Origin of the sequence: Brachybacterium ginsengisoli (genome assembly GCF_002407065.1) — a bacterium.
GTDB lineage: Bacteria > Actinomycetota > Actinomycetes > Actinomycetales > Dermabacteraceae > Brachybacterium > Brachybacterium ginsengisoli.
On sequence record NZ_CP023564.1, the window covers coordinates 2108758 to 2165599 of the forward strand.

Sequence of the window (56842 nt, forward strand, 5' to 3'; positions counted from 1 at the left end):
GGTCGGCCATCGGGCGCCCAGCTGCGAGAGCGGTGCGCTGGTGACCGGCGCGCCGTCGGTCCCGTCCTCGGCCGGGATCGTCCGCTCGGGGGCGGTCATCCCGAGCGCTGCGGCGACCCGTGCGCACAGCTCCCCGTCGATGTTCGCCAGCGACTGCAGCTGTCGTTCGCGGATCGTCGCCTCGTAGCACTTCGCGAGCTCGAAGGAGTAGGCGTCGACGATGTGATCCCGCTCGACCGGGGTCATGCTGCGCCAGAAGAGTCGGGCCTGGCTGAAGTGGTCCTCGAACGTCGCCGAGAGGGCGCGCTCCTTCACGCTCTCCGGCACGACCACCGGGAGGTCCTCGAGGGCCCCGTCCATCTCGCCCGCCAGGAACGGGCACCCGCCGTCCAGCGAGTTCGGCTGATAGGGCGCGACACCGGAGTGGTCGCCCTGCTGCCCGTAGCCGTCGCGCAGCATGTCGTTGATCGGAGCATGGGCGCGGTTGATCGGCAGCTGGGCGAAGTTCGGCCCGCCCAGCCGGGTCAGCTGGGTGTCGACGTAGGAGAACAGCCGCACCTGCAGCAGCGGGTCGTCGGTGACGTCGATGCCCGGCACCAGATGGCCGGGGTTGAAGGCGACCTGCTCCGTCTCGGCGAAGTAGTTGCGGGGATTGCGGTCCAGGGTGAGCCGCCCGACAGGCTGGACCGGCGCGAGCTCCTCGGGGACGAACTTCGTGGGATCCAGGAGATCGATGCCCTCGAAGCTCTGCTCCGCGTTGTCGGGGAACACCTGGATGCCGAGCTCCCAGCTCGGATAGGCACCGGACTCGATCGCATCGGCGAGGTCGCGACGATGGAAGTCCGGGTCCGCGCCGCCGAGGAGCTGCGCTTCCTCCCAGGTCAGGGAGTGCACACCGAGCGCCGGCTTCCAGTGGAGCTTCGCCAGCGATGTCTCGCCGTCGCTGTTCGAGAGCCGGAAGGTGTGGACGCCGAAGCCCTCCATCATCCGGAACGAGCGCGGGATGCCGCGGTCTCCCATGAACCACAGCGTGTGATGCTGCGCCTCGGTATGGAGCGAGACGAAATCCCAGAACGTGTCGTGGGCGCTCTGCGCCTGCGGGATCTCCCGGTCCGGATGCGGCTTCGCCGCGTGCACCACATCGGGGAACTTCATGCCGTCCTGGATGAAGAACACCGGGATGTTGTTGCCGACGAGATCGAAGGTGCCCTCCTCGGTGTAGAACTTCGTCGCGAAGCCGCGGGTGTCGCGCGCGGTGTCCATGGAGCCGCGGGAGCCGACGACGGTCGAGAACCGCGTGAACACCTCGGTGCGCACGCCCTTCGCGAGGAAGCCCGCCCGGCAGACGGGCTCCGCGGTCCCATAGCCCTCGAACACCCCGTGCGCCGCCGCCCCGCGGGCGTGGACCACTCGCTCCGGGATCCGCTCATGGTCGAAATGGGTGATCTTCTCCCGCAGATGATGGTCCTGCAGCAGCACGGGGCCGCGCCTGCCGGCCTTGAGCGAATGGTCGGTGTCCCGCAGCCGTGCGCCCTGAGAGGTGGTCAGGAACTCCCCCTGCTGCGCAGTGGTGGACGGCTCCCGACCGGGCTCGGCGCCCGTGGGGGTGCGGGGCTGTGCACCCTGCTGGTCCGACTTCGGGGGGAGCGGGCCGGTGGGCTCCGTCGGCTCCTGGAGCGAGGGGGGCCGACTGCTCGGGCGGCCGGGTGCGGGATCTGAAGCGTTCTCGGTGGATGCCACGGTGCGTGTCCTCCTCAGGGTCGGACCTGCCTCTGGTGATGCCCGACACCGTACGTTTCATGCCGTCCCCGGGGAAGCCGTCCCCCCTCCGACCACCGACGGAGGTCGCGGACCGACCGGTCCGCCGGGCGGACGGGGGCCGTGACGAGCCGGTCGTGCGCGCCGGAGACGCTCGCAGGGCCCGGCGGTCAGGACGAGCCGGACGGGCGCTTCACCTCGACCACCGCGTCACGCACTCCTGGACATGGGCCAGCTCGGCCTGCCGATCGGCGACGAGGAGGTCGAACACGGCGCGACGGTGGTCCCACCGCTCGTCGGCGACGGCATCGGTGACGACCGTGGCTCTGATGTTGTGCGCATAGGCGTCCCGCGCGGTCTGGGTGATGCAGGCATGCGCGGAGACTCCGGCGATCATCACCCGGGAGACGCCGAGGGTGTGCAGCCGCATCAGGAGATCCGTCCCGAGCCAGGCGCTGTCACGCGTCTTCTCGATCCGGGTCATCCCGGACGTGTCCAGCTCGGAGAGCGTCTGCGTGCCCGGATCGCCGTGGAACAGGTATCCCTGGTCGTCGTCGAGCATGTTCAGGGTCCACGTCGAACGATCCCGGCTGTGCTCCGTGCTGATCAGGAAGATCGGCACGCCGGCGCATCGTGCCGCCTCCGCCAGGACGGAGACGGCGCTCACGAGCTCGCCGCGGACGTCCCTCAGCCCCGGGGCGTCCAGGAACGCCTCCTGCAGGTCGACGAGGAGAAGTGCATCATCGGGAACCCCGGTCATGCTCAGAAGCCTCTCATGGGCGGACGGTCCCCGGGCAGCGGCGGCACCGGCTCCTCCGTCTCCGTCACGGGAGCAGGACCCGCAGCGCCCTCATGGTGCCGTCCCGGGCTCACTGCTCTCCTCGTACCTCGTGCGCCTGCTTGTCACGCCTCCATCCCCGCCACACAGGATGCCGCAGGCGGCCGTCCTCGGTGCGCTCGCTGTACCGGACCTCCCCGACGAGGTCCGCACGCACCCACTCCGCATCGCGGCGATCCGCAGCGGGCACGTCGTCCGCCGGTGGCGTCCTGCGGGCACGGGAGGCGAGCGTGCTCGTGATCTGCTCGAGATCCCGGTCGCTGAATCCCGTCCCGACACGACCGACGTAGCGCAGGACACCCTCCCCGTCGGGGATCGCCAGCAGCAGGGACCCGATGCTCCCGGAGCGACCGCCCTTCCCGTGTCGCCAGCCGATGACCACGACCTCCTGGTGGCGGGCGTTCTTGATCTTGATCCAGGTGCGACTGCGCCTGCCGGGCTGGTAGACACCCGTCTCGGTCTTCGCCATGACGCCTTCGAGCTGGAGCTCCTTCGAGAGCTCGATGGCGTGGTCGACGTCGCCGTGGTCCGCCTGCGGCACGTGGATGTGCTCGGTCGACCGCACCGTGTCGAACAGCGCGGATCGGCGCTCGCGGTACGGGGTGCGAAGCAGCGGAACGCCTCCGCGCCGGAGCAGGTCGAAGATCATCACATGCGCCTCGACCTCCTTCCTGGCCCGTTCCACATCGCGGTCTCGCGTGAGACCGAGTCGTCGCTGCAGTCGGGAGAAGGAGGGGCGGTCGCGGGCGTCGAGTGCGACGATCTCACCGTCGAGGACGGTCTCCCCCGCAGCGAGGGCCGCGGGATCGAGCGCCTCCAACAGCTCGGCGAGCTCGGGGAAGGTGGAGGTGAGGTCCTTTCCACCGCGGCTGGTCAGGCGGACTGCCTCCGCCGTGACCGTGGCGACGACACGCACCCCGTCCCACTTCATCTCGAAGGCCCAGTCGTCCTGGTCACGGATGTCGTCCCGGCTCCCGAGAGTGGCGAGCATCGGCGAGATCGGATCGCTCATGGCGGCCGGCTCGGGCCGGGCCCCCGAGGACGACGCCGAGGTGGGGGAAGACGCCGAAGGAGCGCGCTCTTCCCGAGGCCTCCCCCGCCCCTCGCACGACGCCGGCTCCTCCCCCGTCGGCGGCTGGTCCTTCGTGAGGTGCAGCAGCCAGCTGGCATCGGCCCTCCCCGACGTGGGATCACCGTTCCCGCCCATGCCGCCGGTGTGGACGAAGGCGAAACGGCGTGGCGCGCCGCCGAGGCCACCGTCCGGGCGACCGTGGCAGACGACGACGATCTCCTCTCCATCGCGCCACGTCTCGACCTCCAGGGACCCGGTGTCCCAGAGGGTGACGTCGCCGGCGCCGTACTCGCCCTTCGGGATCGTGCCCTCGAAGGTCCCGTACTCGAGCGGGTGGTCCTCGGTCTGCACCGCAAGGCGGTTCACGTCGACGTCGACCGGGGGGCCCTTGGGCACAGCCCAGGAGACCAGCACCCCGTCGTGCTCGAGACGGAAGTCCCAGTGCAGTCGGGACGCGTGGTGCTCCTGGATCACGAACATCGGGTCCTCCGGCTCGCGAGGGTCACGTGCCCCCTCCGGATCCGGCCGTCCCTCCGGGACGGGCTCGGGTGTCCTCGACGCCTCCCGCCTGGAGCGGTAGACCTCCAGGCGGTCCCTCGACCGCCCGCCCGACGAGGCGCCGCCCTCCGTCCCGCCCTTCCCGGCGCTCGAGCCCAGCGCCGCGATCGGGTCCATGCCGTCCTCGACCCGACGCAGGACGTCGCCGAGCTCGAGCTGATCGAGCTCGGGGTCCTCGATCTCCTCCCACGTGCGGGGCGCCGCCACCGATGGGCGCAGCCGTCCTCTCAGCGAGTAGGGGCACACCGTGGTCTTGTGCCCGTTGTTCTGCGACCAGTCCACGAGCACCCTGCCCGACCGCAATGACTTCTTCATGTCGCTGACCACGAGATCAGGATGATCCTCCTCCAACGCCCTCGCCAGTTCGTGGGCGACCTGGGTGATCTGCTGAGCGGTGGCGGCGCCGTCCAGCGGCGCGTAGAGGTGGATGCCCTTGGAGCCGGAGGTGACCGGGAAGGACTCCATCGCCATGTCCTCCAGGATCTCGCGGCACCACAGGGCGACGCGGGCGCAGTCCGTGAGGTCGGCTCCCGGCCCAGGGTCGAGGTCCAGCACGAGGCGGTCGGGGTTCGACGCCGTCAGATCCTCGTCGAATCGCCACTGGGGCGTGTGGATCTCGAGCGCCGCCAGCTGCGCGAGCCACACCAGCACGGCGGTCTCGTCGACCAGCGGATAGGTGGAGACGCCGTCGCTGTGCTCGAGGTCCGCACGCGGCACCCACGACGGGGCGCGATCCTCGAGATCCTTGCGAAAGAAGACCGTGCCGGGCCGATCGGCGGTCCCCACCCCGTCGACCCACCGCTTGCGGGTCGCCGGGCGCCGCCTCGCCTGCGGGATCATCACCGCGGCGATGCGTCGGTAGTAGTCCAGCACCTCTCCCTTGGTGGTCCCCGTGGAGGAGAAGAAGACCTTCTCGAGGTTCGACACCTTCAGCGTGCGGTCCTCGATCCTGACGCTCTGCTCATCGGTGGCCATACGCCCACTGTGCCCTGCTCCACGCGTGCCGTCACTCCCCGACCCCGGAGTATCGACCGATCGTTCTGGCCTGTCGTCGGAGCGCATGGTGTCATGGGGCATGCGCGCTATATGGAGCGGTGAGATCACGTTCGGGCTCGTCAACGTCCCGGTGAAGCTGTACGGTGCGACCCGCTCGCACGACCTCTCCTTCCACCAGGTCCATGACGAGGACCACGGGCGCATCCGGTACCAGCGCACCTGCGAGGTCTGCGGCCGCGAGATCGATTACGAGCACATCGACAAGGCCTACGACGACGGCGACAAGACCGTGGTGCTCACCGACGAGGAGCTCGACGAGCTCCCTGCGGAGGACAACGACGAGATCGACGTGGTGCAGTTCGTCCCGGACGAACAGGTCGATCCGATCCTGCTCGGGACCTCCTACTTCCTCGAGCCGGTGGGCCGTTCCTCGAAGGCGTACGTGCTCCTGCGCCGCACTCTCGAGGACACGGAGCGCACCGCCGTCGTCACCTTCACGCTGCGCACGAAGACCCGTCTCGGGGTGCTCCGGGTGCACGAGGACCTCCTCGCCCTGCAGACCCTGCGCTGGCCCTCTGACCTCAAGGAGGTGGACTTCGGCCCGAAGTCCACCAGGGTCTCCGCGAAGGAGAGATCGATGTCCGCCGCACTGGTCGACCAGTTCAGCGGCGACTTCGATCCCGAGCAGTTCACGGACGAGTACCAGGCACAGCTGCGCCAGCTCGTGGAGGCCAAGCTCGAGGAGGGAGATGCGGTCGACACCGACGCGACCTTCGGCCGGGACGGCTCGACGGAGGACGAGGGGGACGGGAAGGTGATCAGCCTGATGGATGCGCTGGAGCGCAGCGTGCAGAAGCGGCGCGACGCGGCGTCGTCGTCCGGAGGCCGGAACGGGCCGACGGCCTCGAGCACCACAGGCAGGGCGACCGCGACGAAGACGACGAAGAAATCCAAGACGGCGAAGAACTCGAAGAAGTCGAAGACCACGAAGAGCTCGAAGACGTCAGCCGCCGAGGAGAAGAAGTCGGCGGCCGGTGACAAGAAGGGGTCGGCGAGGACGAAGAAGGCGTCGGCCAAGGGGAAGACGTCGTCCTCCCGCCCCTCGAGCTCGTCCCGCACCTCGAAGAAGTCCGCGTAGGCGATCGGGAGACCGAACGGTCCGGGGCCTCGACAGTCCGGGATCCGGCTCGCACGCTGGACTCACCCGCGAGGCGTCGCGGGGACCCCAGCGAAAGAGGTGGATGCCATGCCCGACGCGTGGAGCGACAAGCGCGAACGCCAGTACGAGCACGTCAAGGAGAGCCTGACGGACCAGGGACGCTCCTCCGACGAGGCCGAGGAGATCGCAGCCCGGACCGTCAACAAGACCCGAGCCCAGGAGGGTGAGTCCGAGGAGGCCAGCCGGACGTCCACCGAGGACATGTCCCCGGCGGAACGCGGAGGACAGAGATCCCACTCAGGGCCGCAGGGGCGCACGAAGGACCAGCTCTACGAGGACGCCAAGCGCCAGAACATCGAAGGCCGTTCCTCGATGGACAAGGACGAGCTCCGGGACGCGGTCGAGGACCGCTGAGCCCTGCCGGAGCCACGAGCCGCCCTCACGGCCGTGTCCAGGGTCTCCGGCGCCCCGCGGGAGACGACAGCGGCGCCCGTCGACCTCTCGGTCGGCGGGCGCCGCTGTCGTGCGGGCCTCCTGGATCGGGGTGCCGATCCGGGAGACGCCGACCTCAGCTGCCGGAGCCGGAGGCGATGTTGTCGGCCTCGATGCGGGCCGACTCGGTGCCGTCGAGGTCGCCGATGCGGTGCACGCGCAGCGTGTTGGTCGAGCCGTGGACGCCGGGAGGGGAACCGGCCGCGACGATGACCAGATCGTTCTTCTGCAGGCCCTTCTGCTCGCGGAGCAGATCGTCGACCTTGCCGACCATCGCGTCGGTATCGCTCTGCATCGGCACCAGGTGCGCCTCGATGCCCCAGGTCAGGGACAGCTGGCGGGCGATCTCGGGGTACGGGGTCAGCGCCAGCAGGGGGATGCTGGGGCGCAGGCGGGACAGGCGGCGCGCGGTGTCGCCGGACTCGGTGAAGGTCACCAGGTACTGGGCGGAGAGCTGGTCGCCGATCTCGGCGGCCGCACGGGTGATCGCGCCGCCGCGGGTGTGCGGGATGGTGCCCAGCGGGAGGATGCGGTCCGCACCGTTCTCCTCCGTGTTGGTGATGATCCGCGCCATGGTGCGCACGGCCTCGAAGGGGTACTTGCCCACGCTGGTCTCGCCGGAGAGCATGACCGCGTCGGCGCCGTCGAGGATCGCGTTGGCGCAGTCGGACGCCTCCGCACGGGTGGGACGGGGGCTCTCGATCATCGACTCGAGCACCTGGGTCGCCACGATCACGGGCTTCGCGTTGCGACGGGCCAGCTCGATGGCGCGCTTCTGCACCAGCGGGACCTGCTCCAGCGGCAGCTCGACGCCGAGGTCGCCACGGGCGACCATGATGCCGTCGAAGGCGCCGACGATCGAGCGCAGGGCGCGGACGGCCTGCGGCTTCTCAATCTTGGCGATCACCGGGACGCGACGGTCCTCCTCCTGCATGATCCGCAGGACGTCGTCCATGTCATGCGCATCGCGCACGAAGGACAGCGCCACGAGGTCCGCGCCGAGGCCGAGGCCGAAGCGGAGATCCGCCACGTCCTTCTCGCTCATCGCGGGCACGGAGACGGCCACGCCGGGCAGGTTGATGCCCTTGTTGTTCGAGACCGGTCCGGGGACCTCGACGACGGTGACGACGTCGGTCTCGGTGACCTCGGTGACGCGCACGGAGACCTTGCCGTCGTCGATGAGGAGCACGTCGCCGGGGCGGCAGTCGCCGGGCAGGCCCTTGAACGTGGTGGAGACGCGCTCGCGGGTGCCCTCGATGTCATCCGTCGTGATGGTGAGGGTCTCGCCGACCTCGAGCTTGTGCGGTCCGTCGGAGAACTTGCCCAGACGGATCTTGGGGCCCTGGAGGTCGACCAGGATGGCGACGTTCCTGCCGAGGTCCTCGGCGGCACGGCGGATGTTCGCGTACACCTGCGCGTGATCGTCGTGCGTGCCGTGGCTGAAGTTCATCCGGGCGACGTTCATCCCGGCCTCGATCAGAGTGCGGATCTGCTCGTAGGTCCCTGTTGCGGGACCGAGCGTGCAGACGATCTTCGCTTTGCGCATGTCAACCCATCTGTAGTTCGTGTGAGGGCCGCGTTCCCTCCCGGGACAGCGCGCGAGCGCCGCAGGAGGCCCGCGGCATCGCGTGTTCTGTGCCCCAGTCTTTCACATTGTGACGGGCTTCTCGCCGGGGTCCACGGGTCGAGGCAGCGAGGTGCTCCCCATCAGGTGCTCGTCGACCGCCGCGGCGCACGAGCGTCCCTCGGCGATGGCCCACACGATCAGGCTCTGGCCTCGGGCGCAGTCGCCGGCGGTGAACACGCCCGGGACGTTCGTGGTCCAGTTCGCGTCGTGCACGATGTTGCCGCGTGAGGTCATCTCCACTCCGAGGGAGTCGAGCAGGCCCTCACTGCGCGCCGCGGTGAAGCCCATGGCGATGAGCACCAGCGTGGCGGGCAGCACCGTCTCGGTGCCCGGGGTGGGCACACGGGCGCCGTCCACGTACTGGGTGCGGGCGACCCGCAGTCCGGTGACCGCGCCCGACTCGTCGACCTCGAAGCCGGTGGTCGAGGCGAGGTACGAGCGGTCGCCGCCCTCCTCATGGGCGGTGGAGACCTCGAACAGCACCGGATGCACCGGCCACGGCTGGCTCTCGTCGCGCTCGGAGGGCGGCTGGGTGCCGATCGCGAGAGTGGTCACCGAACGGGCGCCCTGGCGCAGCGCGGTGCCGAGGCAGTCGGCGCCGGTGTCGCCGCCGCCGATGATCACCACGTCCTTGCCCTCGGCGGAGATCGGGTCCTCGATCCAGTCGCCCTCCACGAGACGGTTCGCCTGGGTGAGGTAGTCCATGGCCGGGTGGACGCCGGTCGCCTCGCGGCCCGGCACGGTCAGCTCGCGGGGCACGCTCGCGCCGGTGGCGAGGACGACGGCGTCGAAGCGGGCGCGCAGCTCCTCCACGCCCAGGGCCCCCTCCCCCGTCCCGCCGACATCGATGCCGGTGCGGAAGCGGGTGCCCTCCTCGCGCATCTGCTGCAGGCGGCGCTCCACGTGGCGCTTCTCCAGCTTGAACTCGGGGATGCCGTAGCGCAGCAGGCCGCCGAGGCGGTCGTCGCGCTCCAGGACCACGACGGAGTGCCCGGCACGGGTGAGCTGCTGCGCGGTCGCGAGACCTGCAGGGCCCGAGCCCACGACGGCGACGGAGCGGCCGGTCTGGCGGGTGGGGACGACGGGGCGCACCCAGTCCTCGTCGAAGGCGCGGTCGATGATCGAGACCTCGACGTTCTTGATCGTCACCGGCGGCTGGTTGATGCCCAGCACGCAGCTCGACTCGCAGGGTGCCGGGCAGGCACGACCCGTGAACTCCGGGAAGTTGTTCGTGGCGTGGAGGCGCTCGCTCGCCTCCTGCCAGTCGTCGCGGTAGACCAGGTCGTTCCACTCCGGGATCAGGTTGCCCAGCGGGCAGCCCTGATGGCAGAAGGGGATGCCGCAGTTCATGCAGCGTCCCGCCTGCCGCGAGACGACGTTCAGGGTGCCCTTCTCCCGGGCCTCGTACACCTCGCGCCAGTCCATCAGGCGCAGCGGCACCGGCCGACGGGCGGGCAGCTCGCGATCTCGCTCGCGCAGGAATCCTCGCGGATCAGCCATGGGTAGCCTCCAGGATCTCGTTCCAGACATCGTTCGCATCGGGGTCGTTGCCCCGGGCCACCGCGTCCTCTCGGAGCGCGGTGATGGTGAGGAAGGCGCGGGGCGCGATCTCGGTGAGCCGGCCCAGCAGCTCCTCCTCGTCGGCCAGCAGCGCCTTGGCGCGGTCCGAGCCGGTGCGGGTCGCGTGGTCGCGCACCGCCTCGAGCACGAAGTCGCGGTGATCCTCGCGCACCGGCCCGATCTCGAAGCCGGCGGCGTCGGCCGGGTTCAAGCTGGCGCGGTCCAGGTCGAGCACGAACAGGGTGCCGCCGCTCATGCCGGCGCCGAGGTTCCTGCCCGTCGGCCCGAGCACGAGGATCGCGCCTCCGGTCATGTACTCGGCGCCGTGGTCGCCGATGCCCTCGACCACGAGGGTCGCCCCGGAGTTGCGCACCCCGAAGCGCTCGCCCGCGGCGCCGGCCAGCAGCAGTCGACCGCTGGTGGCGCCGTAGGCGCAGGTGTTGCCCGCGATCGGGGCGGAGGTGAGGGACGGCGCGGTGCCGGCGCCGTGGCCGACGGCGATGATGCCGCCGGAGAGGCCCTTGCCGATGTAGTCGTTGGTGTCACCCGTGAGATGCATGCTGATGCCGCACGGGAGGAAGGCGCCGAAGGACTGGCCGCCGGTCCCGTCGAGGTCCAGCACGATGGAGTCGTCCGCCAGGCCGTCCCCGCCGGTGCGACGGGTGACCTCATGGCCGAGCAGCGTGCCGGCGCTGCGCTGGATGTTCCGCACGGTGTCCTGCAGGCGCACCGAGGACTCCGTGCCGTCCAGCACGGCGTCCGCCGCGGCGATCCAGGGATGGTCCGGGGCCCGGCCCAGCTGGTGGTCCTGTCCGCGCCGGCGGCGCGGGTGGTCGCCCTCGTGGATGGTGGGCTCGGCGAGGATCGCGGCGAGGTCCAGGCCGTCGCGCTTGGCGGCGCCGAGCACGCTCTCGGAGCGCTCGTCCTCGGACAGGGAGAGCAGGTCCCGGCGGCCGATGGCCTCGTCGAGGCTGCGCAGGCCGAGCGCGGCGAGGTGCTCGCGCACCTGCTCGGCGACGAACTGGAAGAAGGTCACCACGTGCTCGGCCTTCCCGGTGTAGCGCGCACGCAGCTCCGGGTTCTGGGTGGCCACACCCACCGGGCAGGTGTCCAGGTGGCAGACGCGCATCATGACACAGCCCGAGACCACCAGCGGGGCGGAGGCGAAACCGTACTCCTCGGCGCCCAACAGCGCGGCGATGATCACGTCGCGCCCGGTCTTCATCTGGCCGTCGACCTGGACCGTGATGCGGTCGCGCAGTCCGTTGAGCAGCAGGGTCTGCTGGGTCTCCGCCAGGCCCAGCTCCCAGGGGGTGCCGGCGTGCTTGAGAGAGTTCAGCGGGCTCGCGCCCGTGCCGCCGTCATGGCCGGAGATGAGCACCACGTCGGCATGCGCCTTCGAGACGCCCGAGGCGACCGTGCCCACCCCGAAGCGGGAGACGAGCTTGACGTGCACGCGGGCCGCAGGGTTCGCGGACTTCGCGTCGTGGATCAGCTGCGCCAGGTCCTCGATCGAGTAGATGTCGTGATGCGGCGGTGGCGAGATCAGGCCGATGCCGGGCGTGGAGTGCCGCGTCCGCGCGATCCACGGGTACACCTTCTCCGGCGGGAGCTGACCGCCCTCGCCGGGCTTCGCGCCCTGGGCGATCTTGATCTGGATGTCCTTGGCGAAGGTGAGGTACTCGCTGGTCACGCCGAAGCGGCCCGAGGCGATCTGCTTGATCGCGCTGCGCCGGGCGGGGTCCCGGAGGCGCTCGGGATCCTCGCCCCCTTCGCCGCTGTTGGACATGCCGCCCAGCTGGTTCATGGCGATGGCGAGGGTCTCGTGCGCCTCCTGGGAGATCGAGCCGTAGCTCATCGCCCCGGTCATGAAGCGTCGCGTGATCTCCTCGACGGGCTCGACCTCCTCCAGCGGGACGGGCGGCAGGTCCCCGGTGCGCAGTCGCAGCAGGCCGCGCAGGGTCATAAGGCGCTCGTGCTGGTCGTCGACCTCGTCGGTGTAGCGGCGGAACTCCTCGTACTGCCGCGTGCGGGTGGAGTGCTGGAGGCGGAAGACCGCCTCGGGGGTGAAGAGGTGCGGCTCACCCTCGCGGCGCCACTGGTACTCGCCGCCGACGGGCAGGTTGCGGTGCGCGGGCACCTGGCCGTCCACGGGGTAGGCGAGCGCGTGGCGGGCTGCGGTCTCGGCGGCGATGACGTCGAGCGTGATCCCGCCGATGCGGCTGATGGTGCCGGGGAACCAGGTCTCCACGAGCTCCTGCGAGAGGCCCACGGCCTCGAAGATCTGCGCGCCGCGGTACGAGGCGACGGTCGCGATGCCCATCTTGGACATGATCTTCAGGACGCCCTTGCCGAGAGCCTTGTTGAGGTTCGCGACCGCCTGCGCGGGGGTCAGATCGCTGATCACTCCGCGGAGCACGAGCTCCTCGACGCTCTCCATGGCGAGGTACGGGTTGATGGCGCTCGCGCCGTAGCCGATGAGCAGCGCCGCGTGGTGGACCTCGCGCACGTCGCCGGCCTCCACCAGCAGCGCCGCGGAGGTGCGGCGGCCGGTGCGCACCAGGTGGTGCTGGACGGCGCTGGTGAGGAGGAGCGAGGGGATGGGGGCGAGGACCTGGTTCGCGTCGCGGTCCGAGAGCACCAGGAAGGTCGCGCCCTCGTCGATCGCGGCCACGGCCTCCTCGCAGATCTCCTGGAGACGCTGCTCGAGGGCCGCTGTGCCGCCGCCGACGGGGTACAGGCCGCGCAGTCGCACCGTGTGGAAGTCCGCGGTGGCGGGGTTCGCGTCGACCGCGACGATCTTGGCGAGCTCGTCGTTGTCCAGGATCGGGAAGTCGAGCCCGAGCTGGCGGGCGTGCTGCGGCGTGGCGTCCAGCAGGTTGCGGGAACGACCGATCGCGACGCCCAGGGAGGTGACGATCTCCTCGCGCAGCGAGTCCAGCGGCGGGTTCGTCACCTGCGCGAACATCTGCGTGAAGTAGTCGAACAGCAGCCGGGGGCGATCCGAGAGCACGGCGATCGGCGTGTCCGTCCCCATGGCGCCCAGCGGCTCGGCGCCCTTGGAGGCCATCGGCGCCAGCAGCACGCGCAGCTCCTCCTCCGAGTAGCCGAAGGTCTGCTGGCGCCGCACCACGGAGGAGCGGGAGTGGGTGATGTGCTCGCGGGAGGGCAGGTCCGCCAGCGCCACCTTCTGCTCGCGCACCCAGGTGCCGTAGGGGTGCTCGGTCGCGATCTCCTGCTTGAGCTCGTCGCTGGGGACGATCCGTCCGGCCTCGAGGTCGACCAGGAAGATCTCGCCCGGCGCGACGCGGCCGGTGCGGATGACGGTGCTGCGCGGGACGTCGGTCAGCCCGGTCTCGGAGCCGAGGATGACGAGGTCGTCCTCCGTGATCCAGTAGCGCAGCGGGCGCAGACCGTTGCGGTCCAGCCGGGCACCCACCTGGTTGCCGTCGGTGAAGACCACGGCGGCTGGGCCGTCCCACGGCTCCTGGAGCGCGGCGTGGTACTCGTAGAAGGCCCGCAGGGTCGGGTCCATCGAGTCGTCGTTCTCCCACGGCTCCGGGATCAGCATCATCAGCGCATGCGGGAGGCTGCGACCGCTCAGGTGGAGCAGCTCGAGCGCCTCGTCCAGGCCGGCTGAGTCGGAGGCACCGAGGGCGTTCACCGGCAGCAGGCGCTCGAAGTCCTCGCCGAAGGCGTCGGTGGCCATGGTGCCCTCCGCCGCACGCAGACGGTTGCGGTTGCCGATCACCGTGTTGATCTCGCCGTTGTGCGCGAGGGCGCGGAACGGGTGGGCGAGCGGCCAGGCCGGGAAGGTGTTGGTGGAGAAGCGCGAGTGCACGATCGCGAGCTCCGAGGTGAAGCGGGGGTCGCGCAGGTCGGGGTAGAACTCGTCGAGCTGCTCGGGGGTGAGCATGCCCTTGTAGACCAGGACTCGGGTGGACAGCGAGGGGAAGTACCCGCCGGTGCTGTGCTCGACGCGGCGACGCACCGCGAAGGCGGCGCGCTCGAGGGCGAGGCCCGTCCGCTCCCCCGCGGCATCGGCGAGGAAGACCTGCACCATGTCGGGGCGCACGGCCTCCGCGGAGGGGCCGACCAGGCCGTCCGTGGTGGGCAGCTCACGAGTGCCCAGCAGGGTCAGGCCCTCCTCCTCGCAGAGCCGCTCGAGGGCCTCGAGGACCTCGGCGCGGCCGGCCGCGTCGCGGGGCACGAAGGCGGTGCCGGCGGCGTAGGCACCGCGCTCGGGCAGCTCGAGCCCGCTGACGGCGCGGAGGAAGGCGTCGGGCAGCTGGACCATGAGGCCGGTGCCGTCGCCCGTGTCCTCCTCGGCGCCGACGGCGCCGCGGTGCTCGAGGTTGCGCAGCGCGGTCAGGGCGTGCTGGACGATGTCGTGCCCGGGCTCTCCGCGCAGCGTGGCGATCATGGCCACGCCGCAGGAATCCACCTCGCTGGCGGGGTGGTACAGGCCCTGCGGGGCCGGGATGGAGGAGAAGCGGGAGGTGAGAGGAAGCATGACGCAGTATGCCCTTCCGAGGGTGGCGGCCGGTGACGGGATGGTCGGTGCCGACCCGCGCCCCGCTCCGAGGGGCGCCTCCCGTGGCGGCGATCTGCGTCGCGCGAGCGGGGGTCCCTAGGAGCCGGGTCCGGGGTCGAGGGCGGGGCCGGAGGGCGGGGTGCCGGACTTCTCGACCTCGTCCTCGTCGGGCGCGTTGCCCTCGGTCTGCGCGGGGAGCTCGAAGGAGCCGTCGGCCGCGACGACCTCGCCGCCGCGCTGCTGCTTGCGATGGGTGAGCACGACGAACACCGCGATGCCGACGAGCGCCATCACGATCGCGACGAGGGTGTGGATGCGCAGCGGTCCGACCATCAGCACCGGCTCGGTGCGGATCGCGTCGATCCAGGCGCGGCCGGTGGAGTAGATCGCGACATAGGCCCAGAAGACCCGGCCGCCGGCCCACTGGTAGCGGCGGCTGAGCAGGAGCAGGATCGCGATGCCGACGAGGTTCCACAGCTGCTCGTAGAGGAACGTGGGGTGGTAGGTGCCGGGCTCGCAGCCGCCCAGGGTCTGGCCGTTGGTGACGCAGGTGACGTTCCATGCCCACCAGGTGTCCAGCGGCGGGCCGTAGAGCTCCTGGTTGAACCAGTTGCCGAACCGGCCCAGCACCTGCGCGATGAGGAGGGTCGGGGCGATGGTGTCCGCGAGCGCGGTGAAGGAGACGCCCTTGTGACGGGCCATCAGCCAGACCGCGAGCGCGCCGCCGGCGACCCCGCCGTAGATCGCGAGACCGCCCTGCCAGATGTAGAGCACCGCGAGCGGATCGCCGCCGGGGCCGAAGAACGGCTCCGGCGAGGTGAGGACGTGCCAGATGCGGGAGCCGACGATGCCGGCGACCACCGCGACGAAGACGATGTCGAACAGGGTGTCCCCATCGCCGCCTCGCGCCTCCCACCGCTTGGTCGCCCACCACATCGCCACGGCGATCCCCGAGAGAATGCACAGGGCGTAGAAGTGGATCGTCAGCGGACCGAGGGAGATCGCGGAGATGGACGGGCTGGGGATCATGTCCGTCCTCCGCTCAGGTCTGGGTGCGGGCGCGCTCTACGCCGGCCCGCAGGTCATCGGCCACCGCCGCGAGGGCGGTGCGGGCAGCCGCGTCGTCGCCCTCGTTCTCGAGGAGCGCACGCACGAAGGCGGACCCGACGATCACTCCATCAGCGTACGCGCCGACCTGCGATGCCTGTTCACCGTTCGAGACGCCCAGTCCGACGCAGACGTTCTTCGCCCCGGCCAGGCGCGTGCGCTCCACCAGGCCCTCCGTAGCCGCTGAGACGCTCGCGCGGGTCCCGGTGACCCCCATGGTGCTGGCCGCGTAGACGAACCCGCGTGTGTGGGAGACCACATGCTGGAGACGGTCGCGGGGAGAGCTCGGCGCGACCAGGAACACCCGGTCCACGCCGTGACGATCGCTCGCCGCGATCCAGTCCGCGCCCTCGTCGGGGATGAGATCCGGCGTGATCACCCCGGCGCCGCCCGCGGCCGCGAGATCGCGCGCGAAGGCGTCGGGCCCGTAGGCGAGGATCGGGTTCCAGTAGCTCATCACGAGGATCGCCGCGCCCCGACCGGAGAGCGCCTCGACGGCCTCGAGCACGTGCCGGGTCCGAGTGCCGCCGGCCAGCGAGGCGGAGGCCGCCTGCTGGATGACCGCGCCGTCCATCACCGGATCGGAGTACGGCAGGCCGAGCTCGATCATGTCGGCGCCGTGGTCGATGAGGATGCGGGCGGCCTCGATCGAGCGCTCCAGGTCGGGATAGCCCACGGGCAGGTAGGCGATCAGCGCCGCACGGTTCTCGGAGCGGGCGCGGTCCAGGACCTCGTCGGCGCGCAGCCGGACGGTGTCGGCGGTGGTCATCGGGTCTCCTCGTCGGTCGCTGCGGTCCCGTCCATGGCCTGCTCGGGCCGACGGACCGCCGGTTCGGGGCTGGTGGCGCGGGCGGCGGCCCGCAGCGCCGACAGGTCGGCGCGGGCGGGCTCGTCGCCCACCAGTCCGAACCACTGCGAGGCGGTGTCCACGTCCTTGTCGCCGCGGCCGGAGAGGCTCACCAGGATCACGGCGTCCTCCCCCAGCTCGCGGCCGAGCTGGAGAGCGCCGGCGAGGGCGTGGGCCGACTCGATCGCGGGCATGATGCCCTCGGTCATCGACAACAGCGCGAAGGCCTCCATCGCGGGCTCGTCGTCGACCGCGCGGTACTCGGCGCGGCCGATGTCTGCGAGCCAGGCGTGCTCGGGACCCACGCTGGGATAGTCCAGTCCCGCGGAGACCGAGTGGGACTCGATCGTCTGGCCGTCCTCGTCCTGCATCACGAAGCTCCGGGCGCCGTGCAGCACGCCGGCGCTGCCCCCGGTGATGGTCGCCGAGTGGCGGCCCGAGGAGATGCCGTCGCCGCCGGCCTCGCAGCCCACCAGGCGCACCAGCGGATCGGTGTCGTCGAGGAAGGCGTGGAAGATGCCCATCGCGTTGGAGCCGCCGCCCACGCAGGCGACGACCGCGTCGGGCAGGCGCCCCACCCGCTCGAGGGTCTGAGCACGGGCCTCCTCGCCGATGATGCGATGGAAGTCGCGCACCATGGCCGGGAAGGGGTGGGGCCCGGCGACCGTGCCCAGCAGGTAGTGGGTGGTCTCGACGTTGGCCACCCAGTCGCGGAAGGCCTCGTTGATCGCGTCCTTGAGGGTGCGTGATCCCTGCGTCACCGCGACGACCTCGGCGCCCAGCAGGCGCATGCGCGCCACGTTGAGGGCCTGCCGTTCGGTGTCCTGCTCCCCCATGTAGATGGTGCAGTCCAGGCCGAACAGCGCCGCCGCGGTGGCGGTGGCGACGCCGTGCTGCCCGGCGCCGGTCTCGGCGATGACGCGGGTCTTGCCCATGCGCCTGGTCAGCAGCGCCTGGCCGAGCACGTTGTTGATCTTGTGGCTGCCGGTGTGGTTGAGATCCTCGCGCTTGAGGAGGATGCGGGCGCCGCCGGCGAGCTGGGAGAAGCGCGGGGCCTCGGAGAGCAGGGACGGACGGCCCGTGTACTCGGCGGCCAGACGGCGCAGCTCCGTGGTGAACTCCGGGTCGATGAGCGCCTTCTCGTAGCACTCGGTGAGCTCGTCGAGCGCCGGGACCAGCGCCTCGGGCAGGAAACGACCGCCGAAGTCGCCGAAGTAGGGCCCGGCCTCGGAGCGCAGCTCCGAGGTGGGACGGGTGAGGTCCTGGAGGACCGGATCGCCGGTGACGCGATCGGTGTCGGGGCTGCTCATGCCTGAGCTCCTTCCGGGAGGGTGCGGCCGCGGCGGGCGACACGGCGGTACGAGCTGACGGCGGCGGCGGGGTCGCCGGAGGTGACCAGGGCCTCGCCCACCAGGACCGCGTCGGCGCCCGCACGGGAGTAGGCCTCCACGTCGTCGACGGAGAGGACGGCGGACTCGCCGATCGCGAGCGGGCCGGCGGGGATGCTGGTCAGAAGGTCCGCGGCGCGGTCGAGATCCACGCTGAGGTCCTTGAGGTTGCGGGCGTTGACCCCGATGAGGCCGGCTCCGAGGTCGAGGGCGCGCTCGAGCTCCTGCGGGGTGTGGGTCTCCACGAGGGCCTGCATGCCGAGTCCGGTGATGAGGTCGTCCAGGTCGCGCAGCTGCGCGTCGTCGAGGGCGGCGACGATCAGCAGCACCAGGTCGGCGCCGTGGGCGCGGGCCTCGAGCACCTGGTAGGGCTCGACCACGAAGTCCTTGCGCAGCACGGGAACGTCGACCCGGGCGCGGACCGCGTCCAGATCGGCGAGGCTGCCGCGGAAGCGGCGCTGCTCGGTGAGCACGCTGATGGCGGAGGCGCCGGAGTCCGCGTAGATCCCGGCCAGCTCAGCCGGCTCGGGGATCTCCGCGAGGGCTCCCTTGGACGGACTGGCGCGCTTCACCTCGGCGATCAGGCCCATCGTGGTGCCGTCGCCGCGCAGATGGGCCGCGGCGTCCAGCGCCCCCGGCGCCGCCTCGGCCAGGCGCGCGATCTCGGCATCGGGCACGGCGGCGCGTCGAGGAGCGAGGTCCTCCCGCACTCCGGCGATGATCTCGTCGAGGACGGTTCCGGTGGTGGTCACACAGGCCTCCTGCAGCAGGGGGACGGGGAGGCGCCGCACGGGCGCCGCCGGGGACGTCGGACGGGCGTTCAGGCGCCGACGTAGGAGATCGGTGCCAGGAACCAGAACATCGGCAGGTTCCTCAGCACGGCGTAGAGGACGACGATGCCTACCAGGACCAGCAGCACGGTCCGCGACGGCATCAGGTCGGTGCGCAGTCCGCGCCGGAGCCGCACGGCCCAGACGACCAGTCCGATGGCGGTCAGCGGGATCGCGATGGTCACCAGGGCGTTGCTGCGCAGTGCGAGCAGCAGGTCCCCGGCGAGCAGGGCGTGCACGGAGCGGATCGCGCCGCAGCCGGGGCAGTCCAGTCCGGTGAGCCGGTGCAGGATGCACAGCGGGATGTCGGTGCGGAACGGGTCGAAGACCAGCTGCACGAGCAGTGCGACGGCGAGCCCGGAGGCGCCGATCGCGACGGGGAGCAGGAACCGGCGCGGTCCGGGGACGGAGCCGAGGGCCACGGCCGCGCCGTGGTCCTCGCGCGCCGTCGAGGTCACCGCGCGTCGGCCTCTGCGGGCCGCTCGGAGCGCGCGTTGCTGTCGGCGCTGCCCTCGGCGGTCGCGGCGGCCTGCGCCATGCCATAGCGACGGGGCTGGCCGAGGCCCGCCACCGACAGCACCACGCCGAGGATCAGGGCGAGCAGCACGACGGCGGCGCCGATCCAGATGAGGATGCTCAGGCTCGAGACGACCATGCCGATGCCGATGCCGAGCGAGCCGAGCACGATGCCGAGGTTCATGGTCCAGGCCGCGACGGTCTTGCCCTCGTTGTGGTGGGGCGGCGGCGGCACGGTGTAGGTCTTCGGCATGATCCTTCTCCAGTCAGGGTCCCGGTCCAGGCCATTGTGCCACGCCGCCCGCCCCGCGGCGGCGCACCGTCCGCCGGGCCGGGCGCGGTGCCGCGGCCCAGGTGAGCGGCATCACCGGGAGGGAGGCGTCGACTCCGGTGCGGAGGGGTCCTCGAGGCTCGGATCCTCGCCGCGGGTGAGCGCGTCCCAGGCCGCCGCAGGGTCCTCGGAGGGATCTGCGGCGACGGTGACGGCGGCGCTGCGGTAGCGGTCCCGGCGCGGCCAGCTCCCTCCGGCGAGCAGCACCAGCACGCCGATCGCGGCGACCACGAGCGCGGGTGCCAGGGTGAGCAGCGGCCACGACGTCGCGTCGGCCGCGACCGTCGATCCCGCGACGCCGGTGCTCGAGGTGAGGGCGGAGGTCGCCGAGCTCACGGCGTCGCGATGGACCGCGAGCGCCGCCAGAGCGGCACCGATCCCGGTCAGGATCAGCACCGGACCGGTGAGGAAGCGCAGCCAGACCGAGGACAGCGAGGTCGCGAGGGAGGCGGCGATCGCCACGAGGGCGAGGGCGAGCACCTCCGGGGCCGCGTCCGCTCCGGACACGGCGACCTGCTGGACGGTGCCCGTGAGGTCGGGGCCCGAGGCCTGCACCCAGGTGGTCCGGGAGGTGCCGGCCAGCAGCGCGGAGAACGCGGTGCCGGCGAGCACGACCGTGCGTCGGCCGAGCAGACGGCGACGCGGGGCGGGAGCGGTGCCGGTCATGCCGGACGCAGCGTGTCGGCGGTGGCTGCGGCCCGGAGCGCCGCGGCCGCCTTCGACTGGGTCTCGCGGTGCTCCATGGTCGCGTCGGAGTCGGCGACCACTCCCCCGCCGGCCTGCACATGGGCGGTGCCGTCCTTGATGACGGCGGTGCGGATCGCGATCGCCATGTCCATGTCCCCGGCGAAGTCGAAGTAGCCCACGGTGCCGCCGTAGACGCCGCGCCGCACGGGTTCGAGCCGGTCGATGATCCGCATCGCGGAGGGCTTCGGGGCTCCCGAGAGGGTGCCGGCCGGGAAGGTGGCCCGCAGCGCGTCGTACGCCTCGACGTCCTCGCGCAGACGCCCGGTGACGGTGGAGACGATGTGCTGGATGTGGGAGAAGCGCTCGAGATGCATGAAGTCGCGCACCACCACCGTTCCCGGGGCGCAGAACTTCTGCAGATCGTTGCGGGCGAGGTCGACGAGCATGAGGTGCTCGGAGCGCTCCTTGGGATCGGCGAGCAGCTCGGCGCCCAGGCGCTCGTCCTCCTCCGGAGTGGCTCCGCGCGGCCGCGACCCCGCGATCGGATGCGTGGTGGCGGTGCTCCCGTGGACGCTGACCAGCGACTCCGGGCTGGCGCCGACCACATCGATCGGCTCGCCGTCGGCGTCGACGGTGCGCAGCAGGTACATGTACGGGCTGGGGTTCATGCGTCGCAGCACCCGATACACGTCCAGCGGGTCCGCGGCGACCGGCAGGGAGAACCGCTGCGAGGGCACCACCTGGAAGATCTCGCCGTCGATGATGTCGCGCACCGCCTCGTGGACGGCCCGCTCGTACTCGAGCTGAGAGGTGCGCGCCTTGGGCTCGACCTCGCGCACCGTCTCGTACACGACCGGGCCGCTGCGGAGCGGTGTGCGCAGGCGCTCGCGCATCGTCTCCAGACGGGCCAGGGCGTCGTCGTAGGCGGCGTCGACCCCGTCATCGGTGGCGTTGAGGTTCAGGGCGTTGGCGACGAGCACCACCGTGGAGTCGTGCGCGTCATGGACCACCACGTCCTGGGCCAGCAGCATCGAGAGGTCCGGCAGGCCGATCTCGTCCGGCGGCGAGTCCTCGAGCTTCTCCCAGTGGCGCACCGCGTCGTAGGCGACGAAGCCGACCATCCCACCGGAGAACGGCGGCAGGTGGGGCTGGCGGGCGGCGCGGAAGGCGCTGGTGACCGCGCGCAGCGCCTCGACGGGGCTGCCCGAGGTGGGAACGCCCGAGGGGACGTCCCCGCGCCAGTGCGCCTCGCCGTCGCGCTCGGTGAGCACGGCGCGGGCACGGGTGCCGATGATCGACCAGCGAGAGGCCTCGCCCTCTCCGGCGGACTCGAGCAGGAAGGTGCCGCGGGTCCCGCCGTCCGCGGTCAGCCGGCGGTACAGGGAGACGGGGGTGTCCTCGTCGGCCAGCAGCCGCACGCTGACGGGCACCACGCGCTGACGAGCGGCGAGAGCGCGGAAGGTCTCCCGGTCGGGCACGACGACGCCCAGCGCGTCGCCCTCCCGGCCGCCCACCTGCTCGGGGTAGGCCTCGGCGCCGGGGCTCGAGGGCGTGGTGGGATCGGTCATGCGGTGCGCTCCGTGGTGGGAAGGACGACGGCGTCGAGGTCGCCGCCGTCGAAGCAGGTGTCGGTGCCGCGATGGCAGGCGGCGCCGACCTGGTCGACGCGGACCAGCAGCGTGTCGCCGTCGCAGTCCAGGGCGACGGAGCGCACGAACTGCACGTGGCCGCTCGTGTCGCCCTTGCGCCAGTACTCGCTGCGGGAGCGGGACCAGTAGGTGACGCGGCCGGAGGTCAGCGTGCGACGCAGCGCCTCGTCGTCCATCCAGCCCACCATCAGCACGCGGCCATCGGTCGCATCCTGCACGACGGCGGTGATCAGTCCCGCCTCGTCGTGCTTGAGGCGGGCGAGGAGATCAGGGTCCAGGGCGGGGGCATCGGAGGCGGTCACAGTGCGCGCTCCAGCTCCCCGGCGCGGTCCGTGCGCTCCCACGTGAACTCCGGCAGCTCGCGGCCGAAGTGGCCGTGCACCGAGGTCAGGGCGTAGATGGGGCGCAGCAGGTCGAGGGCGTCGATCAGCGCGGCCGGGCGCAGGTCGAAGACCTTCCGCACGGCGGCCGCGATCTGGTGCGAGGGGACGCGGCCGGTGCCGAAGGTCTCGACGTACAGGCCCACCGGCTCGGCGACGCCGATGGCGTAGGCGACCTGCACCTCGCAGCGGTCCGCGAGTCCCGCCGCGACGATGTTCTTGGCGACCCAGCGCATCGCGTAGGCGCCCGAACGGTCCACCTTCGAGGGGTCCTTCCCGGAGAACGCGCCGCCGCCGTGGCGGGCCATGCCGCCGTACGTGTCGACGATGATCTTGCGACCGGTCAGGCCGGCATCGCCCTTGGGGCCGCCCAGCACGAAGCGGCCCGAGGGGTTGATGTGGGTGGTGACCGAGGAGGTGTCCAGGCCCAGGTTCTCGAGGCCCTCGAGCACCGGGGCGATGACCACCTTCGAGATCGCCGGTGCGAGCTGGCTGAGCAGGTCCACCTCGTCGCTGTGCTGGGTGGAGACGACGACCGCGTCGACGCTGCGCGCCACGCCGTCCTCGTCGTAGCCGATCGAGACCTGGGTCTTGCCGTCCGGGCGCAGGTACGGGAGCACGCCGTCGCGGCGGGCGGCGGAGAGGTTCGCGGTCAGCCGGTGCGCGGCGTGGATCGGCAGCGGCATCAGCTCGGGGGTGTCCCGGCAGGCGTAGCCGAACATGAGGCCCTGGTCGCCGGCGCCGAGCTTCGAGAAGGCCCCGGCGGCGAGGTCGCCGCGCGCCTCGAAGGAGGTGTCGACCCCCTGGGCGATGTCCGGCGACTGAGCCCCGATGGAGACCTCGATGCCGCAGGAGTCCGCGTCGAAGCCCTTGTCGGAGGAGTCATAGCCGATCTCGCGGATCACGTCGCGCACGATGGTGGCGACGTCGGTGTATCCGGTGGTGCGGACCTCTCCGGCGACATGGACCAGTCCGGTGGTCACCATGGTCTCCACGGCCACGCGGGCATCGCGGTCCTGGGCCAGGAGGTCGTCGAGGATCGCGTCGGAGATCTGGTCGCAGATCTTGTCGGGGTGGCCTTCGGTGACCGATTCGGACGTGAAGGTGCGCAGCTCGCTGGAGGTCATGGTGATCAGGGTACTTCCGGCAGATGAGGGACGAGTTCGTCGAGCACGGCGTGGGCGACGAGGACCTTCGAGCCCTCGGCCCGGGCGACCTCCTCGCCCTCGTGGTCCAGGATGCGCACGGCGTTGTCGGCCGCACCGAACACGCCGCCCGTGAGGTCGTTGAAGACCAGCAGGTCCGCGCCCTTGCGGCGGGCCTTGGCCGCGGCCAGCTCGAGCGCGCTGGCGTCCTCGGAGCCGGTCTCGGCGGCGAAGCCGACGATCGCGGGACGCGCCTGACCGCTCCGGGTGCGCTCGAGCACACTGTGACGCAGGATGTCCTGCGTGCGGCGCAGCGCCAGGGAGGGCACCGTCTCGCTGTCGTCCCCGGCGGACTCGTCCTTCTTGATCTTGGACGTCGCCCGCTCGGCGGCGGTGAAGTCCGCGACGGCCGCGGCCATCACCAGGGCGTCGACCTGACCGCGGTGCTCGGCGACGAGGTCGGCGAGCTCGGCGGCGCTGCCCACGTCCAGACGCAGCGCCCCGGGCGGCGTCTCCAGCTCCACGTTCGCGGCGGCCAGTCGCACCCGGGCGCCGCGCACGAGAGCGGCATGGGCGAGGGCCCAGCCCTGCCTGCCCGAGGAATGGTTGGCGAGGAAGCGCACGGGGTCGAGCTCCTCGCGGGTCCCCCCGGCGGTGATCAGCAGCTCGCGACCGGCGAGATCACGGCGCACGGCACCGCGCTCGTCCCGGGGGGCGGAGATCGCCGCGCGGGCGGCGTCGAGGATCGCCTCGGGCTCGGGGAGACGTCCGGGTCCGGAGTCCGGCCCGGTGAGCCGCCCGACGGCGGGCTCGAGCACGGTCAGGCCGCGCTCCCGCAGCACCGCCACGTTCTCGACGGTCGAGGGGTGCTCCCACATCTCGGTGTGCATCGCCGGTGCGACGACCACGGGGGCACGGGTCACGAGTGCGGAGGCGGTGAGCAGGTCGTCGGCGCGGCCGATGCGCAGCCGGGCCATCAGGTCCGCGGTCGCCGGGGCGATGACGACCAGGTCCGCCTGCTGCCCGAAGCGGACGTGCGCGACCTTCTCGACGTCCTCGAAGACCGAGGTCAGGACCGGGTGGTGGCTCAGCGCCTCCCAGGTCGCGGCGCCCACGAACTCGAGGGAGGCGGTCGTGGGCACGACACGGACATCGGCCCCGGCACCGACAAGACCGCGCACCAGGTGCGCGGTCTTGTATGCGGCGATGCCTCCGCCGACTCCGACCAGGACGCGGGCACCCTCGAGGGTGCGCAGCTCGCTGCTCATCGGATCAGCTGCTCATCGGATCGACCGGCGCGAGCCGGGATCAGAGAGGGAAGTCGGTCGGCGGGATCTCGGGGGCGTCATCGCCGAGCAGCAGCGGGGCCGGAGCGTTCGGGTCCGGCTCGTTCTGCGCGGCGTACTCCTCCTCGTCGATCTCGCGGATCGTGAGCAGGTTCTCGTCGATCTCGCGCAGGGCGATCGAGAGCGGCTTCTCCTGGTTCTCGACATCGACCAGCGGGCCGACGAACTCGAGCAGGCCCTCGGAGAGCTGCGAGTAGTACGAGTTGATCTGACGCGCACGCTGGGACGCGTACAGCACCAGGGCGTACTTCGAGTCGACGGTCTCCAGGAGACGGTCGATCGGCGGGTTCGTGATGCCTTCGGGCTGTGCGACTGTTCCGGCCACGGATGTCCCTTCTGAGATCTGACGTGCGACGCTCCAGGATACGCCCTTCCCCGCCCGAGGGCGAGGGACAGGGCCCCTGGGCTCAGGTGAGGTCGCGCACGCCCAGCAGACCGGCCAGCTCGTCGGCCGCCCGATCCACGGTGTCGTTGACGATGGTCACGTCGAACTCGCCCTCCGCGGCGAGCTCGACCCGCGCGGTCGCCAGTCGGCGCTCGCGCTCCTCGGCGTCCTCGGTGCCGCGGCCGACCAGACGGTGCACGAGCGTGTCCCAGTCCGGCGGGGCGAGGAACACGAAGCGCGCCTCCGGCAGGGACTCTCGCACCTGCCTGGCCCCGGCCAGGTCGATCTCGAGGAGCACGGGCCGCCCCTCGGCGACCTTCTCCTCGACCGGCCCGCGCGGGGTGCCGTACTTGTTGCGGCCGTGGACCACGGCCCACTCGAGCATCTGCCCGGCCTCGATCAACGATGAGAAGTCCTCCTCGGACACGAAGCGGTAGTGCACGCCGTCGACCTCACCGGGGCGCGGAGCCCGGGTGGTCGCCGAGACGGACAGCCAGATCTCCGGGTAGCGCGCGCGGATGGCGGCGGAGACGGTCCCCTTTCCCACTGCGGTGGGACCTGCCAGAACGGTGACCGGGGCCGATGCCTTCACGGCATCGGCCCCGGTGGAGGAGTCGTTCACTCGGCGAAGTGCGCGACGAGCTTCTCCGCCTGATGCGAGCCGAGGCCGCGGATCTTGCGGGACGGGGAGATGCCGATCTCCTCCATGATCTGCTGTGCCTTGACCTTGCCGACGCCCGGAAGGGCCTCGAGCAGCGCGGAGACGCGGAGGCGACCGACGATCTCGTTGGACTCGGCCTCCTTGAGGACCTTCTTGATCTCGTCGCCGCGGTGCCCGGCGCTGTCCTTGAGGCGTGCCTTGATGGCAGCGCGCTCGCGGCGAGCCTCGGCAGCCTTCTTCAGTGCCTCGGCACGCTGCTCAGGGGTGAGGGGAGGGAGAGCCACTGTTCTTACCTCTTGTTCTCTTGCTGGTGACGTGGAGATCCGGGAGGACCTCGATGTGGGAAGAGCGTAACCCCATATCCGTGGCGGAGCGCACTTTTCGCACGCTTCTCCGCTGGTCCGGTGCGAATCGAGGTGCTCGCGCTCCCTCGCGACGGCCCGTCGGCAGGCTCCCGGAGGAGCGCCGGACGGGCCGGTCGCAGGTCAGGAGTACGCGGCCTGGAGCTCCTCGGCCCGCGCCCGCAGGGACGCCTCGTCCGGACCGGCCGCAAGGAGCCCCCGGGAGAGCGATACAAGCACGTGACCTGCGCTTTCGCCGAAGACCTCGGTGAGCTGCGCCGGCCCGGCGCCCTGCGCCCCGAAGCCCGGAGCGAGCAGCGGGACGGACGGTGCGGCGCGATCCAGGCCGAGCTCCCGGTAGGCGTCGCCGACGGTCGAGCCGACCACCAGACCGACGCTGGACCACTCCCCCGGCGCCGCCTTCCCGATCCGCTCGGCGTGTCGCGCGATCTCGAGCGCCACCGGCGTGTCGCCGGCGGTCCGGGCGTGCTGGACCTGCGGTCCGTCCGGGTTGGAGGTCAGGGCCAGCAGGAACAGTCCCTTGCCGTGCTCGGCCGCGAGCTCCGTGGCCGGATCCAGCGATCCGGTGCCCAGGAAGGGGCTGACGGTGATCGCATCGGCCTCGAGCGGAGCGCCGGGGCGCAGGTACGACTGGGCGTAGGCCTCCATCGTGGAGCCGATGTCGCCGCGCTTGGCGTCCAGGATGGTCAGCACGCCGAGCTCCCGGGCAGCCCGCAGGAGCTCCTCGAGCACGGCGATCCCGGCGGAGCCGTGGCGCTCGTAGAAGGCCGACTGCGGCTTGATCGCGGCGACCGTCCCCCGCACCGCCGCGAGGGTGGTGCGGGAGAACTCCCGCAGACCCTCCGGGGTGTCGGGCAGCGACCACGCCTCCAGCAGGGAGGCATGGGGGTCGACGCCGGCGATCACCGGGCCGTGGTCGTCCACGGCCCGATGCAGGCGCTCCCCGAAGCTCACGACCCCGGCGGTCGACCGCTCCGCGCCGCTCATGCGCCCACCCGCTCCGAGTGGACCGCGGCGAGACGCGCCGTGTGGTCCTGCAGGCTGGTCACCTCGAAGGGCTCGACGGGGCGGGCCTCGATCGCCTGCACCGCCGCCTGGAACTCCTGGAGGGTGGTGATCATCGGCACGTCCATGCTGGTGGCGGCGGCACGGATCGCGTAGCCGTCCACCCGGGCGTTGGAGCCCGAGGGGGTGTTGAGCACGAGGTCCACCTTGCCGGTCTCGATCAGCTCGATGACGCTCGCCTCGTCGCCGGGCTCGGAGGCCTTGCGCAGCACGCGGCAGGGGATGCCGTAGCGGCGCAGGACGCGGCCGGTCCCGGCGGTGGTGAGGATCTCGAAGCCCAGCGCCGCGAGGCGTGCCACGGGCAGCGGCAGCGACCGCTTGTCCCGGTCGGCGACCGAGACGAAGGCGGTGCCCGCGGTGGGCAGGCCCTGACCCGAGATCGCCAACTGCGACTTCGCGAAGGCCAGCGGGAAGGTGGAGTCCAGCCCCATCACCTCGCCGGTCGAGCGCATCTCCGGGCCGAGCACCGAGTCCACGGCGCGCCCCTCGTGGGTGCGGAACCGCTTGAAGGGCAGCACGGCCTCCTTGACGGCGATCGGCGAGTCGTCGGGCAGGTCGGCGCCGTCGCCCACGGCCGGGAGCACTCCCCCGCGACGCAGGTCCGCGATCGAGGTGCCGGCCATGAGCAGCGCCGCCGCCTGGGCGAGCGGAACGCCGGTGGCCTTGGCCACGAAGGGCACGGTGCGGGAGGCGCGGGGATTGGCCTCGAGCACGTAGAGCACGCCGTGGGAGAGGGCGTACTGGATGTTCAGCAGGCCGCGCACCCCCACGCCCTCGGCGATCGCGAGCGTCGAGGTGCGGATCCGCTCGAGCACTGCGTCGGAGAGGGTGACCGGGGGCAGCGTGCAGGCCGAGTCGCCGGAGTGGATGCCGGCCTCCTCGATGTGCTCCATGACCCCGCCGAGGTAGAGGTCGGTGCCGTCGTAGAGGGCGTCGACGTCGATCTCGATGGCGGTGTCCAGGAAGCTGTCGATGAGGATCGGCGCCTCGGCGCGGCCGCCGTCGGGCAGGTTGCGGCTCACGTAGTCGACCAGTCCTGCCTCGTCGAAGACGATCTCCATGCCGCGTCCGCCGAGCACGTAGCTCGGGCGCACCAGCACCGGGTAGCCGACCTTCGCCGCGACCTCGATCGCGTCGCCGAGCGCCCAGGCGGTGCCGTAGGGCGGCGCCGGCAGATCGGCCTCGGCCAGGAGGGCGCCGAAATGGCCCCGGTCCTCGGCGTTGTCGATGGCGGCGGGGCTGGTGCCGATGATCGGCAGACCCGCGTCCTCGAGCCGGCGCGCGAGCGCCAGCGGGGTCTGGCCGCCCAGCTGGACGATGACCCCGGCGACCGGGCCGGCCGCCTTCTCCGCCTCGTAGACCTCGACGACGTCCTCGAAGGTGAGCGGCTCGAAGTAGAGCCGGTCGGCGATGTCGTAGTCGGTCGAGACCGTCTCCGGGTTGCAGTTGATCATGACCGTCTCATAGCCGCCTCCGGGCAGCTCCGGGTTGCCGAGCGCGAGCGCGGCGTGCACGCAGGAGTAGTCGAACTCGATGCCCTGGCCGATGCGGTTGGGGCCCGAGCCGAGGATCAGGACCGCCGGGCGCTCGCGCGGCTCGACCTCGGTCTCCTGGTCATAGGTCGAGTAGTGGTACGGGGTCGCCGAGGCGAACTCCGCGGCGCAGGTGTCGACCGTCTTGAAGACCGGGTTGATGCCGAGCGCCTCGCGCACGCCCTTGACGACGTCGCCGCTGTGGCTGCTGAGGGCGCCGATCTGGTCGTCGGAGAGCCCGTGGCGCTTGGCCAGGGAGAGCAGGTCCGCGTCCAGCACCTCGCTGGCCCGGATCTCGGCGGCGATCTCGGCGACGATCAGCATCTGGTCGAGGAACCAGCGATCGATCCCCGTCGCCTCCACGATGCGATCGACCGTCTCCGACGGGTCGACGACGCCCTCGGCGGCGGACCACAGGATCCGGCCGATGTCCCCCAGCCGCTCGGCGGTGGGGCTGCGGGACGCGTCCACCAGCTCGGTGACCTCGGCGGCGGTGGGCGGCGTCCCGGTGTACGGGAGGGAGGCGCCCTTGACGTCGATGGAGCGCTGCGCCTTGCCGAGGGCCTCGGTGAAGTTGCGGCCCAGGGCCATGGCCTCGCCGACGCTCTTCATGGTGGTGGTCAGCGTCGCATCGGCGGCGGGGAACTTCTCGAAGGCGAAGCGCGGGACCTTGACGACCACGTAGTCCAGCGCGGGCTCGAAGCTCGCCGGGGTGGTGCCGGTGATGTCGTTGCGGATCTCGTCGAGCGTGTAGCCGATCGCGACGCGCGCGGCGATCTTCGCGATCGGGAAGCCCGTGGCCTTGGAGGCCAGCGCCGAGGAGCGGGAGACGCGCGGGTTCATCTCGATGACCACGATGCGGCCGGTCTCCGGATGCGTCGCGAACTGCACGTTGCAGCCGCCGGTGTCGACGCCCACCTCGCGGATGATCGCGATGCCGAGGTCGCGCAGCTCCTGCAGCTCGACGTCTGTGAGGGTCAGGGCCGGGGCCACGGTGACGGAGTCGCCGGTGTGGACGCCCACGGGGTCCACGTTCTCGATCGAGCAGATCACGACGCAGTTGTCGGCGGCGTCGCGCATCAGCTCGAGCTCGAACTCCTTCCAGCCCAGGATCGACTCCTCGAGCAGCACCTCGGAGGTCGGCGAGTAGTGCAGGCCGTCGCCGCCGATGCGGCGCAGGTCGGCCTCGTCGTAGGCGAGGCCCGAGCCGAGCCCGCCCATTGTGAAGCTGGGGCGCACCACCATCGGGTAGCCGAGCTCGTCGGCCGCCTCGAGCAGCTCGTCCATGGTGTGGCAGATCCTCGAGCGCGCGGACTCGCCGCCCACCCGCTCGACGACCTCCTTGAACAGCTGGCGGTCCTCCGCCTTGTTGATCGCGTCGAGGCTCGCGCCGATCATCTCGACGCCGAACTCCTCGAGGGTCCCGTTCTCGGCGAGGGCGATGGCGGCGTTCAGCGCCGTCTGCCCGCCGAGGGTGGGCAGGAGCGCGTCGGGGCGCTCCTTCTCGATGATGGTGCGGATGATCTGCGGATCGATCGGCTCGATGTACGTGGCATCGGCGATGTCCGGATCGGTCATGATCGTGGCCGGGTTCGAGTTGACGAGGATGACCCGCAGGCCCTCCTCGCGCAGCACGCGGCAGGCCTGGGTGCCGGAGTAGTCGAACTCCGCTGCCTGGCCGATGACGATCGGGCCGGAGCCGATGACCAGGACGGACTTGAGGTCGGGGCGACGGGGCATCAGGACTCCTTGGAGGCAGAGGCGCGGTGGGCGATCGCGATCTCGGCCAGTCGATCGAAGAGGGGCGAGGCGTCGTGCGGGCCGCCGGCCGCCTCGGGGTGGTACTGGACCGAGAACACGGGACGGTCGAGGCAGCGGAGCCCCTCGACCACGTCGTCGTTCAGGTCCACGTGCGAGACCACGACGCGGCCGTAGCGGCCGCCGTCGTGCGGGGCGACGTGCTCGCCCTCGAGGGGGACGTCGACCGCGAAGCCGTGGTTGTGGGCGGTGATCGCCACCTGCCCGGTCTCACGGTCCTGCACGGGCTGGTTGATGCCGCGGTGGCCGAACTTCAGCTTGTAGGTGTCGAAACCGAGCGCACGGCCCAGCAGCTGGTTGCCGAAGCAGATGCCGAAGAACGGCAGATCGTTGTCCAGCACGCCGCGCAGCAGCTCGACCTGGGCGGTCGCCGTCGCGGGGTCGCCCGGGCCGTTGGAGAAGAACACGGCGTCCGGCTGGATCGCGAGCAGGTCCTCGAGGGAGGTGGTCGCGGGCAGCAGGTGGACCCGCAGTCCGCGGGCGAGCATGCTGCGCGGCGAGGCGCCCTTGATGCCGAGGTCGACGGCGGCGACGGTGGCGCGCACCTCGCCCTCGGGCTCGAGCACCACCGGCTGGGCGATGGTGACCTCGTCCACGAAGCTCGCGCCGGCCATCGAGGGCTGCTCGCGGACCTGGGCCAGCAGCTGCTCCTCCGAGGTGGCCAGAGCATCGCCGGAGAAGATCCCGCCGCGCAGCGAGCCGGTCTCGCGCAGGCGCCGGGTGAGCATGCGGGTGTCGATGTCGCTGATCCCCACGACGTCGCTGCTGATCAGCAGATCGTCGAGGGTCTGCTCGGAGCGGTGGTTGGAGGCGATGCGGCTGGCGTCGCGGACGGCGTAGCCGCGCACCCACACCTTCCGCGACTCCATGTCCTGGGCGTTGGCCCCGGTGTTGCCGATGTGCGGGGCGGTCTGCACGACGATCTGCCCGGCGTAGGAGGGGTCCGAGAGGGTCTCCTGGTAGCCGGTCATCCCGGTCGTGAAGACGACCTCGCCGAGTCGGGAACCCCGGGCGCCGTAGGCGGATCCGCGCAGCACGGTGCCGTCCTCGAGGACGAGCAGCGCCTTCTCGGGGCGCACTCGGCGGCCGACGGGCCTGGTGGAAGCGGGTGCGGCAGAGGGTGTCATGCGTGCTCCTTCCGGGAGAGCAGGAGGTCGTGGTCGGAGCGCCGGGCGAGGCGCAGACCGGTGTCGAGGAGCTGGTCGCCGAGGCGCCAGCGGAGGATGAGCAGGCCGTCCCCGCCGATGAACTTCCCGGCCATGCCGGGACCGGAGGTGACCTCTGCGAGGTCGGAGGCCGAGATGGTGAGGTCGGGGGCGCCCTCGCGCTCGAGGTGCCAGGAGCCGCCGTCGCCGAGGGTCACCTGCGCCCGCGCACGCTGGCCGAGGCCGTGGGCGACGACCCGCTCGAGGGGTCGCTCGGCGAGCACCGTGTCGACGTAGACGCCGTCGACAGGCCCGTGGGAGATCCCCTCGCCGAGCTCCTCGAGGGTCTGCGCCCCCGGTGCCGGCAGGTGCTGCTGGGAGCGGCCGCGCCGCCTCCATCCCAGGACCATGGCGGTGAGGATCAGGGCGAAGAGCGCGATGAGCACCAGGACGGGGAGCGCCCGTTCGCTCATCGCTCCACCACCTGGCCGTCGCGGACCGTGGGACGCCCTGAGAGGACCGTCAGTCGGTTCGCACCGGGCAGCTCGAGGCCGGCGAAGGGCGAGTTGCGGCCGAGGGAGGCGTGCTCCGCCGGATCCGTGACCCGGACCGGGCGCGGATCCCACACCAGCAGGTTCGCCGGGGAGCCCACGGCGAGCGGCCGTCCCTGGTCCTCGTCGCGGCCGATCTCGGCAGGCTTCTCGGAGAGCACCCGCGCGACGTCGCGCCAGCTGAGGCGGCCCTCATCGACCATGGTCAGCTGCACGAGGGACAGAGCCGTCTCCAGCCCGGTCATGCCCATCGCGGCCTGATCCCACTCGCGGTCCTTGGCGTCGCGCGGGTGGGGGGCGTGGTCGGTGGCGACGATGTCGATCGTGCCGTCGGCGAGACCCTCGCGGACGGCCTCGACGTCGGCCGCGGTGCGCAGCGGCGGGTTGACCTTGAAGACGGCGTCGAACTGGCGCACGCTCTCGTCGGTCAGCAGCAGGTGGTGCGGGGTGACCTCGGCGGTCACCGCGATGCCGCGCTGCTTGGCCCAGCGGATGATGTCCACGCTGCCGGCGGTGGAGAGGTGGCACACGTGCAGTCGCGAGCCGACATGCTGGGCGAGCAGCACGTCGCGGGCGATGATCGACTCCTCGGCGACGGCCGGCCAGCCGGTGAGCCCGAGCTCGGCGGAGACGACGCCCTCGTGCATCTGGGCGCCCTCGGTGAGCCGCGGGTCCTGGGCATGCTGGGCGATGACGCCGTCGAAGGACTTCACGTACTCGAGCGCGCGGCGCATGAGCACCGGGTCGTGGACGCACTTGCCGTCGTCGCTGAACACCCGGACCTGGGCGCCCGAGTTCGCCATCGCGTCCAGCTCGGCGAGACGCTCGCCCGCGAGGCCCACGGTGACCGCGCCGACGGGGCGCACGGAGCACCAGCCGGCGGCGTCGCCGCGGCGGGCCACCTGCTCGACCACGCCGGCGGTGTCGGCGACGGGGGTGGTGTTGGCCATGGCATGCACGGCGGTGAAGCCGCCGCGGGCGGCGGCACGGGTGCCCGTCTCGACGGTCTCGGCCTCCTCGCCGCCGGGCTCGCGCAGGTGGGTGTGGAGATCCACCAGGCCGGGCAGCACGATGCAGCCCTCCGCCTCGACGATCTCCGCGTCGGCCGGCACCTCGAGCGAGGTGCCGACGGCCTCGATGCGGCCGTCGACCAGGAGCAGGTCCTGGACGTCCTCCCCGTAGGGGCGGCCGCCGCGGATCAGCAGCGGGGTGGCGGTCACGGTGGTGTCGGCGGTCTCAGTTCTCACGTGTCGCCTCCCGGGCGTCGGTGGCGAGCAGGTGGTACAGGACGGCCATGCGCACGAACACGCCGGAGGCGACCTGTTCGACGATGACGCTGCGCGGGGAGTCCGCGACGGCGCCCGCGATCTCGAAGCCCCGGTTCATGGGGCCGGGGTGCAGCACGATGGCATGCTCGGGCAGCGCGGCGGCGCGGGCCACGGTCAGGCCATAGCGGCGCGAGTACTCCCCCTCGGACGGGAAGAAGCCGCCACCGACCATCCGCTCGCGCTGCACGCGGAGCATCATCACGGCGTCCGGTCCCTCGGCGAGGGCCTCGTCGAGGTCGTAGCTGATCGCGCAGGGCCAGGCCGAGGCGCCGACGGGCACCAGGGCGGGAGGCGCCACGAGGGTGACACGGGCGCCGAGCAGGGTCAGCAGCAGCACGTTGGAGCGAGCCACCCGCGAGTGCAGGACGTCGCCGACGATCACCACATGGATCCCGTCGAGGCCGGCCAGCGGGTCACCGGGACGCAGGTGGCGGCGCAGCGTGAAGGTGTCGAGCATGGCCTGGGTCGGATGCTCGTGCGCACCGTCCCCCGCGTTGATGATCGGCTGGTCGATCCATCCCGCATGGGCGAGCAGGTGCGCCGCGCCGGAGGAGCCCGAGCGCACCACGACCGCGTCGGCGCCCATCGCCTGCAGGGTCAGCGCGGTGTCCTTGAGGGACTCACCCTTGGACAGGCTCGATCCCTTGGCGGAGAAGTTGATGACATCCGCGGAGAGGCGCTTGGCGGCGGCCTCGAAGCTGATCCGGGTGCGCGTGGAGTCCTCGAAGAAGAGGTTGACCACGGTCGCGCCCACCAGGGTGGGCAGCTTGCGGATCGACCGCGACTGGGTCTGCGCCATGTGCTCGGCGGTGGCGAGCACGGAGAGCGCCTCCTCGCGGGAGAGATCGGCGATGGAGATGAAGTGCCTCATGCGCGGGCCTCCTCTCCGGCGGAGGGCCGGACGATGTCGACGGCGTCGACCCCGTCGGTCTCGGAGAGCTGGACGTGGACGCGCTCGCTGCGCGACGTGGGGAGGTTCTTGCCCACGTGGTCCGCGCGGATCGGGAGCTCCCGATGGCCGCGGTCCACGAGCACCGCGAGGCGCACCGCGGCAGGGCGGCCGATGGCGCCGAGGGCGTCCAGCGCCGCGCGGATCGTGCGCCCGGAGTAGAGGACGTCGTCGACCAGGACCACGGTGCGGCCGTCGATCCCGGAACGCGGGATCCGCGTGGGGCTGGGGGCCCGGGTGGGGTTCGAGCGCAGGTCGTCGCGGTACATGGTGATGTCCAGCGCGCCGTACAGCTCGCTGAGGTCATCGGTGTCGGTCCTGCCCTCCGCGCGGGCGATCTGCTCGGCGAGGCGCCGTGCGAGGGGGACTCCGCGGTGCGGGATGCCCAGCAGCACCAGGTCCTCGGCGCCGTGGCCGCTCTCGAGGATCTCGTGCGCGATGCGGGTCAGCGCCCGACGGATCTCGTCCGGGCCGAGCACGCGGGAGCTGTCGGCTCCGGCGGTGGCATCGGATTCAGGGGCTGAGGAATCAGGGACTGCGTGTCGTTCGGTCATGCGGTCTTCTCCCTTCCACGCCTCACAGGACGTGTCGTTAAAGGGTCATGTGCTCAGGTGAGCTCCGGCGAGTCTACTCACCGGGTCCAGGGGCGGCCGGAGCCGACCGCCCCTCGGACAGCACCTCGTCAGGAGTGCAGTCCGTGGACGTCGACGAGCCGCTGCAGCAGCCCGTTGACGAATCGCGGGGAGTCGTCGGTCGAGAGCACCTCGGCGATCTTGGTGTACTCGCCGATGATCGCGCCGCGAGCCGGCTGGTCCTCGCCGTAGAGCACCTCGGCGGAGCCCAGGCGCAGCAGCGCACGATCCACGGCGGGCATGCGGTGCAGCGGCCAGTCGCGGGAGTGCGCGGAGAGGTCCTCGTCGATGTCGGCGGCGTGCGGGGCGTAGAGCTCCACCAGCTCCCGCGAGCGCTGGGGCAGCGGGGTCTGGGCGGCGGTGCGACGCAGGCGCTCGGCGAGCACGTCGAGCACGTCGGCGCGCTTGGCGTCGGCCTCGAAGAGGACGTCGATCGCCCGGATCCGGTCCCGGGACCGGCCATGGAGGCGGTCCGCGGCGGCCGGGATCGTCCGCTCGAACTCGACCTCGGCACCCTCACGGGTGGGGTGGGGAAGCCCGGTGGCGCGGGGGGCGGGACGCTCCCCCGCGCCGTTCTCGGCGGAGCCAGAGGTCACTTGACGCGCTCGAGGTAGTCGCCGCTGCGGGTGTCGACCTTGACCTTGTCGCCCTCGTTGAGGAAGAGCGGGACCTGGATCTCGCGGCCGGTCTCGAGGCGGGCGGGCTTGGTGCCGCCGCTGGAGCGGTCGCCCTGCAGGCCCGGCTCGGTGAACTCGATCGTCAGCACCACAGAGGTGGGCAGCTCCACGAACAGCGCCTGGCCCTCGTGGAACGCGATGACGACGTCCTGGCCCTCGAGCATGAAGTCCTTCGCGCCGCCGACGATCTCCTCGGTGACGCTGGTCTGCTCCCAGTTCGAGGTGTCCATGAACACGTACATGTCGACGTCGAGGTAGGAGAACTGCATGTCGCGGCGGTCGACCGTGGCGGTCTCGACCTTGACACCGGCGTTGAACGTCTTGTCGACGCCCTTGCCGGACATGACGTTCTTCAGCTTCGTGCGCACGAAGGCGGGTCCCTTGCCCGGCTTGACGTGCTGGAACTCGACCACGCTCCAGAGCTGCTGGTCCAGCACCAGGACCATTCCGTTCTTCAGATCGTTCGTCGTCGCCATGGGTCTCCTCGGTTGTCGTCGTGGCGGACCAAGGATAGCGTGCAGCGCCTCCTCCTCCCCTGTCCGCGCGGACCTCAGCGGGCGGACGTGAGGTCGATCATGCTCAGAAGGCGCACCGCGAGGGGGTGGGCGGCGCTCTCCTCGCGCCATCCGCTGGTCTTCACGGCCCGCGAGACCGTCTGCTGCGTGATGCCGAGACGCTCGGCGAGCTGGGCCTGGGTCGCCCCGGGATCCTCCCGCAGCGCCCGCACGGCCTGCCACTGACCACGGTTGCGGGAGCGGATCATCCAGCCGATCAGGCGCAGCACCGCTTCGGCGTCCGCGGCGGTCCCACGATGGCGGGCATCGGAGGCGCGGACGGTCAGCGGGACGGAGGAGGTGGTGCGGGAGGCGCGGACAGCCTGCTCGGCGGCGTCCATGGCGCCGCCGGCGAGCTCGCGGACCGAGCGGGGCAGAGGGCGCTGGAGAGGTCCGACGCCCACGCCCATGGCCCACTCCCCCACCTCGCGGGCGCGGAGCACCGCCTCCAGGGCATCCTCGGCGCGGCCCACCAGCGCGAGCACCTCGGGGCCGACGGTCCGCTCCGCGGGAAGGGTCTGCGGCACGGCGTCGAGGGCCTCGAGCAGCGCGGGCACCGGATCGCTCGCGTCCGGGGTGCGGCGCAGGGCCGTTCCCGAGAAGGACAGGACGAACATCGCGCCTCCACCTCGCCGTCCGCGCACCGCGCGCTCCGGCATAGAATCCACAGGATCAGCTGAAACCTGCTGTAGCGGACGTTACAGCCTGGAAGCGCCGATCGTGCAGCTCTCGGGCACGACACAGCGCTGTGCACGACGGATCCCCCGGTCCCCGCCGTCAGCGGGCGGGGGCCGGGGGATCCGACAGCGGTGCTCGAGAGCCGAGCCGCGTCTCAGGCGAGCTCGATGAGCTCCTGGTACTCGGCGTTCCAGAGATCCTCGACCGCGTCGGGCATCATCAGCACGCGCTCGGGGTTCAGTGCCGCGACCGCCCCCGGATCGTGCGAGACCAGGACCACGGCGCCCTCGAAGGCCGCGAGCGCCCCGAGGATCTCCTCACGGCTGGCGGGGTCGAGGTTGTTCGTCGGCTCGTCCAGCAGCAGCACGTTCGCGCTGGAGACCACGAGCGTCGCGAGGGCGAGACGGGTCTTCTCGCCGCCGGAGAGGACGCGGGTGGGCTTGTGGACGTCATCGCCGGTGAACAGGAAGGAGCCGAGGATCTTGCGGGCCTCGACCTCGGGCAGCTCATAGGCCGCGGTCATCATGTTCTCGAGCACCGTCCGCTCGAGATCGAGGGTCTCGTGCTCCTGCGCGTAGTAGCCGATCCGCAGACCATGGCCGGGCAGCAGCCCGCCGGTGTCCGGCTCGTCCACCCCGGCGAGGATCCTCAGCAGGGTGGTCTTGCCCGCACCGTTCAGCCCGATGATGACGACCTTCGAGCCGCGGTCGATCGCGAGATCCACGCTGGTGAAGATCTCGAGGCTGCCGTAGGACTTCGAGAGGTCCTCCGCCATCAGCGGCGTCTTCCCGCAGGGAGCGGGCTTCGGGAAGCGCAGAGAGGCGACGCGGTCCTTCTGGCGCTCCCCCTCGACGCCGTCGAGCATCCGCTCGGCCCGCTTGAGCATGTTCTGTGCGGCGACGGCCTTGGTGGCCTTCGCGCGCATCTTCTCCGCCTGGGCGGTGAGCTGCGTGGCCTTCTTCTCGGCGTTCGTACGCTCGCGCTTGCGGCGCTTCTCGTCGTCCTCGCGCTGGCGCTGGTACAGCTTCCAGCCCATGTTGTAGATGTCGATCTCCGCGCGGTTCGCGTCGAGGTAGAGGACCTTGTTCACGACGTGCTCGACCAGCTCCACGTCGTGGCTGATGATGATCAGCCCTCCGCGGTAGCCCATCAGGTACTCGCGCAGCCACACGATCGAGTCGTGGTCGAGGTGGTTGGTGGGCTCGTCCAAGATCATCGTGGACGCCTGGGAGAACAGGATCCGCGCGAGCTCCACGCGACGGCGCTGGCCGCCGGAGAGGGTGCCGAGCCCCTGCTCGAGCAGTCGGTTGGGCAGCCCCAGGTTCGCGGCCATCCGCTTCGCCTCGGCCTCCGCGGCGTAGCCGCCGGCCGCGTCGAGCTCCGCCTCGATCCGGGGATAGCGGTTCATCGCCTTCTCCCGGCGTGCCTCGGTGAGGCTCATGTCGCCCATCTCCTCCTCGGCGCGACGCAGCTTCTTGAAGATGCCGTCGAGACCGCGGGCGGAGAGGATGCGGGAGAGCACCAGCTCGGTGTCCTCCCCGGCATGGGTGTCCTGCGGGAGGTAGCCGAGCTCCCCGGCGACCTCGACGCTCCCCTCGCTGGGATCCAGGGTGCCCGAGAGCACCTTGGTCAGGGTGGTCTTGCCGGCGCCGTTGCGACCCACCAGCCCCACCCGGTCACCGTCGGTGATCTGGAAGGAGACTCCGCTCATCAGGAGCCGGGCGCCGACTCGGATGGCGAGGTCGTGCACGGTGATCACGGGCGGGCTCCTGTTCAGCGGGGACTACGGGACCGGGTGCGCCGTGCCCGTCCCTTCGGAGCGGGCCTCGCGCAGGGCCTCGACGAGTCTAGGGCCGCGGGCTCTCGAGGGCCTGTGTTTATGGGCCGACGGTGCCGCGCACCACAGCCCGTCGGCGATGAGGGGACGAGGGCCGGGCGCACTCCCCGAACCGGAATCCCCGGGACCCCGTCGGCATCGGCCGGGACCGTGATCGGAGGCGTGGTCGCGACGTGCGGGGAGGGCGGGACCGGAATCGTCCCCGCCCCATCGTCGAGGGACTCCGCATCCGCCCTCCGAGGGAGCACCCGCGATGTCATGCTGGGCTGGACGGCCCGGATCGGGGCCGGCAGTCACAGCAGAGAGGCTCGACATGCGCATCGGGGTTCCCCGGGAGGTCAAGAACAACGAGAACCGGGTGGGGCTGGGCGCCGCGGGCGTCCACGAGCTCGTCGCCCGGGGTCATGAGGTGGTGGTCGAGACGGGCGCCGGCGTCGGCTCCCGCGTGAGCGACGACGACTACCGCGCCGTCGGCGCGACGATCCTGGACTCGCCCGACGAGCTCTGGGCGCAGGCGGAGATGATCGTCAAGGTGAAGGAGCCGCTGCCGGAGGAGTACGGGCGGCTGCGCAAGGGCCTGATCGTGTTCACCTATCTCCATCTCGCGGCGGACCGCGAGCTCACGCAGGCCCTGCTGGACTCGGGCGCCACGTCCATCGCCTACGAGACGGTGCAGCAGCCGGACCGCTCCCTCCCGCTGCTCGCGCCGATGAGCGCGATCGCCGGCCGTCTGGCCGCGCAGGTGGGTGCCTACCACCTGATGGCGCCGCTGGGCGGCTCCGGGGTGCTGATGGGCGGCGTCCCCGGGACCACCGAGGCGAACGTGCTCGTGGTCGGCGGCGGCGTGGTCGGCGAGCAGGCCGCGATGATGGCCCACGGCCTGCACGCGAACGTGACGGTGATGGATCTGAACGTCTCCCGCCTCGGGCAGATCGCCACCATGCACCACGGCGGCATCCTCACCCGCTACTCGACGGCTCTGGACCTCGCCGAGGAGATCCGTCGGGCGGACGTGGTGGTCGGCTCGGTGCTCATCCCGGGCAAGCGGGCGCCGAAGCTGGTGACCGACGAGATGGTCTCGACGATGAAGCCGGGTTCGGTGCTCGTGGACGTCGCGATCGACCAGGGCGGCTGCTTCGAGAACTCGCGACCCACCACGCACGACGACCCGACCTTCCGGGTCCACGACGCCGTCTACTACTGCGTGGCGAACATGCCCGGCTCGGTGCCGGTCACCGCGACGGCGGCCCTGAACAACGCGACGCTCCCCTACATCCTGAGGATCGCCGGGGCCGGGTGGCGCGACGCCCTGCGCGGCGACGGCGCCCTGGCGCTGGGCCTGCACACCCACGAGGGCCGGCTCACCCACGCCGGCACCGGCGAGGCGCACGGGATCGAGGTCACCCCGGTCGAGGCCGTCCTCGGCTGATCCGACCCCGGCGCGCAGGTCGCCCGCCTCCCGGGTCTCCCGGGGGCCGAGCTGCCCGCCGACTGGGTCTCCCGCCGCCCTGGTCCCCTCGCCCCAGGTCGCCCTGGGGCCTCCGGCCCGGTCGACCGACAGGAAATGTCCGCTGACGACCGATGCGACGTGCTTCATCGGTCGTCAGTGGACATTTCTCCGTCCGAGCACCGGGATCCGGGGCGCGGGCCGACCGGCTCGAGATCATCCCGGTCGGGCCCGTCGACCCGGGGCCCGCTGCCCGGCGGAGATACGAACAGGGGCGAATCCGGTGGGGATTCGCCCCTGTTCGTCACTCTGGTGGGCGCAGAGGGCCCTGCGGCTCAGCAGCTCAGAGGTTGAAGCCGATGGCGCGCAGCTGCTCGCGGCCGTCCTCGGTGATCTTCTCCATGCCCCACGGCGGCATCCACACCCAGTTGATCCGGTGGGACTCGGTGATGGGGTCCAGCACCGCGAACGTCTGCTCCTCGAGTACGTCCGTCAGCGGGCAGGCCGCGGAGGTCAGGGTCATGTCCACGACGGCGTTGCCGTCCTCGACGGTGACGCCGTAGATGAGGCCGAGGTCGACGACGTTGATCCCGAGCTCGGGATCGATCACGTCCTTCATCGCCTCGATGACGTCGTCGGTGCTCACCGTCGCGTCAGGGGTCTTCTGATCGGTCATCGCATCCTCCCGATGGGATGGGTCCGCGCGGGGGCGGGACCTCGATGGGGTGGGTGCCGGTCCGGACCGGGCAGGTGCTCGATCCGGACCGGCAGGTGGCTCAGGCGCCGACGAGGAAGCGGTCGTAGCCCTCGGCCTCGAGGCGCTCGGCGAGCTCCGGGCCGCCCTGCTCGGCGATCTTGCCGTTCACGAAGACGTGGACGAAGTCCGGCTTCACGTACTGCAGGATCCGGGTGTAGTGCGTGATGAGCATGATGCCCACCTCGGTGTTCTCCTTGGCGCGGTTGATGCCCTCGGAGACGATGCGCAGCGCGTCGACGTCGAGGCCGGAGTCGGTCTCGTCGAGGATCGCGACGCCGGGCTTGAGCAGCTGCATCTGGAGGATCTCGTGGCGCTTCTTCTCGCCGCCGGAGAAGCCCTCGTTGACGTTGCGCTCGGCGAAGACGGGGTCCATCTTCAGATCGTCCATCGCGCCCTTGACGTCCTTGACCCAGGTGCGCAGCGCGGGTGCCTCGCCGTCGACCGCGGTCTTGGCGGTGCGCAGAAAGTTCGAGACCGTGACGCCGGGAACCTCGACGGGGTACTGCATGGCGAGGAAGAGGCCGGCGCGGGCGCGCTCGTCGACGCTCATCTCGAGCACGTCCTCACCGTCGAGGGTGACCTCGCCGTCGGTGATCTGGTACTTGGGGTGGCCCGCGATGGCGTACGCGAGGGTGGACTTGCCGGAGCCGTTGGGGCCCATGATCGCGTGGGTCTCGCCGGACTTGATGGTGAGGTCCACGCCCTTGAGGATCGCCTTGGTGCCCTCGGGCGTCTCGACGGTGGCGTGGAGGTTCTTGATCTCCAGGATCGACATAGGGGGTTCTCCTTGACCAGGGATGCTGGTGGATTCGAAAAGGTGGTTCGGGCTCCCCGGAGGGTGCCCGGAAGGATCAGGTGGCGGGGGCCGCGGTCGGATCCACGAGGATCTCGCCGCTGCTCTCGTCGATGCGCACGGGGAACACCCGCACGGGCAGGACGGCCGGGAGCTGCAGGGGACGACCTGTGACCAGGTCGAACTGGCTGCCGTGCTTCCAGCACTCGATGGTGCATCCCTCGACGTCGCCGTCGCTCAGCGCGATCTCGTCGTGCGAGCAGAGGTCCTCGAGGGCGTGGACGCCGCCGTCCTCATCGCGCACCAGGGCGATCTCGAGGCCGCCGAGGGCGACGTCGATGGCCTCGCCGGGGGCGAGGTCCGCCAGGGCGGCGACGGGGACGAAGGCGTCCGACATCAGTTCATGCTCCGCGCGAGCTCGTCCTCGATGGAGGCCGAGAGGCGCTCCTGGATCTCGGGGATGTCGATCTGCTGGATGATCTCGGCGAAGAAGCCGCGCACCACCAGTCGACGGGCCTCGATCTCGGGGATGCCGCGGGCGCGCAGGTAGAACAGCTGCTCGTCGTCGAAACGACCCGTCGCAGCGGCGTGTCCCGCGCCCTCGATCTCGCCGGTCTCGATCTCCAGGTTCGGCACCGAGTCGGCGCGCGCGCCCTCGGTGAGCACCAGGTTGCGGTTGAGCTCGTAGGTGTTGGTGCCCTCGGCCTCCTTGCGGATCAGCACGTCGCCGACCCACACGGACCGTGCGCCCTTGCCCTGCAGGGCGCCCTTGTAGGCGACGTTGGAGGTGCAGTTCGGGGCGCTGTGGTCCACGAACAGACGGTTCTCGAAGAACTGATCCGCATCGGAGAAGTACAGTCCCAGCTTCTCGATCTCGCCGCCGGGGGCGGAGTACTCGCCGATGGAGTTCAGGCGCACGGCGCTGCCGCCGAGGGTGACCGCGACGTGCTTGAGGCGGGCGTCACGACCCACGCGGGAGTGGTGGGTGGCGATGTGCACCGCGTCGTCGTCCCAATCATGCAGGGTGATGACGGTCATCTGGGCGTTGTCGCCGACGATCATCTCGACGTTCTGCGCGTACTGCGCGGAGCCGGTGTGGTTCAGCACGAAGGTCGCGGAGGAGGACTCCTGCGCCTCGAGCACGAGGTGCCCGTTGGCGCGGCGGTCCGCGCCGTGACCGGTGATCTCGACCCGGAACGGCGTGTCGTACGCGGCGTTCTTGGCGGCGACCAGGTGCAGAGCCTGCTCGGTGCGCGCGGAGGCGACGGCGGTGGGCAGGTCCTCGGGCACCAGCACGGTGCCGCGCGGGGCCTGGCCGGGAGCGAGGGCGGCGGCCTCGGGGGCACCTGCGGGCACCTCGACCTGGTAGTCGACGGCGGGGTCGCCGTCGCGGTCGTCGGTCGCGGCGTCCTGGAACAGGGCGGAGAAGCGGCGCAGCGGGGTGAAGCGCCACTCCTCGATGTCGCTCTTGGGGACCGGGTGCTCGGAGACCTCGAAGGAGCGCTTGCGCGCCCCGCGGTTCGCGGCGGCGTGGGCGGCGGAGGCGGCCTGCCCGGGCAGGCGCAGGTTCTCCTCCTCCAGCTCGGGCGCGGCGGTGGTGTCAACATCCTCCAGAGCGGATCCGGCGGCGACCGGCGCGGCGCCCGCCGCGTGGCCGACGGCCTCGTTCGCGTTCGAGTCCCCGGTGCTCTCGGCACCCTTCACATCAGTGGTCGTCATCAGCCGACTGCTCCTTCCATCTGCAGCTCGATCAGGCGGTTCAGCTCCAGGGCGTACTCCATCGGGAGCTCGCGGGCGATGGGCTCGATGAACCCGCGCACGATCATCGCCATCGCCTCGGTCTCCTCCATGCCGCGGCTCATCAGGTAGAAGAGCTGCTCCTCGGAGACCTTGGAGACGGTGGCCTCGTGGCCCATCTGGACGTCGTCGACGCGCACGTCGACGTAGGGGTAGGTGTCGGTGCGCGAGATGGTGTCCACCAGCAGCGCATCGCACAGCACGGTCGAGGCGGAGTGCTCGGCGCCGGGCATCACCTGGACGAGGCCGCGGTAGGAGCTGCGGCCGCCGCCGCGGGAGACCGACTTCGAGACGATGGAGCTCGAGGTGTGGGGCGCCATGTGCACCATCTTCGAGCCGGTGTCCTGGTTCTGGCCCTCGCCGGCGAAGGCGACGGAGAGGGTCTCACCGCGGGCGTGCTCGCCCATCAGCCACACGGCCGGGTACTTCATGGTGACCTTGGAGCCGATGTTGCCGTCGACCCACTCCATGACGCCGCCCTGCTCGACGGTGGTGCGCTTGGTGACCAGGTTGTACACGTTGTTCGACCAGTTCTGGATCGTCGTGTAGCGGACGCGGGCGTCCTTCTTCACGACGATCTCGACGACCGCGCTGTGCAGCGAGTCGGACTGGTAGATCGGGGCGGTGCAGCCCTCGACGTAGTGCACGTAGGAGCCCTCGTCGGCGATGATCAGCGTCCGCTCGAACTGCCCCATGTTCTCGGTGTTGATCCGGAAGTAGGCCTGCAGCGGGATCTCGACGTGCACGCCCTTGGGGACGTAGACGAAGGAGCCGCCGGACCACACGGCCGTGTTCAGCGCGGAGAACTTGTTGTCACCCGAGGGGATGACGGTGCCGAAGTACTCCTTGAACAGCTCCGGGTGCTCCTTGAGAGCGGTGTCGGTGTCCAGGAAGATGACGCCCTGCTCCTCCAGGTCCTCGCGGATCTGGTGGTAGACGACCTCGGACTCGTACTGCGCGGCGACGCCGGCGACCAGTCGCTGCTTCTCCGCCTCGGGAATGCCGAGCCGGTCGTAGGTCTCCTTGATGTCGTCCGGCAGGTCCTCCCAGGAGGTGGCCTGCTTCTCGGTGGAGCGGACGAAGTACTTGATGTCGTCGAAGGCGATCCCAGACAGGTCCGGTCCCCAGGTGGGCATCGGCTTCTTGTCGAAGAGCTTCAGCGCCTTGAGGCGACGCTCGAGCATCCACTCGGGCTCGTCCTTGCGGGCGGAGATGTCGCGGACGACGTCCTCGGACAGACCGCGGCGCGCGCTGGCACCGGCGGAGTCCTCGTCGTGCCAGCCATAGGCGTACTGGCCGATCGATCCGATGATCTCATCCTGTGTGAGCTTCTCTGGTGCGCTCGTCATGATGTCCTTCCCTCGGTGAGCGGAATGTGAGTCGTGCAGACGTGGGCGCCCTGCGCCAGGGTGGCGAGGCGCTGGACGGGGGCTCCGATGATGCGGGAGATGGCGCGGGTCTCTGCCTCGCACAGCTCCGGGTGATCCGCGGCGACGTCGAGGACGGGGCAGTGCCCGTGGCACAGCTGTGCCGTCACGAGCGTACGCGGGGTCCCGCCCTGCTGGGTGGTCGAGGCCGGCAGCGGGACGTGCAGGGGGCGCACCGTGGTGGCGTACCCCCGCTCCGTGAGCAGCTCCGAGAGCAGCTCGAGCCGCCGTACGGAAGAGACCTCCTCCCCCGCCGCCTCGCGGTCCGCGACGCGTTCGGCGACCGCGCTCTCCCAGTCGGCGATGCGGCGCTCCGCCAGGGCGGTCACCGCGTCCTCGCCGCCGAGCCGGGCGATCTCCTGGACGGCCATGACGGCCAGCTCGTCGTAGCCACCGGGCAGGTCCTCGTGCGCGGACTGCGAGAGCACGAAGGCCTTGCTGGGACGCCCTCGGCCGCGCGGGCCGACGGGCAGCTCATGCTCGGCGATGACGCCGTCGGCCTCGAGGGCCGCGAGATGTCGCCGCACCGCGGCGCTGGTGAGGTCGAAACGCTCCGCCAGCTGGCGGGCGGTGATCGGGCCGTAGGTGGAGATGTCCTGCACCAGTCGATCGCGCGTGGTCTGCGTGATCCCTGGTGCGTGCTCCGCTGTGGTCACCGTGGCCTCCTCCCGGTCGTCGACCCCACCGATTTTACAACAGATGGCTTGCCAAATACCTCCTGGATGCTGTGCGGCACAGCACCAAGGGTCCCCTAACCTGCCCTTTCGCCCAGGGCGGACTCGATCTGGTGCGGACCGCACGGCCGAACTGCTTCCTTTTTGCTACCAGTTTCAACTACTATGGTCGCACTCGCCACCGACCTGAAGGGACCACCTGATGACCACCCAGGAGAACTCCACCCGCGGCTCCTACGTCGCCAAGGGCGAATCCTTCGACCGCGACATGAACTACATCGACGACCGGATCACCCGGGACGGTCGCGACGGCTGGCCGGTGGAGGCGGATCGGTACCGGCTCATCGCCGCGCGCGCCTGCCCCTGGGCGAACCGCACCCTGATCTCCCGCCGCCTGCTCGGCCTGGAGGACGTCATCAGCGTCGGCATGCCGGGCCCCACGCACGACAGGCGCTCGTGGACCTTCGACCTCGACGAGGGCGGCGTCGACCCCGTGCTCGGCTACGAGCGGCTGCAGGAGGCATACTTCGCGCGCTTCGCCGACTACCCGCGCGGGATCACCGTGCCGGCCGTGGTCGATGTGCCCAGCCGCGCCGTGGTCACCAACGACTTCCAGCAGATCACGCTGGACTTCGCCACCCAGTGGACCGAGCACCACCGCGAGGGCGCCCCGGACCTCTACCCGGAGGCCCGGCGCGAGGAGATCGACGCGCTGAACCGGTGGATGCTGCATCGCGTCAACAACGGCGTGTACAAGACCGGCTTCGCCGGCTCGCAGGAGTCCTACGAGAAGGAGTACCGCGCGCTGTGGGCGGCCCTGGACGAGCTCGAGGAGCGGCTGGGCCGCAGCCGATATCTCCTGGGGGCCTCGATCACCGAGGCCGACGTCCGCCTCTTCCCGACCCTGATCCGCTTCGACCCCGTGTACCACGGGCACTTCAAGGCGAACCGGCAGCTGCTGGCGAGCATGCCGAACCTGTGGAACTACACCAAGGACCTCTTCACCACCCCGGGCTTCGGCGACACCGTCGACTTCGAGCAGATCAAGCGGCACTACTACTACGTGCACGAGGACATCAACCCCACCCAGGTGGTCCCGCTCGGCCCGGATCTCGCACCTCTCCTGGCCCCGCACGACCGCGACCGCTTCGAGACCGACACCTGGGGCCCCGGCGGCACCGCTCCGCTCCCGCCGCTGGCCGCCGAGGTCGTCGACCCCGCGCACACCCCGCTGGTGGTCACCGGTCGCTGAGGCCCGCGCCGGCGGCCGATGCCGGCGGACACGGCTGACGAAGACGGCCGACGGCACGGCGCCCGCGGCGGCCAAGCTCCGCCGCCTGTCGGTCTCTTCACAGGTGATGAGCCGCATCGCCGGTGATCGGTCGCTCACGTCCCGCGCCCGGTCCCCATCGGGTCGGCCTACGATGGTGCGCGCCATGGACGACCACTCCCCCGCCCTCGTCGCCGACGACCTCACCCTCAGCTACGGAGCGGTGCGCGCCCTCGACGGGCTGAGCCTCACCGCCGAGCGCGGCGCCGTCACCGCCCTGCTGGGTCCCAACGGAGCCGGCAAGACCACTGCCATCTCGTGCGCCACCGGCCTGCTGCGCCCCGACGGCGGCACCGTGCGCGTGCTCGGCGCCGATCCCTGGCGCTCGCCCCCCGAGCATCGGGCGCGGGTGGGCGTGATGATCCAGGACGGCGGGCTCACCTCCGGCGCCACCGCCCTGCAGCTGCTCCGCTACGGCGCGAGCCTGCATGCCGCGCCGCTCGACGTGGACGAGGTCGCCGAGCACCTCGGCATCGACACCTTCGGCCGCACCCTCGTGCGGCGCCTCTCCGGTGGTCAGCGACAGCGCCTGGCCCTCGCGCTGGCGATCATCGGCCGACCCGACCTGGTGTTCCTCGACGAGCCGACTGCCGGGATGGATCCCTCGATCCGCCGACGGGTCCGGGAGCTGATCCGCGGACTCGCCCGCACGGGGACCGCCGTGGTGCTCACCACCCACCTGATGGACGACGTGGTGGGTCTCGCCGACGCGGTCCGCGTGATCTCGCGGGGTCGCGTCCTGGCCTCGGGCACCGTGCAGGAGGTGATCCGCGAGCACCGCTCGGCCGACGGAGCGGTGGTCGTGCAGGCCACCGCCACCGGTGTGGATCCTCAGATCGTCCCCGCTCTCGAGGCCGATCTCCGCGCGACCGCGGCGCGGCACGGCGCACAGCTCGAGATCTCCTCGGGCGGCGCCGCCGACCTCGAGAGCGTGCTGCTGGACCTGATGGACGAGGACCAGGCCCGCGCCCAGGACAGGGACGAATCCCGGCGCGAGGACCAGGACCGCACCTCCCCGGCCCCCACCCCGACCGAGGAGGGAGCTCGATGACCACCTCACCGTCGACCGCCGAGGACGGGGCCCGCACGGACCGCGCGCCGCTCCCCGCCCCGCCGCTGCGGCGGATCCTGTCCCATGCGGCCCTCGAGGCCCGGATCCTGCTCTCCAACGGGGAGCAGCTCACGGTCGCGATCGTCCTGCCGGCGCTGGTGCTGATCGGGCTGTGGCTGCTGCCGCTGGGGCGTCTGGACGGGGTCGCGTCGATCGACACCGCGGTCGCCGCCACCTTCGCCACCGCCCTGATCTCCACCTCGTTCACCTCGCAGGCGATCATCACCGGCTTCGATCGTCGCAACGGCGTGCTCCGCTGGGTCGCGACGACTCCGCTGGGCCGGGAGGGCTACCTCGCCGGCAAGATCCTCGCCACCCTGGCCACCCACGTGCTCCAGGTGCTCGTGCTCGGCGTGATCGCCCTCATCATCGGCTGGCGTCCTGATCTCCTGGGCCTCCTCGGCGCCCTCCCGGTGTGGCTGGCGGGAACCGTCGCCTTCGGCTCCCTGGGCCTGCTGATCGCCGGCACCCTGCGCACCGAGGCCGTGCTCGCCGTCTCGAACCTGCTGTTCGTCCTGCTGGTCGCCGTCGGCGGCGTCGCCTTCCCCGCCGCGAGCTATCCGCGGATCCTCCGGGGCCTCGTGGACCTGCTGCCCTCGGGCGCGCTCGGCGAGCTGCTGCGCGCCTGCCTCGCCTCCGGTGCCTTCAGCATCGGCTCCGCCCTGGTGCTGCTGCTCTGGGCCGTCGCCGGCGTGCTCGCCGTCATGCGCTGGTTCCGCTGGACCGACAGCTGAGCCGGGGCGCTCACCCCGTTGCTGGACCCGACGGTGCGGGATCGGTCGCATCCGTCCCCGCGGCCCAGCGTTCTCCCGGAACGATTCCCTAGAATCGGGACCATGTCCCGCCCCACCGATTCCGCCCCGCGCGTGCCCGAACGGCACGGACGCATCACCACTCTGCCCGACGGCAGGCTCCCCTCCTGGGGCCCGCAGCGGCGGGCGCGGCTGGCGGCCGTCGTGTTCTGGGGCAACCTGATCAGCCAGATCGGCATCATCCTCTCGGGCGCCGCGGTGCGCCTCACCGGCAGCGGTCTGGGCTGCTCGACCTGGCCCAACTGCGAGCCCGGGCAGTTCACCCCCGAGCTCACCCTCGCCTCCGGCATCCACCCCTTCGTGGAGTTCGGCAACCGCACCCTCACCGGCGTGCTGAGCATCTTCGCGATCGCCGTGCTCCTGGTGACCTGGCGCTGGCTGGGGCACAAGGGCGCCGGCTTCCGCCGACTGGCCTGGGTGCCGCTGATCGGCACCGCCGTGCAGGCGATCGTCGGCATGGTCGTGGTGTTCGCCGACCTGCACCCGGGGGTCGTCAGCCCGCACTTCCTGATCTCCCCGCTGCTGGGCGCCGTCTCGATGGTGCTGCTGGTGCGGCTGTACGACGGGGACGGCCGCGTGCGTCTCGCCGTGCCCGCCCGCGCCATGGCGGCCTACATCCCGCTCGCCGTCGTGGGCTTCGTGGTCCTGGTGCTGGGCACGATCGTCACCGGCACGGGCCCGCACTCCGGGGACGCGGGAGATGTCACCCGCATCGCGATGAACCCGGTGGTGGCTTCGCGCATCCACGCCGCGGCGGTCTACGTCTTCTGCGCCCTGCTCGCCGTCCTCCTGGTGGTGCTGCATCGCAACCGTGCCCGCCGCGAGGCGATCGTCGCCGCCTGGGCCCTGGTGGCCCTCACCCTCGTCCAGGGCATGATCGGCTACATCCAGTACTTCCTCGGACTGCCCGAGCTGATCGTGTTCCTGCACCTGATCGGGGCCGCGCTGTTCGCCGCCACCATCGCCCTGGTGGGATCGCGCCTGGTCACCTGGCAGGATGGCGGCACCGACCCGCTCGCCCGTCCCGATGCGGTCTCCACGACCGACAGCGGGGCCCTCGACCACGATCCCTCGGAGGCACGATGATCCTCGGCCGTCGCCGCCGCAGCTCCGCCCAGGAGCTGCCCACCCTCGAGCAGGCGCGCCCCGCGGGCGAGTTCGTCGCCTCGGTCCTCTCGCACCTGCGGGAGGTCGTGGACGTGGGCTGGAACCTCCTCGAGGTCGACGCCGAGGCGCACCGCCTGATCCGCGAGGCCGGGGCGACCAGCTGCTACCTCGACTACCACCCGGTGTTCGGCGCCTCGCCCTTCGGGTACGTCATCTGCACCTCGATCAACGAGGGCGTGCTGCACGGGCGTCCGTACGACCGCGTGATCGAGGACGGCGACCTGCTCTCCCTCGACTTCGCCGTCGAGGTCGAGGGCTGGGTGGCCGACTCCTGCCTCTCGATCACCGTGGGCACGCCCCGCGAGGAGGACCTCCGGCTGATCCGCCACACCGAGCAGGTGATGTGGGCCGGGATCGATCAGGTCCGTGCCGGCGCCACGGTGGGCGACATCGGCCACGCGGTGATGAACGAGGCGCACGCGCTGGGCTACTCGATCAACGACCGCTTCGGCGGGCACGGCGTGGGGCGCACCATGCACGAGGCGCCCTTCGTGCCCAACCACGGCGCCCCGGGCAGCGGCGCGGAGCTGGTGGCCGGTCAGCTGATCACGGTCGAGCCGTTCCTGGTGCCGACCACCTCGGAGCTCGTGGTCGACGAGCGCGACGGCTGGACCCAGCTCTCGGCCGACGGCGCCCGCGGGGCGCATGCCGAGCACACGCTCCAGGTCACCGACGGTGCGCCGATCATCCTCACCGCCCGGGCGGACGACCCCTCGCCGCGCAGCTCGCAGCGCTGAGCCGCCGGCACTCCGGACGCGGTCAGGCGATCAGGCCGCGGAGGGTCTCCGCGATGCCTGCGGCGTCGAGGCCCTGCTCGGCAAGGATCGCATCCCGCTTGGCATGGGGGACGAACTCCTGCGTGATGCCGAGGGTGCGCAGCGGCGGTGCCGGGGAGGCGACGGTCGCACGGGTCGCGACCCGCAGCGCGAGCGCGGCGCCGATCCCGCGATCGGCGATCCCGTCCTCCAGGGTGACGACGGATCGCGCGGCGGCGGCGAGGTCCACCAGCTCCTCCCCCAGCGGCAGAGCGCGCACAGGGTCCAGCACCAGCACGTTGACGTCGGGCCACTCCCTCTCGATCGTGCGAGCGGCCTCGATCGCCCGACCGGCGAGCGCGCCGATGCTCACCAGGAGCACGTCGACCGGAACTCCGGGGCGCCCGGCGAGGAGGTCGCCGGCCGGGATCTCGCTCGCGGCGGGGATCTCCGGTGGGCAGGCACCCTTGGGGAAGCGGACGATCGAGGGGCCCGGGGTCGCGAACGCGTCGGGCACCGCTGCCAGGAGGCGCTCTCCGTCTCGTGGTGCCCAGAGGGTCAGCCCCGGCACCTGAGCGGCCAGTCCGAGATCCCAGATGCCGTGGTGACTGGGGCCGTCGTCCCCGGTGACCCCTGCACGGTCCAGGGTGAGCACCACGTCCTCACGGTGCAGAGCGAGGTCCAGGAGCAGCTGGTCGTGGGCGCGCCCCAGGAAGGTCGCGTACAGCGGCACCACCGGGCGCCGGCCACCGGCGGAGAGCCCGGCGGCGGTGTCGAGGGCGAGCTGCTCGGCGATGCCGACGTCGATCACCCTCTCGGGCATCTCCTGCTGCATGGGGGTGAGGCCCACCGGATCCACCATCGCGGCGCTGATCGCGACCACCCTCTGGTCCTCCCGTGCGGCGTCGAGAACGGCCGCACCCAGTCGGGAGGTCCAGGTGTCCGTGGCGGCGGGGGCACCGTCCTCCCCCTCGAGGGCGAAGGGTCCGGTGGCGTGCCACTGGTCCACGGCGTCGGACTCCGCGCGGGCGAACCCAGCGCCCTTTCGCGTGACCAGGTGGACCACGACCCCGGAGCGCTGCTGGTCCTCGGCCGCGCGCCGCGCCTGCGCCATCGCGACCGCGAGCGCCTCGTGATCGTGTCCGTCGACGGGGCCGATGTAGGTGAGTCCGAGGGCGCTGAACACGTCGTCGCCCGGTGCCACGTCGCCGGAGCGGAGCGCGGCGAGGTGCCGGGCGAGGCCGCCGACCGTGGGTGCGTAGGAACGGGTGTTGTCGTTGACCACCACCACTGTGCGTGAGCCGACGTCTGCCGCGAGCTCGTTCAGCGCCTCGAGGCCCACGCCGCCGGTGAGGGCGCCGTCCCCTATCACTGCGACCGCAGCGCCCTTCTGCCCGGCGAGGCGGTGGGCCCGGTCGAGGCCGTGCGCCCACGCGATCGACCCGGAGGCGTGGGAGTTCTCGACGAGGTCGTGCGCGGACTCGCGGCGATCGGGGTAGCCGGAGGTGCCGCCGGCGCTGCGCAGACCGGGGAGGTCCGCGCGGCCGGTGAGCATCTTGTGCACGTAGGCCTGGTGCCCGGTGTCGAAGACGATTGGCTCGGCCGGGGAACGGAACTCGCGGTGCAGCGCGATGGTCAGCTCGACGACGCCGAGGTTCGGCCCCAGGTGACCACCGGTGCGCGAGCAGATCTCGAGCAGTCGGCGTCGGAGGGTGCGGGCGAGCCCGGGCAGCGCCTGGGCAGGAAGCCTCCGCAGGGCACCCGGACCGGAGGGGATGGGGGCCTCCGCCGGCGGCTTCTCGGAGTCGGCGGCCGGCGCCGGGGTGCTGGACGCACCGGGGGCCGGACGGGACGGCGCGCCGGTGCGCTGCTCGGTGGTGGACACGCGCGGTCCTCCCTGGAGACGGGGATCGGGTCGTGCCCAGAGTACGTCTGCCTGACCAGGATCGACGGCGGGCATGGTCACATCTGTGCATATCTTCACCGGGGTTTCACGGCACCTCGCCCCGGTGTGCACGAGGGTGCGGACACCGCGCGCAGGAGTGCGTGACGCGCCCCCGTCCCACCTCGTGTGGTGTCGCCGATGCGCCCTGCGTCCCGGACGGCCCTGACCCGTCATGATCCTCCGGATCAGGACCGTGCATCAGCGACGAGAGTGTTCTGACGGCGCAGGATCCACCAGCGTCCTTCACGACGGACGAAGACGTAGTGCGCGTTCATCTCGGGAGGTGCGCCTCTGTCGGCGTCCTCGACCGTCGACCACGCGCTCTTGTGCGCCACGGCGACATCGGGAGCGACCAGGGCGATGTCGCTCAGGCGGTAGTGCGCCGTCGCGGTGCTCAAGGGCCCCCGTGAGAGGCCTGCTCGCGTCGCGGCCTCGACCGCTGCTCGCCCACGGAGCACCGCTCCGAGCGCGTTCACGATCACCGCATCCGGCGCGACATGACGCACGAGGAGGCCCGCATCGTTCTCGGTGAAGCCTCGTTCGACATCCCCCACCACGCGGCGGAGGGCATCGGAGATCTCGGCAACCGGGGCAGGCTGATGGTCGTGCACGGAATCTGAAGAGGAAGTGCTCGTCGTCGTCATACGAGAGAGTCCACTTCTTCAAGGGCACTTGATGTCAAGCATGGGCGTGAGCGAGATGCCCACCGTGGATCGGGCCGAGACCTGGCCGGAGCGCCGTCGCGGCACCCTCCGGCGGAAAGCCGCCGTCTGCGACTCGCGCCTCGCAGCCCCGCGCGCCGGTTCGAGACCCAGGTCGCGACCTTCGCGACCCGAAGAGGATCCGCCGGACCTCGCCGGCGAGCAGGCTCCTTCCATGAACACGACGACCACGACCTCGACCCCTCCTGCACCCGGCGGGATCCCTCTCGGTCCTCCGTCGCGCATCGCGTCGACGGCTGCCGCCCTCGGTGCGATCCTCGCCGGGGGCGCCGCAGCGCTCGCTCTGGCGATGGGACCCGGCGCGGACTATTCGGCGATCTTCCTGCCCGTGTGGACCGGCCTGGTCGGTGCGGGCCTGCTCGTCGTCGCACTCCTCATCGGCTCGGGAGCGCCGGGACGGTGGGCGCAGGTGGCGGCGTGGGTCGCGGCCGGCGTGCTGCTCGCCGCGTCCGGCGGCGTCCTGCTCGACGGGTTCCGCATCTTCTTCGCCACGACCGGGATCCCGGCCGGCGACTTCGCCGAGGTGGACGTCCCCGGCGCCATCGCGCGGGCATGCGCGCTCGCCGCGTCCTTCAGCGCCGTCCAGTTCGCGCGACGGATCAGGGTCCGTGCACGGTCAGCGCGAGCCTCCGCGTCCGGTCGGGGCCGACGGGTCGTCGGCCTGCTCGGGGTGCTGCTCTGCCTCCCGTACCCGTTGCTCAAGCTGGTGTGGTGGATGCAGGGCGCGGACGGCTCCTACGCGGTGGGATTCCCCGGCATGGAGCTCCTCGCCTTCGCCACCGCCGCCGTCGTGCTCATCGGACTGACCTCGAGGCGGGCACCGGCCGCGGCCCGCGTTCCCCTCCTCATCGCGGGATGGCTCGGGGCTTTCGCCCTGCTAAGCATGGGCGGCCTGATGGTGTTCGGCATCCTGGCGCAGGTGACCGGCCTCGCCGCGTCACCGATCGCGTTCGGGGACTCCGGCCGCATCATCCTCGTGACCGCGGTCTACAGCACGTGGCTGCTGCTCGGCCTGGCACTCGCTGCGGCTACTGTGCTGTGCGGGGAGGCCCGCCCGGCACGAGGGCCGGGAGGACGACGCGAAGAGGCGGGCAGTGGCGTTGGATGAGCAGCAGGCCAGGGCGACAGAGGGCGGCGTGATGCACCGCAGCGGATTCCTCCTGCTCGTCGCGGGGTCCGCGATCCTGCTCCTCCCCGCGACGATCCTCATCGCACTCACCTCGCTCCCGGTCACGGGTGGACTCACGATCTCGCTCGCCGCGGTGGCCGCCCACGCGTCCCTGCTGACGCTCCGTCGGTCCGCCACCACCGCTTTGCTGCTGCTCGCCGCCGCCCTCGCTGCGCAGGCCGCCGTGACCGGGCTGTTCGTCCTGCTCCCCTCGTCGCTCCTGCTGCTCGTCGGTCTGCATGCGGCGGCTGCGCGCGGCGACCGCCGGGCTGCGGTCGCCATCGGCGTGATCGGCCCGATCGCGGCCTCGGTCCGCTACGCCGTCGATCCATCCGTCGCACACAGCTCGTTCGGCCCCGCGCCGTGGCTGCTGGCGACCCTGCTGCTGGCCGTCTGCGCCGTCGCAATCGTGCTGGGACTGCTCCGGCGCTCCGAGCTGCGGGCAGCGCGCGCAGAGGCGGCCCGGCGCGAGCTGGAGCACCTCGGGCGGATCCATCGCGACGAGGCCGCCGCCGCCGCCGAGCGCGCGCGCATCTCGCGGGATCTCCACGATGTGCTGGCCCACTCGCTCACCGTGATCGTCCACCAGACGCGAGTGGCTCGCTTCGCCCAGAATGACCCCACCGCAACCCTGGACGTCATCGAGGAGACGGCGCACGATTCCTTGGACGACCTCCGCAGGACCCTGCGCACCGTTCGGGACGGCGCTCCGGGCACCGACCTGCGGCCGGCCCTCGCGCTCGCGGATCTCGACGCCCTGTCCCGGCGCATGCAGGAGCTCGGGCTCCGCATCCGGCGACGCACCACCGGCGTGCCGCGCCCCCTCGATCCCGCGACGGAGACGGCGATTCATCGAGTCGTGCAGGAAGGCCTCACCAATGCGCTGCGCCATGGCGACGGCCCGCTCGACTGGGAACAGCACTGGGCCGAGGATCGTCTCACGGTGGTCCTGCACAATGCCGTCCCGAGCGCTCCGCGCAGGAGCGCCGGGGCCGGACTGGGCCTGCGCGGGATGACGGAGCGCCTCGACGCCGTCGGCGGCTCGCTCACGGTGAATCGCTCGCACGGATACACCGTGACCGCGTCGGTTCCGCTCGCCCCAGTCCTCGAGGAGCGCCCCGCGTCGCCGGGAGGAGTGTCATGATCCGTGTGCTCGTCGCCGACGATCAGGACCTCGTCCGCGCCGGGATCGTCGCGACCGTCGATGCCCAGGAGGGCATGACGGTCGTGGGCGAGGCCGCCGACGGTGCCGAGGCCGTCCGCGCCGCCGACCTCCACCATCCGGAGGTGATCCTCATGGACATCAGGATGCCCGGCTCGGACGGCCTCGATGCCACGCGGCGGATCCTCGCGGCCCATCCGGATGCGCGCGTGCTCGTGCTGACCACGTTCGACGCGGACGAGCTGGTGCACGCCGCCCTCGCCGCGGGAGCCTGCGGATTCCTCGTCAAGGATGCGCCGATCGCCGAGCTCACCGCGTCGATCCGGGCCGCCGCGCGGGGGGACGCCGTGCTCTCCCCCGCCATCACGGCCCACGTCGTCGAACGGCTGCTCGCCCATCCTCCGGCCGGGACCACCCACATCCTCCCCCCGGCCGCCGACAGGCTCACGCGACGGGAGCTCGAGATCGTCCGGCTCATCGCCGACGGCCTCAGCAACCTGGAGATCGCCGGTATCGTGCATCTGTCCGAAGCCACCGTCAAGACGCATGTCGGGCGCGTGCTCACGAAGCTCGCCCTGCGCGACCGCGTCCAGGTCGCCGTGTGGGCGCACCGCCACGGCATCGCACGACCGCCCGCCCAGGACGGATGACGAGGCGCGGCCCTGCTCCGCGTCCCCCGTCCTCCCCACGTCTACCATCAATGCTGTGGTGATGATCGAGCTGGATGCAGCGCAGGTGTCCCGCGTGAGGTTCGCGGTGGCGCCGCTGTGGGAGGTCGGCC

General features: G+C 71.4%; 52 protein-coding genes (2 of these 52 running past the window's edge). 13 read left to right on the forward strand and 39 right to left on the reverse strand.

The annotated features are described in order from the left end of the window. From CFK41_RS09405 to CFK41_RS09415, 3 genes are all read right to left on the reverse strand, one after another. Nucleotides 1–1740: the 5' portion of a catalase gene (locus tag CFK41_RS09405; protein WP_227873024.1), read on the reverse strand. Its footprint begins 480 nt before the window's first position; 1740 of the gene's 2220 nt are visible here — the first part of the coding sequence; it begins with the start codon at nucleotides 1738–1740; the stop codon falls past the left edge of the window. Nucleotides 1741–1951: 211 nt separating this feature from the next. Then, nucleotides 1952–2518, reverse strand: a complete 567-nt coding sequence (locus tag CFK41_RS09410; protein WP_096799422.1) for an isochorismatase family cysteine hydrolase — start codon at nucleotides 2516–2518, stop codon at nucleotides 1952–1954. 109 nt (nucleotides 2519–2627) lie between these two features. Then, nucleotides 2628–5201: an ATP-dependent DNA ligase gene (locus CFK41_RS09415; protein WP_096799423.1), complete on the reverse strand. Its 2574-nt coding sequence runs from the start codon at nucleotides 5199–5201 to the stop codon at nucleotides 2628–2630. Nucleotides 5202–5301: 100 nt separating this feature from the next. Here CFK41_RS09415 and ku point away from each other — a divergent pair, with 100 nt between their 5' ends. Both ku and CFK41_RS09425 read left to right on the forward strand, forming a co-directional pair. Next, complete coding sequence (gene ku, locus CFK41_RS09420) at nucleotides 5302–6360, forward strand: non-homologous end joining protein Ku (RefSeq protein ID WP_096799424.1); 1059 nt, start codon at nucleotides 5302–5304, stop codon at nucleotides 6358–6360. 108 nt (nucleotides 6361–6468) lie between these two features. Then, nucleotides 6469–6795 carry a plasmid stabilization protein gene (locus CFK41_RS09425; RefSeq protein WP_096799425.1) on the forward strand — a complete coding sequence of 109 codons (327 nt, stop codon included), beginning with the start codon at nucleotides 6469–6471 and terminating at the stop codon, nucleotides 6793–6795. 154 nt (nucleotides 6796–6949) lie between these two features. Here the strand turns inward: CFK41_RS09425 and pyk are convergent, their stop codons facing one another. The 28 genes from pyk to CFK41_RS09565 all read right to left on the reverse strand — a co-directional run bounded on the left by pyk (nucleotide 6950) and on the right by CFK41_RS09565 (nucleotide 38916). After that, nucleotides 6950–8419, reverse strand: coding sequence for a pyruvate kinase (gene pyk / locus CFK41_RS09430; RefSeq protein WP_096799426.1), 1470 nt, complete (start codon nucleotides 8417–8419; stop codon nucleotides 6950–6952). A 102-nt stretch (nucleotides 8420–8521) separates the two neighbouring features. Next, nucleotides 8522–10000, reverse strand: a complete 1479-nt coding sequence (locus CFK41_RS09435; protein ID WP_096799427.1) for a glutamate synthase subunit beta — start codon at nucleotides 9998–10000, stop codon at nucleotides 8522–8524. Continuing rightward, nucleotides 9993–14573, reverse strand: coding sequence for a glutamate synthase large subunit (gene gltB, locus CFK41_RS09440; RefSeq protein WP_096799428.1), 4581 nt, complete (start codon nucleotides 14571–14573; stop codon nucleotides 9993–9995). Before gltB ends, CFK41_RS09435 begins: the two co-directional genes overlap by 8 nt. A 117-nt stretch (nucleotides 14574–14690) precedes the next feature. Beyond that, complete coding sequence (gene lgt, locus CFK41_RS09445; RefSeq protein WP_096799429.1) at nucleotides 14691–15623, reverse strand: prolipoprotein diacylglyceryl transferase; 933 nt, start codon at nucleotides 15621–15623, stop codon at nucleotides 14691–14693. 13 nt (nucleotides 15624–15636) lie between these two features. Beyond that, nucleotides 15637–16470 (reverse strand): tryptophan synthase subunit alpha, encoded by an 834-nt coding sequence (gene trpA / locus CFK41_RS09450; protein ID WP_096799430.1) that lies wholly within the window; start codon nucleotides 16468–16470, stop codon nucleotides 15637–15639. After that, nucleotides 16467–17858: a tryptophan synthase subunit beta gene (gene trpB, locus CFK41_RS09455; RefSeq protein ID WP_227873025.1), complete on the reverse strand. Its 1392-nt coding sequence runs from the start codon at nucleotides 17856–17858 to the stop codon at nucleotides 16467–16469. Before trpB ends, trpA begins: the two co-directional genes overlap by 4 nt. Then, complete coding sequence (gene trpC / locus CFK41_RS09460) at nucleotides 17855–18688, reverse strand: indole-3-glycerol phosphate synthase TrpC (RefSeq protein WP_096799431.1); 834 nt, start codon at nucleotides 18686–18688, stop codon at nucleotides 17855–17857. The genes trpB and trpC overlap by 4 nt, the downstream gene beginning before the upstream one ends. Nucleotides 18689–18756: 68 nt before the next feature. After that, nucleotides 18757–19224, reverse strand: a complete 468-nt coding sequence (locus CFK41_RS09465; RefSeq protein WP_096799432.1) for a DUF2752 domain-containing protein — start codon at nucleotides 19222–19224, stop codon at nucleotides 18757–18759. Next, complete coding sequence (locus CFK41_RS09470) at nucleotides 19221–19535, reverse strand: HGxxPAAW family protein (protein WP_096799433.1); 315 nt, start codon at nucleotides 19533–19535, stop codon at nucleotides 19221–19223. Before CFK41_RS09470 ends, CFK41_RS09465 begins: the two co-directional genes overlap by 4 nt. Before the next feature lie 111 nt (nucleotides 19536–19646). Continuing rightward, entirely contained in the window at nucleotides 19647–20279 is a 633-nt protein-coding gene (locus CFK41_RS09475) for a Trp biosynthesis-associated membrane protein (RefSeq protein ID WP_096799434.1), read from the reverse strand. Beyond that, nucleotides 20276–21868 (reverse strand): anthranilate synthase component I, encoded by a 1593-nt coding sequence (locus CFK41_RS09480; protein ID WP_151904723.1) that lies wholly within the window; start codon nucleotides 21866–21868, stop codon nucleotides 20276–20278. Before CFK41_RS09480 ends, CFK41_RS09475 begins: the two co-directional genes overlap by 4 nt. Further along, nucleotides 21865–22251 carry a phosphoribosyl-AMP cyclohydrolase gene (gene hisI, locus CFK41_RS09485; protein ID WP_096799435.1) on the reverse strand — a complete coding sequence of 129 codons (387 nt, stop codon included), beginning with the start codon at nucleotides 22249–22251 and terminating at the stop codon, nucleotides 21865–21867. The genes CFK41_RS09480 and hisI overlap by 4 nt, the downstream gene beginning before the upstream one ends. Next, nucleotides 22248–23456 carry a methionine adenosyltransferase gene (metK, locus tag CFK41_RS09490; RefSeq protein WP_096799436.1) on the reverse strand — a complete coding sequence of 403 codons (1209 nt, stop codon included), beginning with the start codon at nucleotides 23454–23456 and terminating at the stop codon, nucleotides 22248–22250. Before metK ends, hisI begins: the two co-directional genes overlap by 4 nt. Nucleotides 23457–23461: 5 nt before the next feature. Next, a complete protein-coding gene (gene coaBC, locus CFK41_RS09495) occupies nucleotides 23462–24742 on the reverse strand; it encodes a bifunctional phosphopantothenoylcysteine decarboxylase/phosphopantothenate--cysteine ligase CoaBC (RefSeq protein WP_096799437.1) in 1281 nt (426 codons plus the stop codon). Between the two features lie 40 nt (nucleotides 24743–24782). Then, the gene (gene rpoZ / locus CFK41_RS09500; protein WP_096799438.1) at nucleotides 24783–25145 is read right to left on the reverse strand and encodes a DNA-directed RNA polymerase subunit omega; all 363 of its coding nucleotides are present in this window, start codon (nucleotides 25143–25145) and stop codon (nucleotides 24783–24785) included. Between the two features lie 82 nt (nucleotides 25146–25227). Next, complete coding sequence (gmk, locus tag CFK41_RS09505; RefSeq protein ID WP_096799439.1) at nucleotides 25228–25827, reverse strand: guanylate kinase; 600 nt, start codon at nucleotides 25825–25827, stop codon at nucleotides 25228–25230. Then, complete coding sequence (gene mihF, locus CFK41_RS09510; RefSeq protein WP_096799440.1) at nucleotides 25824–26150, reverse strand: integration host factor, actinobacterial type; 327 nt, start codon at nucleotides 26148–26150, stop codon at nucleotides 25824–25826. Before mihF ends, gmk begins: the two co-directional genes overlap by 4 nt. Before the next feature lie 201 nt (nucleotides 26151–26351). Then, entirely contained in the window at nucleotides 26352–27215 is an 864-nt protein-coding gene (gene pyrF, locus CFK41_RS09515; protein WP_096799441.1) for an orotidine-5'-phosphate decarboxylase, read from the reverse strand. Continuing rightward, on the reverse strand, nucleotides 27212–30565 hold the full coding sequence (gene carB / locus CFK41_RS09520; protein ID WP_096799442.1) for a carbamoyl-phosphate synthase large subunit: 3354 nt from the start codon (nucleotides 30563–30565) through the stop codon (nucleotides 27212–27214). Before carB ends, pyrF begins: the two co-directional genes overlap by 4 nt. Further along, complete coding sequence (gene carA, locus CFK41_RS09525) at nucleotides 30565–31770, reverse strand: glutamine-hydrolyzing carbamoyl-phosphate synthase small subunit (RefSeq protein ID WP_096799443.1); 1206 nt, start codon at nucleotides 31768–31770, stop codon at nucleotides 30565–30567. The genes carB and carA overlap by 1 nt, the downstream gene beginning before the upstream one ends. Then, nucleotides 31767–32261, reverse strand: coding sequence for a PH-like domain-containing protein (locus tag CFK41_RS09530; protein WP_096799444.1), 495 nt, complete (start codon nucleotides 32259–32261; stop codon nucleotides 31767–31769). The genes carA and CFK41_RS09530 overlap by 4 nt, the downstream gene beginning before the upstream one ends. Continuing rightward, nucleotides 32258–33586 carry a dihydroorotase gene (locus CFK41_RS09535; RefSeq protein ID WP_096799445.1) on the reverse strand — a complete coding sequence of 443 codons (1329 nt, stop codon included), beginning with the start codon at nucleotides 33584–33586 and terminating at the stop codon, nucleotides 32258–32260. Before CFK41_RS09535 ends, CFK41_RS09530 begins: the two co-directional genes overlap by 4 nt. Beyond that, complete coding sequence (locus CFK41_RS09540; protein ID WP_096799446.1) at nucleotides 33576–34538, reverse strand: aspartate carbamoyltransferase catalytic subunit; 963 nt, start codon at nucleotides 34536–34538, stop codon at nucleotides 33576–33578. Before CFK41_RS09540 ends, CFK41_RS09535 begins: the two co-directional genes overlap by 11 nt. After that, nucleotides 34535–35170: a bifunctional pyr operon transcriptional regulator/uracil phosphoribosyltransferase PyrR gene (pyrR, locus tag CFK41_RS09545; protein ID WP_096799447.1), complete on the reverse strand. Its 636-nt coding sequence runs from the start codon at nucleotides 35168–35170 to the stop codon at nucleotides 34535–34537. Before pyrR ends, CFK41_RS09540 begins: the two co-directional genes overlap by 4 nt. Nucleotides 35171–35298: 128 nt before the next feature. Further along, complete coding sequence (gene nusB / locus CFK41_RS09550) at nucleotides 35299–35844, reverse strand: transcription antitermination factor NusB (RefSeq protein ID WP_096799448.1); 546 nt, start codon at nucleotides 35842–35844, stop codon at nucleotides 35299–35301. Next, nucleotides 35841–36401 (reverse strand): elongation factor P, encoded by a 561-nt coding sequence (efp, locus tag CFK41_RS09555; RefSeq protein ID WP_096799449.1) that lies wholly within the window; start codon nucleotides 36399–36401, stop codon nucleotides 35841–35843. The genes nusB and efp overlap by 4 nt, the downstream gene beginning before the upstream one ends. A gap of 74 nt (nucleotides 36402–36475) precedes the next feature. After that, nucleotides 36476–37096: a MarR family transcriptional regulator gene (locus tag CFK41_RS09560; protein WP_096799450.1), complete on the reverse strand. Its 621-nt coding sequence runs from the start codon at nucleotides 37094–37096 to the stop codon at nucleotides 36476–36478. 215 nt (nucleotides 37097–37311) lie between these two features. Next, nucleotides 37312–38916, reverse strand: coding sequence for an ABC-F family ATP-binding cassette domain-containing protein (locus tag CFK41_RS09565; protein ID WP_096799451.1), 1605 nt, complete (start codon nucleotides 38914–38916; stop codon nucleotides 37312–37314). Nucleotides 38917–39307: 391 nt separating this feature from the next. Between CFK41_RS09565 and ald the strand changes: the two genes are divergently transcribed. After that, nucleotides 39308–40423, forward strand: a complete 1116-nt coding sequence (ald, locus tag CFK41_RS09570) for an alanine dehydrogenase (RefSeq protein ID WP_096799452.1) — start codon at nucleotides 39308–39310, stop codon at nucleotides 40421–40423. Between the two features lie 361 nt (nucleotides 40424–40784). Here ald and CFK41_RS09575 read toward each other — a convergent pair whose 3' ends face one another. The 6 genes from CFK41_RS09575 to CFK41_RS09600 form a co-directional block, all read right to left on the reverse strand. Further along, nucleotides 40785–41117: a metal-sulfur cluster assembly factor gene (locus CFK41_RS09575; RefSeq protein WP_096799453.1), complete on the reverse strand. Its 333-nt coding sequence runs from the start codon at nucleotides 41115–41117 to the stop codon at nucleotides 40785–40787. 100 nt (nucleotides 41118–41217) lie between these two features. Then, nucleotides 41218–41973: a Fe-S cluster assembly ATPase SufC gene (gene sufC / locus CFK41_RS09580; RefSeq protein WP_096799454.1), complete on the reverse strand. Its 756-nt coding sequence runs from the start codon at nucleotides 41971–41973 to the stop codon at nucleotides 41218–41220. Nucleotides 41974–42049: 76 nt separating this feature from the next. Continuing rightward, nucleotides 42050–42388, reverse strand: a complete 339-nt coding sequence (locus tag CFK41_RS09585; protein WP_096799455.1) for a non-heme iron oxygenase ferredoxin subunit — start codon at nucleotides 42386–42388, stop codon at nucleotides 42050–42052. Next, a complete protein-coding gene (gene sufD / locus CFK41_RS09590) occupies nucleotides 42388–43710 on the reverse strand; it encodes a Fe-S cluster assembly protein SufD (protein WP_096799456.1) in 1323 nt (440 codons plus the stop codon). The genes CFK41_RS09585 and sufD overlap by 1 nt, the downstream gene beginning before the upstream one ends. Next, a complete protein-coding gene (sufB, locus tag CFK41_RS09595; RefSeq protein WP_096799457.1) occupies nucleotides 43710–45137 on the reverse strand; it encodes a Fe-S cluster assembly protein SufB in 1428 nt (475 codons plus the stop codon). The genes sufD and sufB overlap by 1 nt, the downstream gene beginning before the upstream one ends. Next, nucleotides 45134–45871, reverse strand: a complete 738-nt coding sequence (locus tag CFK41_RS09600; protein ID WP_096799458.1) for a helix-turn-helix transcriptional regulator — start codon at nucleotides 45869–45871, stop codon at nucleotides 45134–45136. Before CFK41_RS09600 ends, sufB begins: the two co-directional genes overlap by 4 nt. Nucleotides 45872–46091: 220 nt before the next feature. On the opposite strand from CFK41_RS09600, the gene CFK41_RS09605 reads away from it, so the two are divergent. The 5 genes from CFK41_RS09605 (at nucleotide 46092) to map (ending at nucleotide 51046) form a co-directional block, all read left to right on the forward strand. Next, nucleotides 46092–47141, forward strand: a complete 1050-nt coding sequence (locus CFK41_RS09605; protein WP_096799459.1) for a glutathione S-transferase family protein — start codon at nucleotides 46092–46094, stop codon at nucleotides 47139–47141. Between the two features lie 184 nt (nucleotides 47142–47325). Continuing rightward, entirely contained in the window at nucleotides 47326–48270 is a 945-nt protein-coding gene (locus CFK41_RS09610) for an ABC transporter ATP-binding protein (protein ID WP_227873026.1), read from the forward strand. Further along, on the forward strand, nucleotides 48267–49064 hold the full coding sequence (locus CFK41_RS09615) for an ABC transporter permease (RefSeq protein WP_096799460.1): 798 nt from the start codon (nucleotides 48267–48269) through the stop codon (nucleotides 49062–49064). The genes CFK41_RS09610 and CFK41_RS09615 overlap by 4 nt, the downstream gene beginning before the upstream one ends. A 102-nt stretch (nucleotides 49065–49166) precedes the next feature. Further along, nucleotides 49167–50228, forward strand: coding sequence for a COX15/CtaA family protein (locus CFK41_RS09620; protein WP_151904724.1), 1062 nt, complete (start codon nucleotides 49167–49169; stop codon nucleotides 50226–50228). After that, a complete protein-coding gene (map, locus tag CFK41_RS09625) occupies nucleotides 50225–51046 on the forward strand; it encodes a type I methionyl aminopeptidase (protein WP_096799461.1) in 822 nt (273 codons plus the stop codon). The genes CFK41_RS09620 and map overlap by 4 nt, the downstream gene beginning before the upstream one ends. A 22-nt stretch (nucleotides 51047–51068) precedes the next feature. Here the strand turns inward: map and CFK41_RS09630 are convergent, their stop codons facing one another. Beyond that, complete coding sequence (locus CFK41_RS09630) at nucleotides 51069–52949, reverse strand: 1-deoxy-D-xylulose-5-phosphate synthase (protein WP_227873027.1); 1881 nt, start codon at nucleotides 52947–52949, stop codon at nucleotides 51069–51071. A gap of 245 nt (nucleotides 52950–53194) precedes the next feature. Next, on the reverse strand, nucleotides 53195–53563 hold the full coding sequence (locus CFK41_RS09635; RefSeq protein ID WP_227873293.1) for a YybH family protein: 369 nt from the start codon (nucleotides 53561–53563) through the stop codon (nucleotides 53195–53197). Here CFK41_RS09635 and CFK41_RS18235 point away from each other — a divergent pair. The 5 genes from CFK41_RS18235 to CFK41_RS09655 form a co-directional block, all read left to right on the forward strand. Further along, nucleotides 53507–53629 carry a hypothetical protein gene (locus CFK41_RS18235; RefSeq protein ID WP_265415466.1) on the forward strand — a complete coding sequence of 41 codons (123 nt, stop codon included), beginning with the start codon at nucleotides 53507–53509 and terminating at the stop codon, nucleotides 53627–53629. The two genes, CFK41_RS09635 and CFK41_RS18235, sit on opposite strands and share 57 nt — an antisense overlap. A gap of 256 nt (nucleotides 53630–53885) precedes the next feature. Continuing rightward, nucleotides 53886–54839 (forward strand): hypothetical protein, encoded by a 954-nt coding sequence (locus tag CFK41_RS09640; RefSeq protein WP_096799463.1) that lies wholly within the window; start codon nucleotides 53886–53888, stop codon nucleotides 54837–54839. A gap of 31 nt (nucleotides 54840–54870) precedes the next feature. Then, nucleotides 54871–56043 (forward strand): sensor histidine kinase, encoded by a 1173-nt coding sequence (locus tag CFK41_RS09645; RefSeq protein WP_096799464.1) that lies wholly within the window; start codon nucleotides 54871–54873, stop codon nucleotides 56041–56043. Continuing rightward, nucleotides 56040–56711 (forward strand): response regulator, encoded by a 672-nt coding sequence (locus tag CFK41_RS09650; RefSeq protein WP_096799465.1) that lies wholly within the window; start codon nucleotides 56040–56042, stop codon nucleotides 56709–56711. Before CFK41_RS09645 ends, CFK41_RS09650 begins: the two co-directional genes overlap by 4 nt. Nucleotides 56712–56772: 61 nt before the next feature. Beyond that, nucleotides 56773–56842 carry the 5' end (the start) of a helix-turn-helix domain-containing protein gene (locus CFK41_RS09655; protein WP_227873294.1) on the forward strand. The gene runs 911 nt beyond the window's last position, so the window shows 70 of its 981 coding nt (coding positions 1–70); its start codon is at nucleotides 56773–56775; the stop codon falls past the right edge of the window.

Excerpts from the sequence above, each read along its gene's own strand:
- CFK41_RS09410 (WP_096799422.1), bottom strand. The coding sequence starts at position 2,518 with ATGACCGGGGTTCCCGATGATGCACTTCTCCTCGTCGACCTGCAGGAG.
- CFK41_RS09415 (WP_096799423.1), bottom strand. The coding sequence starts at position 5,201 with ATGGCCACCGATGAGCAGAGCGTCAGGATCGAGGACCGCACGCTGAAG.
- ku (WP_096799424.1), top strand. The coding sequence starts at position 5,302 with ATGCGCGCTATATGGAGCGGTGAGATCACGTTCGGGCTCGTCAACGTC.
- CFK41_RS09425 (WP_096799425.1), top strand. The coding sequence starts at position 6,469 with ATGCCCGACGCGTGGAGCGACAAGCGCGAACGCCAGTACGAGCACGTC.
- pyk (WP_096799426.1), bottom strand. The coding sequence starts at position 8,419 with ATGCGCAAAGCGAAGATCGTCTGCACGCTCGGTCCCGCAACAGGGACC.
- CFK41_RS09435 (WP_096799427.1), bottom strand. The coding sequence starts at position 10,000 with ATGGCTGATCCGCGAGGATTCCTGCGCGAGCGAGATCGCGAGCTGCCC.
- gltB (WP_096799428.1), bottom strand. The coding sequence starts at position 14,573 with ATGCTTCCTCTCACCTCCCGCTTCTCCTCCATCCCGGCCCCGCAGGGC.
- lgt (WP_096799429.1), bottom strand. The coding sequence starts at position 15,623 with ATGATCCCCAGCCCGTCCATCTCCGCGATCTCCCTCGGTCCGCTGACG.
- trpA (WP_096799430.1), bottom strand. The coding sequence starts at position 16,470 with ATGACCACCGCCGACACCGTCCGGCTGCGCGCCGACGAGGTCCTGGAC.
- trpB (WP_227873025.1), bottom strand. The coding sequence starts at position 17,858 with ATGAGCAGCCCCGACACCGATCGCGTCACCGGCGATCCGGTCCTCCAG.
- CFK41_RS09470 (WP_096799433.1), bottom strand. The coding sequence starts at position 19,535 with ATGCCGAAGACCTACACCGTGCCGCCGCCGCCCCACCACAACGAGGGC.
- CFK41_RS09475 (WP_096799434.1), bottom strand. The coding sequence starts at position 20,279 with ATGACCGGCACCGCTCCCGCCCCGCGTCGCCGTCTGCTCGGCCGACGC.
- CFK41_RS09480 (WP_151904723.1), bottom strand. The coding sequence starts at position 21,868 with ATGACCGATCCCACCACGCCCTCGAGCCCCGGCGCCGAGGCCTACCCC.
- metK (WP_096799436.1), bottom strand. The coding sequence starts at position 23,456 with ATGACCTCCAGCGAGCTGCGCACCTTCACGTCCGAATCGGTCACCGAA.
- coaBC (WP_096799437.1), bottom strand. The coding sequence starts at position 24,742 with ATGAGCAGCGAGCTGCGCACCCTCGAGGGTGCCCGCGTCCTGGTCGGA.
- pyrF (WP_096799441.1), bottom strand. The coding sequence starts at position 27,215 with ATGAGCGGCGCGGAGCGGTCGACCGCCGGGGTCGTGAGCTTCGGGGAG.
- carB (WP_096799442.1), bottom strand. The coding sequence starts at position 30,565 with ATGCCCCGTCGCCCCGACCTCAAGTCCGTCCTGGTCATCGGCTCCGGC.
- carA (WP_096799443.1), bottom strand. The coding sequence starts at position 31,770 with ATGACACCCTCTGCCGCACCCGCTTCCACCAGGCCCGTCGGCCGCCGA.
- CFK41_RS09530 (WP_096799444.1), bottom strand. The coding sequence starts at position 32,261 with ATGAGCGAACGGGCGCTCCCCGTCCTGGTGCTCATCGCGCTCTTCGCC.
- CFK41_RS09540 (WP_096799446.1), bottom strand. The coding sequence starts at position 34,538 with ATGAGGCACTTCATCTCCATCGCCGATCTCTCCCGCGAGGAGGCGCTC.
- pyrR (WP_096799447.1), bottom strand. The coding sequence starts at position 35,170 with ATGACCGAACGACACGCAGTCCCTGATTCCTCAGCCCCTGAATCCGAT.
- efp (WP_096799449.1), bottom strand. The coding sequence starts at position 36,401 with ATGGCGACGACGAACGATCTGAAGAACGGAATGGTCCTGGTGCTGGAC.
- CFK41_RS09560 (WP_096799450.1), bottom strand. The coding sequence starts at position 37,096 with ATGTTCGTCCTGTCCTTCTCGGGAACGGCCCTGCGCCGCACCCCGGAC.
- ald (WP_096799452.1), top strand. The coding sequence starts at position 39,308 with ATGCGCATCGGGGTTCCCCGGGAGGTCAAGAACAACGAGAACCGGGTG.
- CFK41_RS09575 (WP_096799453.1), bottom strand. The coding sequence starts at position 41,117 with ATGACCGATCAGAAGACCCCTGACGCGACGGTGAGCACCGACGACGTC.
- sufC (WP_096799454.1), bottom strand. The coding sequence starts at position 41,973 with ATGTCGATCCTGGAGATCAAGAACCTCCACGCCACCGTCGAGACGCCC.
- CFK41_RS09585 (WP_096799455.1), bottom strand. The coding sequence starts at position 42,388 with ATGTCGGACGCCTTCGTCCCCGTCGCCGCCCTGGCGGACCTCGCCCCC.
- sufD (WP_096799456.1), bottom strand. The coding sequence starts at position 43,710 with ATGACGACCACTGATGTGAAGGGTGCCGAGAGCACCGGGGACTCGAAC.
- sufB (WP_096799457.1), bottom strand. The coding sequence starts at position 45,137 with ATGACGAGCGCACCAGAGAAGCTCACACAGGATGAGATCATCGGATCG.
- CFK41_RS09605 (WP_096799459.1), top strand. The coding sequence starts at position 46,092 with ATGACCACCCAGGAGAACTCCACCCGCGGCTCCTACGTCGCCAAGGGC.
- CFK41_RS09610 (WP_227873026.1), top strand. The coding sequence starts at position 47,326 with ATGGACGACCACTCCCCCGCCCTCGTCGCCGACGACCTCACCCTCAGC.
- CFK41_RS09615 (WP_096799460.1), top strand. The coding sequence starts at position 48,267 with ATGACCACCTCACCGTCGACCGCCGAGGACGGGGCCCGCACGGACCGC.
- CFK41_RS09620 (WP_151904724.1), top strand. The coding sequence starts at position 49,167 with ATGTCCCGCCCCACCGATTCCGCCCCGCGCGTGCCCGAACGGCACGGA.
- map (WP_096799461.1), top strand. The coding sequence starts at position 50,225 with ATGATCCTCGGCCGTCGCCGCCGCAGCTCCGCCCAGGAGCTGCCCACC.
- CFK41_RS18235 (WP_265415466.1), top strand. The coding sequence starts at position 53,507 with ATGACGCACGAGGAGGCCCGCATCGTTCTCGGTGAAGCCTCGTTCGAC.
- CFK41_RS09640 (WP_096799463.1), top strand. The coding sequence starts at position 53,886 with ATGAACACGACGACCACGACCTCGACCCCTCCTGCACCCGGCGGGATC.
- CFK41_RS09645 (WP_096799464.1), top strand. The coding sequence starts at position 54,871 with ATGCACCGCAGCGGATTCCTCCTGCTCGTCGCGGGGTCCGCGATCCTG.
- CFK41_RS09650 (WP_096799465.1), top strand. The coding sequence starts at position 56,040 with ATGATCCGTGTGCTCGTCGCCGACGATCAGGACCTCGTCCGCGCCGGG.